Genomic DNA, 48,274 nt, shown 5'->3' on the forward strand with positions numbered 1-48,274 from the left:
TACAGTAGACGCCTTATATAAATCTCTTGCATTAATTTTCGCTATGTAAAAATTCCCTATTGGTTGATTAGTTTCAATAGCGTTCAAAATAATCTCAGACATTTGTCTTCCCCCTTTCCTTAAACCTTATATTCTGCATCATCAATTTTAAATTTATTTTTATCACGACTGTTTTTCGCTGTTTGTTGAATTCTAATATACTCCTTAACATTTTTAAAGCTGTAATTCGTTCTAAAAACAATAAGAAGAGTGATGACAAAAAATAAAGTTGTCATAAAATATACTATATTCAAATTAAAAAATACTTCTTTCTTTTCTATCTGTATTGTCAAAATGAGACTAAGGATTGATGCTAATAAACAATTTCCTAAAATAGAAAACAATGTCCCTTTCCTTATTTTAGCTTTTGATAATTCAAGGACTAATATACCTGCCAACATACTAATACCTGTTGTCAATATCATATTTACAATATCTTGCCTTTTTACAATATCCCCTAATTTAACACTGTCAATTCCAAAAATAATAAATATATTTATAATGATAGATAAATAAGAGATTATCAAAAGAATAAAAATATTACCTATTTCAATTAGACTTCCACGTATAAACCACCATGTTTTTTGCATTATCCATATACACCCTCTCTCTTTTAATAATCACATACGTAAATTAGCCATATGAAGAATTACTAAGTGTACTCCCCATACATTTTGATTTATATCACTATAGAAAATCAAAGCTATTCAAAAATGCAGCGACTTCTCGAACTACTCTAATTCTCAAAAACCTCAAATAGTTTCTCATAAATAAAACTATGATACTTATACCATAGTATAAAATCCAACCTATTTCATAATTCCAATCGAAACTATATGAGCAGTCAAAAAAACATACATGATATGCGAAGTTACAAATACCATGCAAATTACAAAAATAAAAATTCTTTGTTTAACAACTAAATTATAAACCTCACAGATTACTACTTATAAAATCTGCAACTTTCGCATAACCAATAAACCATACATCCTCTCTATGGTTACTTGCAAGCTCACCCATTCAGCAGTTGTAATCTAATTATCTCACTATATATTTTTCCATATTTAAGCATACATTCCCTAATATACCATGTGTATAATTTTGATGATAGTAATAAGTAAATCACATTAAGCTTTAATAGTCACCTTATTTACTATTCTTCTATACTTTCTTTACTAATTTTTTCGCATTCAAGCTCACTTTTTAAATTTCATAATTTTCAATATACAAATCACACTGACCCCCAATGATACAAAAGCATCACCCACGAATTAAAAGGGGCTAACTACCTTATCTCAATGCAATCTCCACCACACACCATTTGTACAAAAGTATATGTAGCAACAAAAAGGTGCTGGTAGGTTTATTACCCTCTCAACACCTTCCTCTTTCCAAAAATAAACTTCATCAAAACAAAAGCTATCCGCTGCAAAAAAACTTAAAAGTGAATAAAATAAATCCACATAAGCCAATACAGTTCATTCTTCCTTTATCTTTCCAACCTTACCTCACTCCACTATCCCCTTAGCTTTCTCATCAAACCTATCCAACATCGCCCTTACCTCATCCGTCGACTTCGTGCTCATCAACTGATTTCGTAATTCGGCAGCTCCTGGGAAGCCTTTGACGTAGATTTTGAAGAAGCGGTGAAGTCCTGTGATGGAACGCGGTAGAACTTCTGCGTATTGATCTTGAAGATCGAGTTGTAGTCTTAATAGATCAAGGTATTCTTGACTGCTATGTTCTCTTGGCTCTTTTTCAAAGGCGAACGGGTTTTTGAAGATACCTCGTCCGATCATAACGCCGTCGATGCCGTATTTTTCCGCAAGTTCTAGGCCGACTTGGCGGTCTGGAATGTCTCCGTTGATCGTTATTAGTGTATTTGGTGCGATACGGTCGCGTAGTTCCTTAATTTCCGGAATTAGCTCCCAGTGTGCATCTACTAGGCTCATTTCTTCTCTTGTACGTAAATGGATCGAAAGGTTCGCAATATCTTGTTTGAAGATGTGTGCTAACCAATCTTTCCACTCATCTAGCTCCTTAAAGCCAAGGCGTGTTTTTACGCTGACAGGTAGTCCACCTGCTTTTGCGGCTTGAATAAGTTCTGCCGCTACGTCTGGGCGTAGAATAAGGCCACTACCTTTTCCTCTTGATGCCACGTTCGGTACAGGGCAACCCATATTAATATCGATACCTTTGAATCCTAGCTCGGCCATGCCAATACTCATTTGACGGAAGTAGTCAGGATTATCTCCCCAAATATGTGCTACTAATGGTTGTTCATCTTCTGTAAAAGCTAAACGGCCACGTACACTTTTGATTCCATCTGGATGACAGTAGCTATCCGAGTTTGTGAATTCTGTGAAGAATACATCCGGTCGACCTGCTTCACTTACGACGTGACGAAAGACAAGGTCTGTCACATCTTCCATTGGTGCAAGTACAAAAAATGGTCGTGGTAAATCACGCCAAAAATTAGTTGTCATTTCAACTTCAAATCCTCTCACGATGGATACAATTTCAAACTCTCGGTCAAAACATAGAAAGTTAACTGTTCCACTTCTTTTATACTTTATATCATGCTTAATCACTTATTATCAAATACATGTGGACATGCATCATTTGTGAAAATCAACACTGTTTATTGTAACGAAAATTCGTCCTGAATGGTAGTTCAAAAAGTGAAACTTCACTCAGCATAGTTTTTCTTCATCCACTTGAACCGAGTATTCTATCTCAGATCATTATTCTCTAGTAATTCCTTGAGCCTTATTACATTTAATGACATAATAGACAAAAAGAGTTATACACAACATACTACATCATACCCCTTAACTCTTCATCATGCATGAAACAGAAAATTCAAGGAGGTAAAAAATGAGTACTTTACTTATTAAAAATGGAACAATTATTGATGTGGAAAATGGGGGTTCTTATGTAGGTTCAATCGAAATAGAGAAAAATACGGTGAAAAGAATAGTTAAAGGTGATGACGTGTTACCAGAAGGGGTACATACGGTTGATGCTGAAGGGAAATATATTATCCCAGGTTTAATCGATATGCATTGTCATATTAATGAACGATTTGCTCCACATTTCGTTGCATCAGGGGTAACGACAATACGAAATACTGCAGGTAATGTTACGTTACTTTCAACATTAATTGAACAACCTGATGATGCACCAATACCACGAATTTATGCATCAGACAGAATGATTGACGGAACACCTGGTCAATGGGGTCCAACTAGCTATGGTGCTCTCGTAACAGACAATCCAGAAGAGGCGAGGAAAGAAGTTCGTAGACAAGCAAAAGTGGGCGCAAAGTTTGTTAAATTGTATGGATGGATTAAAAAAGACGTGATGGCAGCGGCTGTAGATGAGGCGAAGAAGTATAACTTAGAAGTTGCCATTGATTTGGTGAATTCAAAAGATGTAACTGCTTTAGATGCAGCTGAGTGTGGGGTTACTTGGATTGAGCATGCATCTGGTTTTGCACATGAGATGTACAAAGGATGGAATCTATTTGTAGACCAAGAGGAATGGCGTCATATCGATTGGGAAAACCCAGATCAAGAAAAAATAAAGGAACTTTGTGAGAAAATGTTGACATACAATGTGAAATTATGCCCAACATTGGCTCTTTACGATCAAGCTATCAACTATCCTGAATATTGGTCTCCTAAAAATAGTATCATAGAATCCGCTTCAAAGATAAATTTCATCATGCAATATTGGAATCAACACGTGGAACATATAGACGCGATAAAAAAACATAATGCTAAGCCATATAACTTACAGAAAGCCACTGCCAAAATTTACTATGATATGGGTGGAACAGTAGTTGCTGGAACGGATACGCCTGCCTTATTATATACATACCCAGGTATGCTTTTACACCGTGAACTCGAAATATTTGTAGAAATTGGCTTTACTGAATTGGAAGCTTTACAAGCAGCGACAGTAAATGCGGCAAAATCTATCAATCTGGATGGCATTGGTGTAATCAAAGAAGGATCTATTGCTGATTTAGTTATTTTAAACGACAATCCATTAGAGGACATTAAACATACAAAGGATATCCATCTCATTGTAAAAGGCGGTAAGGCTTATACACAAGAGGAAATACTGAGACATGTCCCGAGTGAAGATGAAGTGGAGAAATCAATGGCTACATTCATGGAAGAATGGGAAGCATTAGAGGCATCAACAATTAAATGAGATTAGCCTTAAAGGAGAGGCTTGAACAACTTCTCTTATTACTTAAAATGATAAAAAACAAAGAATCTTCATCAAACGACAGGGAGCCAGCACTGCACTCCGAGTGGACGCTTTCCGCGGGCGAGAGCGAGCCTCCTCGGCAAGCCTTGCGGGGTCTCCCTTTTCTCGCTTTTCCCGCAGGAGTCGCCACTCTCCGTTATGTGCATGAAATGTCCTTCAATTAATGGTGGAAAGCGAAGAAAAAGCACTTCCATATGAATTCAAGCTATACTATAAAGAAAAGACACTAAAACAACAAAAAAGAACGAATTTCCCCATCGAAAATTCGTTTTTTTCATTAGAAAATCAAAAAAAACATAAAAAACAGCGAACCCCTCGACTCGCTGTTTCCTCTAATCTTATCGTAATGTTAATTCCACTACACGCTCAACATGACTTGAATATCCGCCTACTCTACATTCATTTTTTCCAAATAGATGTTGTACGTATAACCCTTCCAAGATAATTAAGCAATCGGGCAGGTTAGTAAACTCTACGGAGCGTTTATTGAAAGGGGCAAACATACTTGATATTCTAAAATTACAGGAGGCGGACAATATGAATTGCATCAAGGTTGGAAGGCTAATTCAGAGTCTTCGTAAAGATAAAAGAATGACTCAAAAAGAATTAGCCCTTCTTATGAATATTAGTGATAAGACGATTTCAAAATGGGAACGCGGATTGGGGTGTCCGGATGTGTCCTTGCTTGGGGAGCTATCCAACATATTAGGCGTAAATATCGAGATGATTTTATCCGGAGATTTAAATCCGAATGAACAGGATGAAGGAAATATGAAGAACGTAAAATTTTATGCGTGTCAAAGCTGTGGCAATATTATGACCAGTACGGGGGCAAGCAGCATTTCATGTTGCGGCAGGATACTGGAGTCGCTGCTTTCCAAAACGGAGAACGATGAGCACAAAATAACCGTTCACGAAATTGAAGAGGATTACTTTGTTACCATTAAGCACGAGATGAGCAGAGACCATTATATATCTTTTGTAGCCTATATTTCGTATGACAGAGTGATGCTCATCAAATTGTACCCGGAACAACTCGCAGAAGTACGCTTCCCCAAAATGCATGGTGGAACGTTGTATATGTATTGCAACCGACATGGATTATGGAAATATGAGAAAAAGAAATTAGGATTAGGGAGGGTCACCTAAGATGAAAAAGGCGCTACTAATTATTGACATGCAGGCTATGCCCTTTGTATGGAAAGATTATGGCGGAAAATCTCTTTATCAGGAAGAGAAACTGCTAGAAAATACAAGGCGATTAATTGAAAAAGCTCGAAAGGGAAGTTCACCCGTATTCTATGTCATGTTTACTGAGCCGCACGGTTCCCTAAGATCGGAAAATCAACCGCTATGGCAAGTACATGAACAGATCGCTCCTCTTGCACATGATCATATCATTATTAAACATTACGCAGATTCGTTTCTAGATTCAGAGCTCCATCCCCGATTACGGGATCAAGGTATTGACACTCTAGTGATATGCGGCGTACAAACCGAATATTGCGTGGACACAACGGTAAAGAGTGGTTATTCGCTAGGCTACAAAGTAGATTTGGTAGAGGATTGTCACAGCACTTACGATTCAGATAGATTAACGGCAGAACAAATCATAAACCATCATAATAGCATTCTTCCCCAATTTGCTACAATAGTTCACTCGAGCGAAGTCCAGTTTTAGAATCCAACTGATCATGAAAAGATGAAAAGGATATTTTCTCCCCTATATAGAACGACTATTAGCAGATCAAGCACTTGTTGTTACTGAAATCGATAGCTCATCGGGCAGAAAAAAACAGCGAACCCCTCGGCTCGCTGTTTCCTCTAATCTTATCGTAATGTTAACTCCACTACACACTCAACATGCGTCGTATGTGGGAACATATCAACTGGTTGGATTTGTTCTGTCTTATAGCCGCCGTCTTCTAAGATGCGAAGATCGCGTGCTAGTGTTGCTGGGTTGCATGAAACGTATACGACACGTTTTGGCTTCATGTCAATGATTGTTTTTAGTAGTGCTTCGTCACAGCCTTTACGTGGTGGATCTACTACTAATGTGTCAGCTTTGATGTCTTCTTCGTACCAAGCTGGGATTACTTTCTCCGCTTCGCCTACTGCGAATTCTACGTTTGTGATGCCGTTTAAGGCTACGTTGCGGATTGCGTCGTCGATTGCTTCTGGAACGATTTCTACGCCGTATACTTTTTTCGCTTTTTGCGCTAGGAATAATGTAATTGTTCCGATACCGCAGTATGCGTCCATTACTGTTTCTTCACCTGTTAGCTGTGCGTACTCTAATGCTTTGTCGTATAGTACTTTCGTTTGTGTCGGGTTCACTTGGTAGAATGAGCGTGTTGAAATCGCGAATTTGATGTCGCCGATTGTATCGTGAATATATTCTGATCCGTGAATCACACGTGTTTCTTCACCGAAGATAACGTTTGTGCGTTTGCTGTTTACGTTGTGTGTAATTGACTTCACATTCGGGAATCGTTTTGTAATTTCTTGTACTAACATTTCTTCATTTGGTAATTTCTTCGTCTTCGTGATGAAGCAGATCATTACTTCACCTGTGTTTTGACCTGAACGAAGCATGATGTGGCGAAGAACGCCGTTATGTTTCTCTTCGTTGTACGGTTGGATATGGAAACGAATGCATAGTTCTTTCACTGCTTGGAATACTTCGTTAATATCTTCTGATTGGATTAACGATGTGTTCATATCCACAATTTCATGGCTACGTTCGCGGTAGAATCCAGCAATGAATTTACCGTCTTTCATGCCCACTGGTACTTGCATTTTATTGCGGTAGTGCCATGGGTTTTCCATGCCGATTACTGGGTGAATAACTGTATCTTTAATGTTACCGATGCGTGTGATCGCATTTTTCACTTGTTCGTGTTTTGCTTTTAGCTGGCCTTCGTATGTCATATGTTGTAGTTGGCAGCCGCCGAATTGTGCGAAGTCTTCGCTTACTACTTCTTGGCGTTCCGGGCTTACTTCATGGATTTCCATTAAGCGTCCGAATGCGAAGTTTTTGTTTACTTTTGTTATTTTAATCGTTGCTTTTTCGCCTGGTAATGCTTTTGGTACGAAGATTGGGTATCCTTCTACTTTCGCAACACCTGAAAATTCGTGTGTTAAATCTTCAAAGACAACGTCAATCGTTTCATTCTTCTCTACTGGTGGTTTACGTTTTGTCATTATTCAACTTCCTTTTCTTTTTATCCTGCGGTTCATTGTATCACATGTCGGAACAAATGAAAAAGAGAGGCACAAATTGTGATCCTCTCTTAGCCTTTGTATCCTTCTGGTACGAAGACACGTAGTCGTTGGTGTAGGTTCTCGAATTCAACTGGAACCTCTCCACCGTATTCTCCGTCTAAGTTCAACTGTAGTTTCTCTTTTGCGGTAATTTTCACACGGCTTACACGCTCGTGGTACACAAGTGGGTGGTTGATGTGGGTTCCTTTTGAAGCACGTCTTAGAAGTCCAACCATTTCTGGGATGCTTCCCTTTCGGACGATAATCATGTCAAACACACCGTCATTCACAGACGCTTCTGGTACAAGCTTCTCGAATCCACCGACAGAATTCGTATTTGATAAAAGGAATAACATAATTTCGTCTTCAAATTTCTTGCCATCGTAATCGATTTCTACGAATGTCGGGTGGATAAATGGCAGTTTTTCTACACCTTTAATCACGTAAGCGAACTCACCTAATACCGTCTTTAGTTTACTCGGTGCTTCATATGAAATTTCCGTTAGGTTCCCCATCGCTGCGATGTTGATAAAGTATTTGTCATTTGCGCGTCCAATATCAACTGGAATTGTATGTCCGTCTGTAATGACTTCTACTGCGGATAAAATATCTCTGCCAATATGCATCGCTCGTCCAAAATCATTCGTCGTTCCTACTGGAATAACACCTAGCTTTGGCGGGTTCTTTACTTGCATTAAACCTGTTACCACTTCGTTAATTGTACCGTCACCACCGGCGGCAATGACAACATCATATACACCGCGTTCTCCAGCAGCCGTCGCAGCTTTCTTCGCGTCTCCTGCGCACGTTGTTGCATGGCAAGACGTCTCATAACCTGCTCGCTCTAGCTTCTCTAGAACGTCTGGCAATTGCTTTCTAAACGCTTCTTTCCCCGAAGTCGGGTTATAGATTATTCTTGCACGTTTCATTTTCATCATCCTATTTTCAACGTTCATTTTTACAAATCTCTTCCATTATACCATTAAGAGCCGCTTCTCTACAATTGTGGGGAATATATCTCTAATTTATCCCGTACAACCAAGCTGTAAACTCTATGAATGAAAGATACACGTTATACGCAAAGAAAAGCGACTAGCTTCACGTTAAGATGACTCTAGCCGCTTATCCAACTTGTGTGTTAGCGCTTGTTGATTTCTTGCATTAATAATTTCGTTACTAACGGCGGATTGGCTTGGCCTTTCGTCGCTTTCATAATTTGACCCATTAATGCTTTAATTGCGCGGTCTTTACCGTTCTTGAAGTCTTCAATTGATTGTGCGTTGTTATCTAACACTTCGTTAACGATTGTTAGTAATGCACCTTCGTCTGAGATTTGAACTAGACCTTGTGCTTTCACAATATCTTCTGCGTTTCCACCTTTTTCAACTAACTCCATGAACACTTTCTTCGCGATTTTCGAAGAGATTGTTCCTTTTTCAAGTAATTGAATCATTCCAGCAAGGTTCTCTGGTGTTAAGGCAACGTCTTTTAAATCTTTTTGTTGCTTGTTTAAGTAAGCTGATACTTCACCCATTAACCAGTTTGATGTTAATTTCGCTTCTGCGCCAGCTTGTACTGTTGCATCGAAGAAATCCGACATTTCTTTCGTTAATGTTAATACCATCGCATCGTAGTCAGGTAAGCCTAATTGCTCCACGTAACGCTTCTTACGTGCATCTGGTAACTCAGGGATTGAGTTACGTACGCGCTCTTTCCACTCGTCGTCGATATATAACTCCACTAAGTCTGGCTCTGGGAAGTAACGGTAATCGTCCGCCCCTTCTTTCACACGCATTAAGATTGTTGTCTTCGTTGACTCGTCATAACGGCGTGTCTCTTGTTGGATGATTCCGCCAGCTAATAATACTTTCTCTTGGCGTACGATTTCATGCTCAAGGCCTTTTTGTACGAATGCGAATGAGTTTAAGTTCTTAAGCTCTGCTTTCGTACCGAATTTCTCTTGGCCTACTGGACGTAATGAAATGTTCGCATCACAACGAAGTGATCCTTCTTCCATCTTCACGTCAGATACGCCAGTGTATTGGATGATTGAGCGTAACTTCTCTAAGTATGCATACGCTTCTTCTGGCGTACGAATATCTGGCTCAGATACGATCTCAATAAGTGGTGTACCTTGACGGTTGAAGTCTACTAATGAGTAGCCATCGCCACTATGATTTAATTTACCAGCATCTTCTTCTAAATGAAGACGTGTAATACCGATACGTTTTGTTTTGCCGTTTACTTCGATTTCAATCCAACCATTCTCTCCGATTGGCTTATCAAATTGTGAAATTTGGTATGCTTTCGGATTGTCTGGATAGAAATAGTTTTTACGGTCGAACTTTGTTTCTGTCGCGATTTCGCAATTTAGGGCCATAGCAGCACGCATTGCGAAGTCTACCGCTTGTTCGTTCAGTGTTGGTAATACGCCAGGGTATCCTAAGTCAATAACACTTGTTTGTGTATTAGGAGGCGCACCAAACTCTGTTGGACTTGCTGAGAAAATTTTTGAGTTTGTTTTTAACTCACAGTGTACTTCTAAACCAATAATAGTTTCAAAATTCATGTTGTCGCCTCCTTATTATAGTGTTGGTTTCTTTTTATGATGATCTGTCGCTTGCTCAAATGCGTGAGCTACGCGGTAGATTGTTGACTCATCGAAATGTTTACCGATAATTTGTAAGCCTAGTGGCATGCCGTTCGCGCCGAATCCACATGGAAGTGAGATTGCTGGTACACCCGCTAAGTTCACAGGGATTGTTAAAATATCATTCGCATACATTGTCATTGGGTCTGATGTTTTCTCACCTAATTTGAATGACGTTGTTGGCGTCGTAGGTCCGATAATGACATCGTATTTCTCAAAGACATTCTCGAAGTCTTGTTTAATTAATGTACGTACTTTTTGTGCTTTCTTGTAGTACGCATCGTAGTATCCAGAGCTAAGTGCAAATGTTCCAAGCATGATACGACGTTTTACCTCATCACCAAAGCCTTCGCTACGTGTGTTTTTGTAAATGTCTACTAAGTTCTCTGCGTTGTCTGTACGAACACCGTAACGGATACCGTCGAAACGAGATAAGTTAGATGATGCTTCAGAAGATGATAATAAGTAGTAAGTCGCAAGAGCGTACTTCGAGTGTGGAAGTGTTACTTCTTCCCACGTTGCGCCCATGCCTTCTAATACTTTTAATGCTTCTAATACAGATTGGCGAGCTTCTTCACCTACACCGTCACCTAAGTATTCTTTCGGAACACCGATTTTTAAGCCTTTTACGTCGCCAGTTAATGACTCTACGTATTTCGCTACGTCTACGTGTGCGCTCGTTGCGTCCATCTTGTCTACGCCAGCGATCGCTTGTAGTAAGTATGCGTTGTCTTCTACGTTACGTGTAATTGGTCCGATTTGGTCTAATGATGAAGCGAATGCTACTAGACCGTAACGTGATACACGTCCGTATGTTGGTTTCATCCCTACTACACCGCAATATGCAGCTGGCTGACGGATTGAACCACCCGTATCAGAACCTAATGAGAATAATACTTCGCCAGCCGCTACAGAAGCTGCTGAACCACCAGAAGATCCACCTGGTACGTAATCTAAGTTCCATGGGTTACGCGTTGGGAAGAATCCTGAGTTTTCGTTTGAAGAACCCATTGCGAACTCGTCCATATTTAATTTACCGATTGTAATTGCTTGTGCACCTTGTAACTTTTGTACAACTGTTGCGTCGTAAATTGGGTCTAAGTTCGCTAACATTTTGCTTGAGCAAGTTGTGCGAAGACCTTTCGTTACGATGTTATCTTTCACACCGATTGGCATACCGAATAATAGACCGTTTGCGTTGTCTGTTCCTAACGCTTCATCCATTTCTTTCGCTGCTTGGCGTGCTCTTTCTTCATCTAATGTAACAAATGCTTTTACTTTATCTTCTACCGCGTTGATGCGTGTATATGATTCGTTCACTAAGTCTGTTACTGAGATTTCTTTGTTGTTTAACTTGCTATGTAATTGGGAAATCGAATAATCAAATAATGACAAGAGAAACCCTCCTTCTATTCTAAAATTGTTGGAACACGTACTTGTCCAGCTTGGTGATCAGGAGCATTTTTCAATACTTCTTCTACTGGTAAGCCTTTTTCCGCAACGTCTTTACGCATGATGTTGCGCATCTTTAATACGTGTGTCGTTGGTTCTACGTTATCTGTATCTAATTCGTTTAGCTGTTCAGCAAACGTAATAATTGCATCTAATTGCTTTGTAAATTTCGTAACTTCTTCTTCTGTAACTGCAAGACGTGCTAAATGAGCAACGTGCTTTACTTGTTCTTCTGAAATTCGTGACATAATAATTCCACCTCCGTGATATTTCGTGCCTTGACAATACACTGATAATACCAAACTTTCTTCTATTGTAGCAACATTTCTTCTTATATTTCACATACTTTCCTGTCGATTGTCCTACGTTCCCTTGAAAAGGTTCCATTCTTCCTATTCCCCTCCTAAAAATCAAATTATTTCTAATTTTACAAACAATTCTATATACTAGCAAAAAGCACAAAGGGGGACCTCAACATGATTCGTACATTAGTCGAAGCAGACAATGAAGTAGTATTCGCTTATTTAACACAAAATCCAGCGCTTAACCTCTTTATCATCGGAGATATTGAAGCATTCGGATATGAACAAGCCTTTCAAGAGTTATGGGGAGAGTTTACGGAAGATGGTTTGGTGAAGGCGGTGTTGCTTCGCTATCATAATACGTTCATTATTTCAGCAGAAGGGATCTGTGATGCAGAAGGATTTGCGTCTATTATTCGTTCGTATGAATTTGACGGATTTTCTGGTAGCGAAGATGCGGTCGCTCAGTTGGAATTACTTTTACCACTTGAAGGATTTCGGAAGACGGATTCGTATTTCGCTGAGTGTACAACAGCAGAACATGCGACACTTTCAACAAATACAGAAGAAGTACAGATGGCTACGTTAGAAGATGTTGATCGTATAATCGAAGTACGTAAGTCTATTAAGGAGTTCAACATCGCATCCGATGCGCGCGGGATGCTACAACAATCAATAGAAACAAAGACCGGCCGTACGTACTATATCGAACAGAACGGTAAGATGATTTCCCTTGCATCCACAACGGCGGAGAATTCGTTATCTGGCATGATAGTTGGTGTTGCGACGGTAGAAGAAGCTCGACAAAAAGGATACGTCACACACCTTCTCGAACATATTATTCGCGACTTAATCGCTGAGAAGAAAACATTATGCTTGTTTTACAACAACCCAAGCGCAGGACGGATTTATAAGCGGCTGGGTTTCGAAGACATTGGGCATTGGAGAATGTACCGTAAGTAGAAAAGGAGTGATACGCCATTCGAATCGAAACAGAACGATTAGTTGTTCGTCTTAGGGAAGAAGATGCTTACGAGGCTTGGCTACAAGGATTTGTAGAGAGACTTCCTTCCCAGCACAAGTATGACAAAGGAAACATCGATATGAGTGAATGTACGAAAGAGTGGTTTTCGACGTTAGTAGCAAACTATAAAAAGTTAGTGGTCGAGGATAAAGCATACCTCTTCGATATTTTCCGAAAAGAAGACGGAGCACATCTTGGATCCATCGATTTCTCTACGTTAGCAAGAGACTACTTTCAATGGGCGCGTATCGGCTATACAATCCACAATCAACATTGGCGCCAAGGATATGCGAAAGAAGCGGTAGAGGCGGCACTTGAACTTGCCTTTAACGAGCTTACATTCCACCGTATCGAAGCGCACATTAGCTTTGATAACGAAGCTTCCATTCACCTCGCAAAAAGTGTTGGCATGGAGTTTGAATGTATTCGAAAAGGATTCCTTTTGGAAAATGAGGATTGGATAGATACACTTATTTATTATATAAACGCACCGGAATAAAAAAGAGGTTGCCACGCTAGTAATAAATGAGCACGGCAACTCTTTTACGTTGACTTATTTTATCTAATAAATATACCGCCTATTCTCGTCTATAAGTGGACACTCTTACTACTAGGACAAACTCGCCTCCACTTTCTCGAATAGAAGAAACGAGTCCTCGTACATCCGTCTTTACATCCTCCTTATGCACCAACCTTCGCACACAGCGTATATTCACTCATTGGATCTGCATGTGGACCTTCTGGATTCAATATGCCGTCCTCGTGAATAATGTAAGATGTAGAATTAACATGGTTACTAGCTACATAAGCGTATGATGACTGTTGTCCACCTATCCACATCCCATATCCGGCGAATAGGATTGCTGTCCCTGAAATGCACATATAAACTTTATTTGGAGTTACTTTTTTATTCGTTAAGTTATGACACCCATAAGAGGATTTTATGAATATGGATTTGCTGGTTATCACTTATTTTCACAGGAAATGGCTAGTGTTCGTTTGTTTTGTAGAAATTAGCTAACCAATTCTTCTTGAATCTCTTCAAACGTATCTCCATAATTTTCAGCTATATTACAAAGTGTACTTTTTGACATAACGTATCATTTTTTAATTAACCCGGTTTAATTGTGGGATATACAAGGATACCCTTTTATAAAATTATGCATACTGGAGACAAAAAAAGGACAAACCCTAAACTATCAAAAGAGTTTAGGGTTTGTCCTTTTTGGTAACTTCAGATAATTCCTTATTATGTTACCTATTGTTGTATAGATTATCCATTATAATAATTATTCTTTTTGTTAAAAATGGTTGGAATGTTTTCTTTTTCTAAGTGTGGTGCTAAATATTTTATTATTATCCAACCAAGTAATCCTCCAGGAATATTTAAAATAATATCATCAATGTCAAATATTTTATTAGGATATTGAGTTAAAAAATTAATCATTAGTTGAATTGTTTCAATAGATACTGTTATTATCGTTATTTTTAAAAATACATATTTAAATGAAATTGCTTTTTTATCTAATAATCCCAAATATACTCCTAAAGGGAATAATAAAACAGCATTCCCGATAATCTGAACGAAATTTCCTGTTTCTTGAATAGTTTCTGTAATTGTTGCCAAGGGAATTAATTGATAATAAGGGAATGTACTTACTATTTCTTTCTCGAATTCGTCTGGGAACATAGTTAAAGGTAAAAATACATATTTTATTAGAAAAATTCCATATAGGATACATGAATATTTATAGACTATTGTAAAAAAGGAGTTTTTTTTCTTTTTTACATATTCATATATACATAGAATAATAGAAAATATAAAGAACAATAACACAATTGTAAAATTGTGAAAATCTATTATTATCATTTTTTTAGTCACCTAAATCTTATTTTTTATTTTAAAACACCATAAACTGAAATTGAAACTTTACCAACCATTCTTTTGTTTGTATCATTACGAAGACGAACTTTATATTCTCCTGTTTCAGGTGCAATTAAACTTTTTGCAGTGTCTGGCTTAAATGCATCATTCCATGTTTTATCTACAGGTGAATAACCAGTAAATGTTTTTTTGAATAAATGAAGATAAATTTTAGATCCTGCTGGTGCTTTGGTAAGTGATTTATTTGGCACAGTGTCAACTTGTACTACATCATTTTTATTAGCTTTGAAAGAAGCTGTTTGTACTATTTCGAGCATATCATAAGTCGAAGTGTAATAAAATGCCATAGCTGTATTAGGAATAAGTAAAATTCCTAACATTAGAAAACTTAATAATTTTTTTTTCATAAAAAACTCTCCTAGATAGGGTCACGTCACCTAAAATGTTAACATTGTAGATTAAGGAAAAAATCTCGTTAATAAAGCTCTATAACTTTATAAACATATTTGGTGATGTGACCGTTATATTATTTTATTATCCATTTGTTATCTTTATTTTACCAGCCATTCTATAACCACTATTATTTTTTAATGTGACTCTATATGTGTCTTTCTCAGGTGCTTTCATTGAACTTGATATATCTTCGTAATAAGCATCATTTGAACTCCTACCTACAACTGACCAACCAAATACTTTTTCTTGCTCTAATTCAAATCGAATTTTAGCTCCTGTTGGAGCGTTATTTAGCTTATTATTTGGTGTAGTTTTGATTACTGCATATTCTCCTTTATTAAAATTTAATTCGCCCGTTCGTAAGATCTTGTCAAAATCGTAATAAGAACTGTAAGTAAATGCCATGGCTAAATTGGGAATAAGTAAAATTCCTAAAAGTATAGAACCTAATATTTTCTTCTTCATATTTCTTCCTCCTTTTTAATATATTTGTATATTATTATATAAATATGGTAATTTTTCAAGAAAAATATAATTTTAAATAAATTATGTAAAGGTGAATATTCCTAATTAATAGGAATCGTCATACCAAAAAAATTCTACGTTTAGACATAATTTCATACTTTGCAGTCTATGATAGTAACTCTGTCATCACCTGTTTTAGATGTATGTCAATGGTGAACGGACAAAAGAGCATCAAGGGTATCATAATTACATTGTTTGTATTTATAAAACTAATTTGATACGTGAAATTTATTTGATAATCAAAATAGTTGCTGGTCCATCTACTGATAAATTCCCCACACTTTTCGTTTCAAACGTCGGTACATCCACACTAGTCACATTCACTTGTAATTTAAGCTGTTCAACCAATTCGTCCTTCTTATCCATCTTTACCTCTCCTCTCAAGAGAATCTTAATATGATTTCACCATTTATACTGATAACTATTCCATCGATTGCAAAAATCTCACTCTCTTCAAATTGTAAAAACTTGTATTATCTTATTGTTATAATTAACTTGTCCTACTAAGTTAGCTAGTTTAATAGGTAAATTAATAAAAAGAGAGAGGTAGATTATGTTTAAAACAACAATTTCAAAAGCGATTGGAGCACTTGCTTTATCAGGAGCTTTACTAACTCCAACAGCGTCAGCTGATGCCGCTACATATGTATGGGTAAGAGATTTACATCCTGATATGTATGATTATTCTTATGACCCTGTAACTAAAAGAGCGCAAGTTTGGACAGATTCACGAAACTACTTCATCGTGTCATGTGACATTGTAGAATATGGTAAATATATGGTGAAAATTTAATTAAACAATTAATAAGAGCGGCGTGGCCTATAATTAGGTTCGTCGCTTTTCTATTTCATATAAAGTAATTGTCTTATTAAGAGATAATAACAGAAACAAGAATTCTTCCTCTTCACAAGAAACCTAGTGTCTTCTATACAAAAAAGAAAGAGCCACCTAGTGTAAGAGGTGACTCTCGTGTTCATCATTTGGCCACTTCCTCAAAAGCTTACCGAATGGATACACGTACATAAATATAAAGTGAACGATTAGAATTTAAAAATTACAAAGTACAGGAAGAACATATCCGTTAGTAATTAACTTCTCTTCCATACTAATACAATATCATGCTTTTCCATCCATTTTGCCATTATGCTTTACCAAATCATGTCATGTTACTTATCAAATAGTGCCATGAATTTTATAATAGATAAAAAGCTTCTGCCACCTGTCTAATGAGATTTGTCTTTTCTCTATAGTAATGGCGATTAGATGTGCCGATTTCTCCTATAACAGCATCATCATACCAATCACGATCGTATCGATACTCCTATACCTTTTAAGAAAAGGTACATCCAAACCGGAACGATAACGAAACCACCCAAAACTATCCATTTATCTAAATGAGCATTATTTATCCAAAAAATAAACCCTAACAACCTAATACATATCAATATAGTAATCATGCTCATGAAACATATAGATGCAATATATATCTTGTTTCTCATTATTCCCTCCTGTTACCAACGCATCGATAATGTTATCAAGCTCTTCTACAACATTTTTTATATATACTACCAGTTATAGCGATTTTATCTAACAACCGATACCCTCATCAGTCGGTTTTAAACTTTTATCGCTGATATATACGCGTATGCGTAAAAATTTTTCCAGACAAAAAAATAAGACAAGCGCTCTCGATTTAACTAGAACCAAAATGAGAGGTGGCTTTGTCTTATTGTCTAATACTCTATTGCATAGATACTTTGGAAAACAACTAAAAACGATAGTGAGAGAGTTCCTTCGATAGCAGCTAGAAACCTATTTCAACGGAATCGGGAAAATCGCACCGAAAATCATCGCGCCAATAATCGCACCACCAGCAACTGGTTTCTTCCATACATAAAATACCGCTGCTCCGATGATTGATCCAATGCCAATCGGGATCGATGCACTACATGCAGAAAGTACGATAAGTGGGCCTAAGAAACGACCTGTTTGATTCCCCGCTCCCATCATCACATCTGCACCAAATGTAGACTTTACTTGCCCGATTGTAAATTTACGAATCCCGATAATAATATAGCCAATTAGCAACCCTAACACGGCACCTGTTAGGAGTGCCAGTGGGAACGATTCAATCGGTGCGACAATATCCGCTGCAAGTAATAATGCGGGCACTCCGATGCCTATTCCCGTTTGAATGGCACCACCAATGTCCAGAATCCCGACGAGTGATCCTTCTAACACACGAGCGAATAAGAAACTTGCGCCAAACGCAGCCGCTGCACCGTACCCGGCTCCTTCAAGACCCGCTTGCAATAACGCTACAACGGCTACATCATTAAAAGCGCCGATTTTGTACACATAATACATATGCGTTCCTGCAAATACACCGGAGGAAAGCAACGCCACAAAAATCGGAAATGACCAGTCTGCATACCAAAAGTTTTTCCGTAAATCTACTTGTTGGTCCATCCTATTTCACCTCGAGTCCTAACATTTTATGAAGATCTTTCAACCACTCTGGCACGTCTAAATGGAAAGCTTTCACTAAATTAATATCAAAACCACGGAAGAATGCACTTAAAACAAATAATAAAATAACTGCTGTTAACAATGTTTTCGTGATTTTGTTCCAACCACCGTCATCGACACCTTTTCCAATTAAAATACCAAGCACAATACCTGGTACTGCATTACCCATGACAAGGTGCGCTACTCCGCCGAAAATCGTTCCCCACATGCCTGCACGTTTTCCTGCATCAAGTGCCGCTAGCCAGAAAATGATTGGCATGATTGGATTAATTAATAAGTTCGCCGCTGGCACTAACACTTTTACTGCGGTAGCTTGGAGAGAGGCTGGAATAGCGGATGCGGTTGAGTTCAAAAACGTAACAACAATTACTCCGACAATAGCACCTGATATCGCCATCTTCTTCGGATTATGAAGCGTGTCTTCTGGCCGTCTCCCTTTTCGTATTAACATAGCCGCTGCCCAGTTTGGGATAACTCGGTGATCAACATCTTGCGTCAACGCCCCTGCTCCGACAGCTGATGCCCATGAGTTAAAGAAGAACCCTAGTCCGAATGAGAAATGAGACGCCGCATCACCAGCACACGCATTTAATTCTCCTAACGTACGAAATGCACCCATTCCTTGTACACTCGGTGCTTTGAACATCCGAGCGGCTCCTGCACCGACACTTGCGCCGACTAGTGCCCCAATCACAATCGATTTCATTATAATAATGAAAACTTCCATCGCTACATCTCCTCTCTATTTTTCTATTTGATTACTGCGGAAGTTGTGGAGAATAGAGGCATTTGATTGCATGTTCTTTTGAAAGTGGATATCGTCTACTTTTAACAAAACAAGACTTACTTCCACATCTAGCACGACGTGAAAATTACTTCGCTTCCTAGGGAGGAAGAAGAAGAGAAAGCGCTCCGTATACTCCATTTCTTTCGCTTCGACTACATCTATATCTAGTGGCTCGATACGGATAACCATACCTTTTTGCATCGACATCACTTTCTTCTGGATTCTTCCTAACGCATTGCCGATAGCTTGTTCTTTCGTCTTCCCTGTCCCTTCAATCCGAACCGTTTGAGTAGTCATCTCCTTCATCTGCTTATCCTCTAACTTTCATAAATTCTTCCGTTAGGCGTCTTCCTAATTCCTCCACATCCATGAAACCAAATCCTAAGACGAGCTTGCCGTTACGAAGCGCCGTAACTCCTTCGTCAACCGAACGCATGCCGTATTCTGCTGGGTACCCGTATTTAGACTGTGCCGTAATCGCTCCTGCACCGCCACTACCACAGAACGAAATACCGAAATCAGCATTTGCAGCTTTCATCTCGTCACCTAAGCGCATATCTGCACCAAATCCAGCAACGACAATTGCTTTGCCACCTGCTGCTTCTACTCCTTTCGCCACATTTTGCCCTTTCCCTAAACGATCCCCAATTACAACCACTACTTGACTCATCTTAATTTCCCCCTTCATTTGTTCGTTTCGCTGATTCGAAATGAATCGATAATAAATACTTTTCATCCTCTTGTAAGCAAGGTAATAAATGACAAACAGATTCTGCTAGATTAATAGAATGCCTCGATACTTCATCAAACATTGCTTTATCGATTGTCGGGATTCTTCCACCATGAACCGAACGATGAACCATGAAAGATATGTGTGACACAAGGGAAATCCATTGCGTTTCTGTCATAGGAATACACTCTTTTTTCAACATATGTTGTACGAATAAAAGTACGTGTGTACACGTCGGAACGTCTCCGCTTCGTTCTATTAATTCCGTGATTTTCGCTTCTACCTCTGCGGCACTCATCGTTTATACACCATCTTTCCCTTCAAAAATGTTATCGCTTTCAAATCAATTCATGTATTGTACTAACGCCGTGATTTCGGCTTCGTTAATTTTCAAGTCTTTCTCAAAGAACAAGCGGCGAATGATTGTAGCTCGCTCGTTCATACATGCTTCTACTCGCCCAGTATACTCATACTGCTGCTCAAAGTAACAACGATGAACAAGTAAACATACGTGCATCATAAAGGCATTTTTTCTACTCTCTTCTAAGTCAGGGCCGAATAAAGATACTAACTCTTGTGTTAATTCGCATCCCTTCAAAATAATTTCCTGGCTTATTTCTTCACTATTCTCTCGCTTATGACTCTGTACAAATGAGCCTTGAAGGCGCGGCGATTCTCTCTTATTCACGTTCTCTACTTGCTGGCGTATCGCATTGATATCTCGTTTTGTCGGCAATGCCTCTACGACAATAACAGGTACATCTGCCGTTATCGGAAAAATACTCACAATCAAATCTACTTCTTCCCGCTTACATATGTCCTCGATTTCCATCATGGAACAATACGCAACTATATCAATGTCTGGAACCTCTCGTTCTACGCGGCTCTTTAGCAACTTCGCAACACCACGGCCAGTTGAACATACATACAACGCCCTTGCTCTCTGCTTTTTCTTGAATGTATTTTCATACGATACTAAAAAGTGAAGCGCAAGAAAGGCAATAAAAGAATCTTGTGCACTAACTGATCTTGTCGTGATATACGTTTGGCATGCTTTTCGAATGTGATGAAATAACGAAGTGTGGTTCCGCTTGATCTCTTCTGTGAAAGGATTGAACTCACTTATATGCATCGTTCCTTTTTGAAAACGAAGCGACAAATGTGCTAGAAGGTTACTATATAACCGTGAATCTTGCTTATAGTTAATTCCTTCTTGTTCACTAACATATCGAATAATTTGTTCGGTGACATGTGCAATATCCATTTGATTCGTTTCTTTCTCAAAGGCACCTGAAACATATAAATATTCATCTTCTAATAATGGAAAACAAGCTTCCTCGTACGTTATCTTCATCAATGTAAGTAAAAATACAGTATGGTTATCTTTGTATGGTGGTGTATGTAGTAGTTTGTATGTTTTGACGGTGAAACCTAGTTGAAGTCTTGTTAACGATATCGTTAAGCGAAGTAAAGTTGTTAACAGCTCGGAATGGTTGAATTGTTGCATGAAAGGTGAATCAAACATAGCGGTCATATGTTTTTCAACTATGTGATAATACGCTACTAGTTGGTCTTCAATAATGAGGTGAATATCTTGCGTTTCCTTCTTCATCATCCGTGTCATGATTTGATAAATATCATAATTACTTAACTCTGTTTGAATAATGTGCTCCAGCAGTAGACGAACATGTATCTCTTCCCCGTAAATCTTATAGCCAGTGCGTTGCTTCCGTTCTAGCGTTACCATCCACGGTTCTATCATTTCTTCTACAAACTGCAAATCACTTAAAATCGTATTCCGGCTAACTTCGAGGCGTTCAGCCAATTCATTGGCTGTTACGTATTCTACCGTTAAAGCTAGAATACTAATAAGCCGGCGTACCCTCACATCTTGATTCGGATATAATTTGCGGCGTTCCATCTGCATGATAGCATGTTTCGCTTCCATCCGTTTCGCTTCGCTACATGCAATCCATATCCCTTTGTTAGGCTGGGAATGAAAATCTAGTTCATGCTGGCGAAACCAATACTTCACGTTGTTCAAATCGTATTTAATCGTTCGTGTACTTACCCCAAACTCTGTAGACAAATCTTTAATCCGAATTTCGTTCCGGACTTCTAACAACTTCGTTACAATTTGATATTCCCGCATCGTTAACATTCTTCATCACCACTTACTTTAGTATTAGTGTGTGAGATTATTTATATATCACATTATATGGTGCGTATACTTCTCTTAACAGACAAAATCCCTTCCCTATCTATTAGGGAAATGTCTGCCATCCTCCTTTGCACCGATAAAGATAATGCCTCACACAAATCGCTTATTCATACTAGTTCTTACTTTATATCCTCTCTCTTTTATTCATTCGTTGCACGAAGTAAGTGCAATACCATAGACATTTCTAACAAAAAATCTATCGTATTACTATATTCCTCTCCAATCTTTATCAATCTTCGCTAATATAGAAGAATAACCTTTTTTTCTCTACAAAAAAGGTCCTCTCCAAAAGAAAGAACCTTCTTCTATGTATTAACGGTAATATAGTACTGTCGCCAAAAGACTAACAATTGCAAAGCCTGTACTTCCAATTACAAACGGTGTAAAGCGCATATGGAATGCTTCAATCCTCATATCTATTCCGCCGCCACTGTGTAACCTATCATTCGCATTCTGGCGATTTTTCCTTTGTTGATTAAAAAGTGGCGTTAACCATACGAAACACAGTAGAAGCATACTGCTTACAAAGAATGTATCGACAACATTCCATTTACTAATGGAAACGATAAGTCCTACAAGGATGCCTTCTAATATAATAATTACAACTGCAAGAATACTCATTCTCACAAAACTTGATGCACCTTTTAGCAATGTTTGATCAAGCCTTCTCTCAATACGAGTCCATACTAACGGTAGGAAAATTACTAATCCAATAATTGCGCATATAATAAACCACTGCGTCACCATTATCCAACCCCTAACTTATTTTCTATAATATGGATAAGATAAGAGAACAAAAGAGGGCCTTAGCCCTCTTTTCATCTATCAATCTATTAAAGCGTTTCTGACGTTGTTTTTCCTTGCATATGAAGAACTAAGTAGTCTGGGCCACCTGCTTTTGAGTCCGTACCCGACATATTAAATCCGCCAAATGGTTGGTATCCTACGATTGCGCCTGTGCAACCACGGTTGAAGTATAAGTTACCAACGTGGAAATCTTCACGTGCTTTTTCGATATGTGTACGATTGTTAGAGATAACAGCTCCTGTTAAGCCATATTCTGTATTGTTTGCGATATCTAATGCATGATCGAAGTCTTTTGCTTTGCAGAACGCAACAACCGGTCCGAAGATTTCTTCTTTCATCAGACGAGCGTCTTCTTTCACGTCAGCAATGATTGTTGGTTGGATGAACCATCCTTTCGAATCGTCTCCTTCACCACCTGCTACAAGTCGGCCTTCTTCTTTGCCAATTTGGATGTAGCTCATTACTTTATCGAAAGCAGCTTGGTCATTTACTGGTCCCATTGACGTCGTTTGCTCATCTGGATTACCAACTGTTAACTGTTTCGTTAACTCAATTGCACGTTCTAATACTGTATCGTATACATCTTCATGGATAACAGCACGAGAACATGCTGAACACTTCTGACCTGAGAAACCAAATGCTGATGCTACAATTGATTTCGCTGCTAATTCTAAGTCTGCTTCTTTATCCACAACGATTGTGTCTTTTCCACCCATTTCTGCGATAACACGCTTTAACCAAATTTGGCCTGGGTGAACTTTCGCTGCACGCTCATAAATGCGTAAGCCTACTTCTTTTGAGCCCGTGAAGCTAATAAAACGTGTGCGTGGATGGTCAACTAAGTAGTCACCAACTTCTGCACCACTACCTGGTACGTAGTTTACTACGCCTGCTGGTAAGCCTGCTTCTTCTAATACTTCCATGAACTTCGCTGCAATAACAGGTGTTGTACTAGCTGGCTTTAATAATACTGTGTTGCCAGTTACGACTGCCGCTGTTGTCATGCCTGCCATAATGGCAAATGGGAAGTTCCAAGGAGAGATGATTACGCCTACTCCTAGTGGAATATAAGAGAAACGGTTGTATTCAATCGGACGGCTTTCTACTTTGATTCCGTCTTTTAGCTGTAACATTTGACGTGCATAATACTCCATGAAGTCGATTGCTTCTGCTGTATCTGCATCAGCTTCGTTCCATGGCTTCCCTGCTTCTTTCACTAATAACGCAGAGAACTCGTGTTTACGACGGCGCACAATTGCCGCAGCACGGAATAGAATATCTGCGCGCATTTCTGCTTTTGTCTTTCTCCATGTATTGAACGTTGCGTCCGCTACTTGCATTGCTTTCTCCGCAAGCTCGCGATTCGCTTTCGATACACGCCCTATAAGCTCTTCTTTATTCGAAGGATTCACAGATACAATCTTGTCCTCTGTATGAATCTTTTCACCACCAATAATTAACGGATAATCTTGACCTAAATACGCTTCAACTGTCTTCAGTCCTGCTTCAAACGCTACTTTATTCTCTTCTTGCGTAAAATTTGTAAATGGTTCATGCTTGTATGCTACTACCATTGTCTCAAGCCCCCTGTTCATTGTGTGAATAATGCTTACAATTTCCTCCTCCATTGTACACAAAATCAGAACATTCTTCAATTTCTTGCATTTCCAAAATTATTATAGGTAAAAGAATTCTTTCATTACCGTTGGAGTACGTAGAGCGACAAGCGCCCACTCGTAGCAAAATTATATACATCATTCCCATCAACAAAAAAACTGCCCCGCCAATCAAATTGGCAGAGCAGTCATATACTTCTTAATCATAGATATGAACGTACGGTTCTTTTGCATCTTTCTCTTTCACAATTAAACTTTTCGGTCCTTCTGTCGTACGAATATATACATTGATATCTAGATGATTCGGGAAGCTTTGCATAATTAATCCAGTCACATATTGTGTGAAAGCAATTACTTCCGCTTGTCCGTAAAATCTCATTGGAATATCAATCGTTAACGATTTCAAATCGTTATTTTGATAAAAGCCTTTCCCAATGACACCTGTGAAATTAGGGAAATACTTCTCTACATCTGCCTTGAAGTTCACAAAGGTTTGAAAGTCTCCTTTATGATCTCTCTCAGCATCTTCTGATGGGAATAAGTAATATTGCTCATCAATAGCTTCCCACTTGCCCATGCTACTGCCTTTTGCTTCAGCCGTTGCTAACATCGTACCTGGAATAAGCGCATTTTTCGGTTGCTGCTTATAAATGACGAACGTAATTGGTACATCTCCTAGTTCATCCATTTTACGCATACTTTCTAATATCGTATCCGCCATTTTCTTTCCATTTTCTAAGATATCTTTATCCGAAATTTTCACTTCACGCGGATAATCATTCTCTTCTTTGAAGTAGTGTACAGAATTCATCGCAAGACCAATGACAACACCACCAAGTTCTAACTGGCCGTTACTTCCTTTTTTCATATAGTTTTGTTCAAGAATATGCGCGAGATAACGCGGATTCGCTGAATTACGTTCTTCTAATGTCCCTTCACCAGGGTCTGCTGGATTTAATCCTTCATTCGGGATTTCTTTCTTTTTCTCATCTTTTCCAAGCGCAGCTTTCTTTTGTTCTACTTGCTCGTCTGTTAATTTACGTGCAAGCCAGTTTGTAATTGTTTCTTTCTTGATTTTCTTTCCTGATTCGAAATAATACGTATCCGTTGGGAACGATTCCTGTGCAATACGCATTAAACTTTCTTCAAAGTGATCCACGTCTAAATGGTTATTTAAGTTAGAAACAACTAGCCCACGTCCTTCCCCAACTTCAAAACCACCTTTTTCATTTAGTGCCATCTTGTAGTATTCATCCGAAATTGAATATTTCGGAATAATGACATCTTGTGAACCATCTTCTTGTTTCACTTCTTCCTCTGACTTGGAACCACATCCACTAAGGATAAGCATGCATGACATGCCGATAAGCATCCATTTCTTCATTCCTATTTTTACACCTCTTATTTATTCAGCTCTTGCAACAGCTGTTCTTCGCTCCATACTTCAATTTGAAGTTTCTCTGCTTGCGCTAGCTTCGAACCTGCTGCCTCTCCTGCAATGACTAAATCTGTTTTTTTGCTGACACTTCCTGCAACGTTACCGCCAAGTGCCTCTATCTTTTTCTTCGCTTCACTACGCGTTAATTGTTCAAGCTTTCCTGTTAAAACAACTGTTTTCCCTGCAAAAACAGAATCACTCTCTTCTATATTAACAGGTTTTGCACCAGTGTATGTGACATTTACACCATGTTCACGTAAAGATCCAATAAGCGCCACCACATCTTCATTGTCAAAATACGTCACGATTGACTGGGCCATCTTTTCTCCAATTTCGTTAATAGCTATTAATTCATCAACATTCGCTTCTTGCAGGCGATCCATCGTTTCGAAATGTTGTGCTAATGTTTTCGCTGCTTTTGCTCCTACGTGACGAATACCAAGGCCAAATAGTACTTTCTCAAGTGAGTTCTTCTTCGACGCTTCAATGGCTTGAATTAAGTTCGTCGCAGACTTCTCAGCAAAGCGCTCAAGTGCTAATAATTGTTCTTTCTTCAAGTCGTATAAATCTGCCACTGTATGAATTAAGCCAGCTTCGAATAGCTGTGCAATGACACGCTCTCCTAAACCATCAATATTCATTGCATTACGAGCTACGAAGTGAATCAATCCTTCACGAATTTGCGCTGGGCAAGAAGGGTTCACACAACGGAGAGCTACTTCTTCTTCCAAACGAACTAGTTCACTTTCGCATTCTGGACAATGTGTTGGCATACGGTACTCTTCTTCATTGCCAGTACGGCGCTCCACTAATACGTTCACTACTTCTGGAATGATATCTCCCGCTTTTTTCACAACAACTGTATCACCAATACGAATATCTTTCTCACGGATTAAGTCTTCATTATGAAGCGATGCACGTTGCACAACCGTACCTGCCACTCTCACCGGCTCTAAGATAGCCGTCGGCGTGACAACACCTGTACGCCCAACACTTAATTCGATATCGATTAACTTCGTCGTTACTTCCTCTGCCGGGAACTTATATGCGATGGCCCAGCGTGGACTCTTCGCTGTTGCACCTAGGCTTTCTTGTAGACGTAAGCTATCTACCTTAATAACAATACCATCAATTTCATATGGAAGTTCTGGACGTTTCGCTTGCCATTCTTCCACATATGCTAGAACGTCTTCAATCGATGGGCAAACACGACGATATGGATTCGTCTTAAAGCCTAACTTCTCTAAGTAATCGATGCCTTCGCTATGCTTTTCCAGCGTGCTTTCTCCTAAGCCTGCTAATGTGTAGACAAAGTACGAAAGGTTACGTGACGCCGCAATTTTTGGGTCTAACTGACGTAATGAGCCAGCTGCTGCGTTACGTGGATTCGCGAATAACATTTCGCCTTTTTCCACACGCTCTACATTTAACTTCTCAAATGAAGGCTTTGGCATGTATGCTTCCCCGCGCACTTCTAAGCTAATTGCATCTTTCAAGCGTAGTGGGATAGACGGAATTGTCTTTAAGTTGTTCGTAATATCTTCGCCGATTGTGCCGTCGCCGCGTGTTGCACCTTGTACGAACACACCATTTTCGTAACGAAGTGATACAGCTAGACCATCAATTTTCAACTCGCATACGTATGCTACATCACCAATCGAATCTTCACGTACTTTACGGTCAAAGTCACGTAGGTCACCTTCGTTAAATGCATTACCTAAGCTTAACATCGGCGTGCGATGGACAACTTTTTCAAATGCTTCTAGCACCGTACCGCCAACACGAACGGACGGCGATGACGGATCTTGTAAATCTGGATGCGCTGTTTCAAGCGCAATCAATTCTTGCATATAACGATCGTACTCCGCATCTGATGCACTTGGAGTGTCTAATACATGGTAATCATAATTTAATTTATCTAAAATCGTTCGCAACTCATGGACGCGAGTTTCTACTTCTTTTCGTTCCATTTTATCCACCTCATACTTTCTCAATTGGTGCGAATTTCGCTAACAGACGTTTAATGCCTGTTGGACTTGGGAAAGCAATATCTAATTCCATTTCATCTCCAGCCTTCTTCACGCTAACGACCGTTCCAACTCCCCATGATTTATGAGACGCTTTGTCACCAACGCTCCAGCCGATTTTCTCGCCACCTGTTGTTTTCACTTGTGGACGAATCGCAGAAGGACGCGTTGCCGTTCCTGTTCTTCTAGGACCACTGTTGCTTCGTTCATTCAATCCTTCAATTAACTCAGCTGGAATTTCTTTAATAAAGCGAGACGGTTGGTTAATGCTTGTGCGGCCAAAAATTGTACGCATCTGTGCATTTGTTAAGTATAACTCTTCTTCTGCACGTGTAATACCAACATACGCTAGGCGTCGCTCTTCCTCCATTTCACTCTCATCCATTAATGAACGTGAGTGTGGGAAGATACCTTCTTCCATTCCTAAAATGAAGACAACCGGGAACTCTAGACCTTTCGCCGAGTGCATCGTCATTAAGACAACTTCATTATTTGGATCTTCATCTTCCTCGTCTAACTTATCAATATCTGCAACTAGCGCTAAGTCTGTTAAGAATGCAACTAAGCTCTTATCTTCACTCGTTTCCTCGAAGTTTTTCGTTACAGATAGGAACTCTTCAATGTTCTCAATACGTGCCGCTGCTTCTAAGTTGTTCTCAGCTTTTAACATATCAATGTAACCAGTCTGATCTAGCACATCTTCTACAAGTTCTGTAACAGAATATTCATCTTGCGTATTGTGCCAACGTCGCACCATCTCATGGAACGAACGGAGAGAGTTTGTAGCTTTTGCACTTAGGCCAATGAAATCAACAACTTCTAGCGACTGTGTAATCGTTAAATCTTGTGACAACGCATAGTTAATTACTTTATCCACCGATGTCGCCCCGATACCACGCTTTGGTACGTTCACGACACGTTGTAAACTAATATCATCATCTGGATTCGCAATTAAACGAAGGTACGCTAAAATATCTTTAATTTCTTTACGGTCGTAGAACTTCGTACCGCCAATAATTTTATACGGAATGTTCGACTTTAAGAATACTTCCTCTATCACACGAGACTGCGCATTCGTACGGTATAGGATTGCCACGTCTTTGTATTGACGCTTCCCTTGTTGAATGTACTCATTAATTTTACCAGCGATGAAGTGACCTTCTTCTTGCTCCGTACCAGCACGGTAATAACTAATCGTGTTGCCCTTCATATTTTCTGTCCATAAATTTTTCGGCTTACGGTTCATGTTGTTTTCAATGACAGCATTTGCCGCATTCAAAATTGTTTGTGTTGAGCGGTAGTTTTGCTCTAAGAAAATTGCTGTAGCATTATCGTAGTCTTTTTCAAATGAGAGGATATTCGTAATATCCGCTCCGCGCCAACGATAAATGGACTGATCCGAGTCACCAACGACACATAAATTCTTAAATCTTGCTGCCATCATATTTACAAGCATGTACTGTGCTCTGTTCGTATCTTGATACTCATCTACGTGTATATATTGGAACTTACGTTGGTAATACTCTAATACTTCTGGTACACGTTGGAACAAGTGAATCGTCATCATAATTAAATCGTCAAAGTCTAACGAATGGTTCTTCTTCAGGCGATCTTGATACATCTCGTACACTTCTGCCGCTAATGTATCGTAAGGCGTCATCGCCTCTTTTTTCACATCTTTAGGTGTATGTAATTCGTTCTTTGCGTTGCTAATTGTTCCTAAAATGCTACGTGGATCGAATTTCTTCGGGTCTACATTCTTCTCTTTTAAAATGTTCTTAATAACCGTTAATTGATCCGTCGTATCTAAAATAGAGAAATTACGGTTGTAACCAATACGGTCAATATCACGACGTAAAATGCGAACACACATCGAGTGGAATGTTGAAATCCAAATATCTTCTGCATCTTTTCCGACAAGTGCATCAATACGCTCTCTCATCTCACGTGCCGCTTTGTTCGTGAACGTAATCGCAAGAATACTCCACGGTGCCACACCCTTTTCCGCCATTAAATAGGCAATACGATGCGTTAATACACGCGTCTTTCCACTACCTGCACCCGCCATAATTAGAAGTGGGCCATTTGTCGTTCTCACCGCTTCTTGTTGACGCTCATTCAATCCTTGTAACAATTGCTGTGCATCACGTAACATGCTATCACTTTCCTTCCTTCACTGCCTTCACCGTCGCTAGAGCAGTTTTTAAATCTGTATATACTGTTCCTTCTACTACTAATGTATCTACGTGTGAGGCAATTTCTCTCGCTTCCTCTATCGTTTGAATAGCTGTCGTATAGAACAATTTCGTATCGTGTAACTCTTCTTTTACTTGCTTGATAATATCTACATCGGTCTTGGTCACATGAAAAATTGGTAACTTAGCGAACTTCTCTGCCATGCGTGCATATGCAACGATGTCATCTTCTCCGATGTTACATTCAGCATGTGCAATCTTTGCCATTGGTGCTGCTTCGTTCACCATACAGTAGCCTTCTCCAATGATTTCATCCATACTAATATGACCATATTCCATCATGACATCATGCTGGACACCTGTAATCCACTTCGCATCTTTCGTATTTAACACACTTGGAATGAAATACGAATCATATCCCGGTGTGTAATTTTCTACGTTAAATACTTCTAATACACATGGAACGGAATAACGGCGAATACGTACAAGTAACATTAAGATGTCATCAATGGCCAGCTCATTCGTTCCACTCACAAAAATTGCATCTGTTCCTGATTCACAAATGCTCTCTAACATATCTTCATCGATTTCAATCGTTGGATCTAATTTAAATAAGTGTTTCCACTCTCTATAATCGTACATAGAATCCTCCACCATACATCTTCTATAAAATAAAACGAAACGCGAAGCCTCGTTCTCGTCCTGCGCGTTCCTTCTACTATATTCTTTCCTTATCTTTAACAGTATAGCAGAAACTAAAGCGACATTGGAGCCAAAAACAGAATGTATATCCTCCTCTTCATGACGCACACTAGATATAAGAGAAAGATATACTTTTTTCTCTTACGACCAACGATAGACACATCACACACAACTGTGGAAGAGGTGTTCCGTTTGAAGCAAAACATAGGATTACTGAATGCATTTTTGCGAATGACCTGTGGATTTACCCTCCTGTCCTGGTCTACAGCCAAACTCGTTCGCAGACCGTGTAATTACATGGCACTCCTCCTCGCCATGCTTGGTGCGATGAAAGTAGCATCAGGAGCATTACGCTTCTGTCCGGTCAAATTTATGATGGGGTTCAAAGACATCTTCGCATTCTTCCCAAAGCCGAAGAAAAATGAGTTCGAAGGTCTGGAAGAATTAGCAAGGTTGATTAACCCTTCGTAATGGAAACAAAAACCCCCCAATTATTAGGAAGAACTAACAATTGGGGGATTTTTATTATAACTGAATATATGTTATACTTTCCAAATTCATTTCAACGAACTTGCTTAGTGGTCTGATACTTCTAATGTAAATACCAACTTCCCATTTTCGGGTACATTTGAATTAAGGTTTGTAGAATTACTGAGGCCATTGACTACATATTCATTCTTACTTGTTTGCCAAATACCCATCATATAATCCATTCGATTTCCTTTAAGTTCTTTTCTCCAAGTAACTTCTCCTAATTCATTATATTTTATTATAAGCCCATCTAACTCGTCCTTATCATTCTCCATATCTTTACCATCAATAGATATTTTAGACCCTACAGTGATAAATCCTCCATCAAACGTTGGAATAGTCGATTGCGAGAGATCGTGTATTCCTTCTCGTTTCCCTAAGCCAATTACTTCTGCATCTTTCATCCATTCTTTTTGTCCATCCTTACCATACTTCACAAGAACTTTAGGTCCCCCCTCTCGTTCTCCTATTCCGATAAATCCACCATCACTAGTCTCTATAACGGAACTAAAATAAACACCTTCCTCTAAACTAAAATATCGACTCCAAACTTCATTTCCTTTATCGTCACACTTTAGAATAAATGCTTTATCTTTTCTGTTATTCGACTTATCAACACCAACAATAACTAATCCATTATCCGTTGTTTCTTTTACGCGCATTGAATATATTCCTTGTTTACTAGGTTGCAATACCTTATGCCATAATAATTGACCTTTTGCACTATATTTTACTAATATTGGTGTTTCTATACGTCCATCTGCTAAATCCGGTCTATCGACAGACCCTAGCACAATAAAACTTCCATCTTTCATTTCAGTAACAGAAGTAAATATATCTGTTCCATAGATACCGTGAGAAGGAAAAGAAAACTTTCCTCTCCATTCTTCCTCATCATTCTTATTATGTTTAACCAAGAGCGCCTCGGAATATTCTAAACCAACTTCCTTTAAGGAACCCATTGTTATATATCCTCCATCAGATGTTGCTAGTACATTTAAAAAATGTTCATAATTTTTTTTACCTCTAATAGAACTAATGTCTTTCCACATCTGGTCTCCATGCTTATTACTTTTCAAAAGATAAGAAGTGTGTATTGCCAGGCCAACTCCGATAGAATGACCATCACGCATCGTCGCTACAGAGTTCACTGTCTCTTCTATTTCTATTCCTTTTACTTCATTTAATAACATCGGATCAATTTGCTCATCTACATTATATGACTTTTCCTTCTCACCATTAAGATTAGTAGTAGCTTCTGTACCTTTACTACTAAATTCATTCGTAATTACAGGAAGTATTTTCATCCCAAACACTCCGATAAAAATTCCACTACCCACCAATGTTGGTAATAACCATTTACTCTTTTTTTCGCTCATCATACTACATCCTTCTTCTATTATATACTTGACTATTCTTTACGACGATTACTTGTTTGCAAAATAACGCATTTCTATTACATTTAAGAAGATTACTATTCATTTAACAACACTATTAAATATTATCTCAAATCATTAAATTGGTTATTTTTTCACATAAAGTATAAAATATCATAAATTTCAAAAAAGAGAAAGGTATATAACTCTATTTCTAAGACCCCTTTACAATATAAAATCCCTTAAGAAAGGTTATTACACTAACTCATTTTAAGGCTTTTCATTTATCCAGTTATGTTATGATAGAAGGTATATTATGAGTAAGGAGCTATATAACATGCTACAAGCTGCATTTATTTTTTTCTTAGCAGGTCTCGCTGAAATTGGCGGAGGCTATTTAATTTGGCAATGGTTACGAGAGGAAGCGTCCCCTTGGTATGGACTAATTGGTGGAATCGCTCTTGTCTTATACGGAGTAATTGCCACATGGCAAACGTTCCCGACATTTAGTCGTGTCTATGCGGCATATGGTGGTGTCTTCATCGTGATGAGCTTATTTTGGGGCATGATTGTCGATAAGAAAATGCCCGATATGTATGACTGGGTAGGCGGCGCTATTTGTTTAGTCGGCGTTACCGTTATGCTTCGGTCAAGGGGATAAACTTGTATCCCCTTACCATAATTTCACTCCTAATTTTGTCATCGCTACTTCTGTTTCATTCTCTTCTAATTTATGAATGACCACTTCCAGCTTACCGCGATAAGCTGTTTCAATATAACCAAGTGCAATTTCCGATCCCGATTTACTTGTATGTGCAATCCATACTTTGTCTCTCATTTTCACATTTGAATCGCTAGGGTCAACCGTTTCTTCTACTTCTTCTCCTACGTTCACTGTTGGCAACGTTCGGAATGTCACCCCTGGACTTAGTTGTATCTCTAGACGATCAATTGGTTTATCTGTCTTGTTCACAATCATTATTTGAATACTAGCATTTTGATAGACATACACTCCGTAAGCAACGCCACTTACAAGAAGTAGTGTAGCAATAATACCAATTATCCAATATTTCTTTTTCATAAGCTGACCCCATCCTTACTTTTTTGGCTTATTCACTATCATAACAATGACGAATGCTAAAATAAGCGAAGCACCAATTGTTGGCCAGGATAAAAGAACATCTCCATGTAAAACATCCAACATAACTAACAATCCCTTACTTAACATGATAAGCAAATAAATAAGAGCAAAGAGCGTAACAAATCCTCTTTTGAACACACTTGGAATCGCAAGCCATTTTGTCATGATAGACTTCGACCATTTATCCATGTTGAATCCCTCCCTTGTCATCTTCTAGACATATTCTAGAAAGAAACTTCCAATCCTTCCCACATCTTTTTGTAACATATATAATAAAAGGGAATGATCTAATTTCTATGTAAAAGGAGAGATTTCATGTGGATGGCGATTAGTATACTAAGTATTATTTTCCTCTTATCTAGTTTATTCATCTTTTTCATCTCAAAAGATGATTTCAAAGACGGAAAGAACCTTGTTCCAATCATTGCAGCGAACCTCATCTTAAGTTCGTTCCTTACATCAACCGTTGCTGCAATGGGCCTCATTGCGTTTCTCCTCTTCAAAGGGGTATCGTATGTATTTCAGCACGTTCTTATTTTTGAAAGTAATATGACCATTTTCGCTGTTGGGCTAATCATTTGCATCATGTATCTCGCTTTAGAGATTACTGTACATACTTTCTTATCCGCCGCTTCCACATACATCTTCAGAAATAAATCCTATGCTCTTATATTTTATTGTGTTAGTCGTATCGCGATCGATTCTGTCCTTCTTTACTATGTACTCATCGCCATTCCTGGTGTTGAACTTCGCAATCCTTATATTGCCATCTTTCTCGCAACACTCTTATTTATTCCGGATTTATTCGTTTCTTCCAAGAAACAAAAAGCATACGAAGAAAATGCCTAATCGCTCTCGATTAGGCATTTTCTTCATTATACATGTAGTTGTCTTATTGCTTTATATCCAATATCGCGTCGATAAAATAACCCGTCGGACGTAATACGCTGAATTTGCTCATATACATTTGCTTGTGCTTCAGCTAAATCTGTTCCTTTGCACGCGATAAATAACACACGACCGCCATTTGTCACAAATGTATCGCCTTCTATCTTCGTACCAGCATGAAATACAAGTGTTGTCTCATCTAACTTTTCTAATCCGTGAATCGCATGACCTTTCGATGCACTTTCAGGATAACCAGTAGATGCTAGAACGACACCAACAAGTGCTTCATCCGACCATTCTAACGTCACGTCTTTTCCATTTAATACATTCATCACAACTTCGGCTAGATCACTCTTTAATAACGGCAACAATACTTCTGTTTCCGGATCACCAAAGCGAGCGTTAAACTCAATTACTTTTGGACCATTTTTCGTTAAAATAAGCCCAGCATATAAAATACCTGTAAAAGAGCGTTCTTCTTGTAGCATTGCCTTTGCTGTTGGGAGAAGAATCGTTTCTGTCGCTTCACGTAACACGTCCGCACTAATTTGTGGCACTGGTGAATATGCACCCATTCCACCAGTATTTGGTCCTTCGTCATTGTCATATGCACGCTTATGATCTTGTGAAATAATCATTGGGTACACATTCTCACCATTTACAAACGCCATGAATGAAAACTCTTCGCCCTCTAAATATTCTTCGATTACTACTTGAGCACTCGCCTCGCCAAACTTTGCATCTTGCATCATTTCTTTCAAACTAGCAAGTGCCTCTTCCACTGTCATTGTGACAACGACCCCTTTACCAGCTGCAAGACCATCTGCCTTAATAACAATTGGGGCACCAATTGTTTCGATATAACGCTTCGCCTCTTCATAGTGTGTAAATGTTTCATATGCCGCTGTTGGAATTTCGTATTTCTTCATTAAATCTTTCGTAAACGCTTTGCTTCCTTCAATGATGGCAGCATTTTTGCGAGGACCGAAAATACGTAAGCCCACCTCTTCAAATGCGTCAACAATTCCGTTCACAAGTGGTACTTCTGGACCGACAAATGTTAGATCAATATGATTTTCTTTCGCAAACGTTATTAAACTCGGAAAATCATTTTCATCGATTGGAACGATTGTGCTTACATCGCGCATTCCATCACTACCAGGTGCGACAAATACTTCATTCACAATCGGTGACTGAGCAAACTTCCATGCTAATGCATGCTCACGTCCACCGCGTCCGATTACTAATACTTTCATTCTCAGTCCTCCTCTTAATGTTTAAAGTGACGAATTCCTGTGAATACCATCGCGATGCCATATTCATTCGCCTTTGCGATTGACTCTTCATCACGAATGCTTCCACCTGGTTGAATAATAGCTGTTACGCCTGCTTTTGCAGCTGCTTCAACTGTATCGCTCATTGGGAAAAATGCATCGGATGCAAGAGCCGCGCCCTCTGCCTTCTCACCTGCTTGTGTAATCGCGATATTCGCTGCACCGACACGATTCATCTGTCCTGCCCCTACTCCAATTGTCATATTATCTTTTGCGAGTACAATTGCATTTGACTTCACATGTTTTACTACTTTAAACGCAAGCTTTAAGTCTTCCCACTCTTGTTCAGATGGCTCACGTGTTGTTGGAATAGAAACAATCGCATCTTCAAGCGTTAACATATCTTCATCTTGGACTAACAATCCACCGTGGATAGAAGTAATACGTTGCTCTACATTCATTCCTTTCTCCATCTCTACTGTTAATAGACGAATATTTTTCTTTTCGCGTAAAATATGTAACGCTTCTTCTGAGAATGATGGTGCAATAATAATTTCTAAGAAAATTTCATGCATTTTTTCTGCTGTTACTTTATCAATTTCACCGTTTGCAGCAACAATCCCACCGAAAATGGATGTCGGGTCTGCATTGTACGCTTTCTCATACGCTTCCAAGATTGTCGCTCCAGCACCAACACCACACGGATTCATATGTTTTACCGCAACAACTGCCGGCTCGTTAAATTCGTTTACGATGCTGAGTGCTGCGTCTGCATCGTTAATGTTGTTATACGATAATTCCTTACCGTGTAATTGCTTGGCAAAAGCAACGGATGATGTTTTCGCTAATGGCTGTTTGTAGAACGTCGCTTTTTGGTGCGGATTCTCTCCGTAACGTAAATCTTGTTTCTTCTCAAATGTTACTGTATACGACTCTGGACTTTCTTCTCCAACCGCATCTGTTAAAAATTGTGAGATTAACGAATCGTATGCCGCTGTATGACGGAATACTTTCGCTGCGAGACGACGCTTCGTTTCTAATGACACGTCCTTTTTCTCACTAAGCTCATGAAGAATAGGATCATAATCAGCTGGATCCACAACAACTGTCACGAACTCATGATTTTTCGCTGCCGAGCGAATCATCGTTGGACCACCGATGTCAATGTTTTCAATCGCATCATCCCACGTTACATCCGCTTTTGAAATGGTCTCTTTAAATGGATATAAGTTCACGATAACAAAATCAATCGGCTGAATATGTAAGTCTTCGATTTGTTTCATATGACTTTCATTCGTACGAACAGCTAATAGGCCACCGTGAATGCTCGGATGTAACGTCTTCACGCGACCGTCCATAATTTCAGGGAACCCCGTTACGTCTGAAATCCCAATTACGTCTAAACCATTGTCCTGCAATAACTTCTTCGTACCACCTGTTGAAATAACTTCAATACCTTGCTCAATAAGACCTTGTACGAATGGAACAATCCCTGCTTTATTAGATACACTAACTAATGCTCGTTTCTTCATCATACTTCCTGCCTCTCTTTTTGAAAGATGTGTTGTAACGTATGGATATATAACGCATGCTCTACCGCATGAACCTTCTTCTCTAAGCTTTGTAATGTATCATATTCGTCTATTTCAACTGCCGTTTGAGCAATAATTGGGCCCGTATCCATTCCTTCATCGACGTAATGAATGGATACACCTGTAATTTTCACACCAGCATGAAGCGCCTGCCAAATCGCATCTTTCCCTGGAAAGCTTGGTAAAAGAGAAGGATGAATGTTTGTCATGCGACCGCCATATGCGTGTAACAACGTATCTCCAATTAAGCGCATATACCCGGCAAGCACAATGAAATCGATGTCGTGTTTCTGTAATTCTTCTAAAATAGCTAACTCGAAGTGTTGCTTTGACGCATATTCCTTTGGGTTAAAAGCAAACGTTGGAATTCCACTTTGTAAGGCGCGTTGCACAACATATGCATCTGGCTTATCACATACGAGTAAGCATACGTCTGCTTCTAGTTCTCCCAGGCGCGTTGCGTCGACAATTGCTTGAAAGTTCGAGCCACTTCCTGATGCGAAGATTGCTACTCTTTTCATACGAATATAACTCCTTCACCAGCTTTTACCGTACCAATAACAGATGCTTTTTCTCCACTTTCTTCTAATACGTGAAGTATGTTCTGTACATCTTCTTGTCGTACCGCTACAACCATCCCAATTCCCATATTGAAAATATTGTACATATCTTCTTCTGGCACGTTACCTACTTCTCGTAAGAAATCAAAGATTGGTAGCACAGACCACGTTCCCTTCTTAATCTCTGCTCCTAATCCTTCTGGCAACATACGCGGAATGTTCTCGATAAATCCACCACCTGTAATGTGTGCCATTCCTTTTACCCTAACTTGCTTTAATACTTCTAACATCGGTTTTATGTAAATGCGAGTTGGTTCAAGTAACTCTTCTCCAAGTGGGCGTGTTAACGGCGCATATGTTTCATGAAGCGAGAGCCCAGCGTCTTGTAGTAACACTTTTCGTACGAGTGAATAACCATTACTATGGATGCCACTTGATGCTAGACCTATTAAGACGTCACCTTCTTGAATCGCTTGGCCCGTGATGATTTTCTTTTTCTCAACAACGCCTACTGTAAATCCTGCTAAGTCATATTCACTCTCGTCATACATACCAGGCATTTCTGCTGTTTCACCGCCAATTAATGCGCAGCCAGCTTGCGCACAACCATCTGCAATCCCTTTGACGATACTTTCAATTTTCTCTGGTGCTGCTTTTCCACACGCGATGTAATCTAAGAAAAAGAGTGGTTCTGCCCCTTGTACGACAATATCATTCACACACATTGCGACTGCATCAATGCCAATCGTATCGTGCTTATCCATCATAAATGCAAGCATGAGTTTCGTCCCAACGCCGTCCGTTCCAGATACCAATACAGGCTCTTTCACACCTGTAGCCGACAAATCAAACATACCACCAAATCCACCAAGTCCACTTAACACTTCTTTTCGCATCGTCTTTTGCACGTGCTTCTTCATTCGTGATACAGCTTCATATCCTGCTTCGATATCAACACCAGCTTGCTTATACGCGTTTGCCACTATGTCCACCTCTTCTTTTATTATCGAAAAAAGTCAGAGTTGTTTCATCAGCTATGCGATGAAACAACTCTATTTCCAACTATTCTACAAAAATCTATCTCACCGTCGTCAAAAACTCTTTCTCGTAATCGTACAGTGCCGTCGGATAATCTCCGTTGAAATAGGCCATACATAGTCCTCCGTATTTCCCTTCATACGGGCGACCAATTGCTTCTACTAATCCTTCTTCACTTAAAAACGTTAATGAATCCGCGCCAATAATTTGACGGATTTCCTCTATTGAATGCTTAGATGCAATTAATTCTTTTCGTGTCTGAATATCGATGCCATAGAAGCATGGATACTTCAGCGGTGGCGATGCAATGCGTACGTGTACTTCTGCAGCTCCTGCCTCTCGAAGTAAACGAACGATTCGGCGGCTCGTTGTACCACGCACAATCGAATCATCAATCATTACGACACGTTTCCCCTCCACTACTTTGCGAACCGCTGATAACTTCATCTTTACACCTTGCTCACGAAGTTCTTGCGATGGCTGAATGAACGTACGACCAACGTAACGATTTTTAATTAAACCAAGTTCATATGGAATACCTGTCGCTTCTGCATAGCCAATCGCTGCTGAAATACTAGAATCTGGCACTCCTGTAACAACGTCTGCTTCAATTGGTGCTTCTTCCGCTAATAATTTCCCCATGTTTTTACGCGCTGTATGAACGTTGATACCTGCAATATTAGAATCTGGGCGCGCGAAGTAAATGTACTCCATACTACAAATTGCATGCTCGATATCCGTTGTAAAAGTATCAACGTGAATGCCGTCATCATTAATAATAACGAGTTCGCCTGGCTCCACGTCACGAATATATGTCGCACCAACAACGTCAAAGGCACACGTCTCAGAAGCAACAACGTACGCATCACCCATTTTTCCAATTGATAGTGGACGGAACCCATTTGGATCTAACGCTGCAATCATTTCATTATCTGTTAATAGCACATAAGCAAATGCACCTTTTACTTTGTTCAAAGCAAATTTCACACTATCCAAAAACGATTCTTGTGGATAACGTTTAATTAAATGCATTAATACTTCTGTATCTGAACTTGTTTGAAAGATACTTCCTTCTTCCTCTAACTCACGGCGTAACATCTGTGCGTTAATTAAATTCCCATTATGTGCTAATGCCATGCTGTGATCGTAGAAGTTAAACAAAAGTGGTTGTACGTTGGCCATTTCTCCACCGCCAGCCGTTGCATAACGAACGTGACCAATTGCTGCCGTTCCTTCTAATTCTTGTAGTTGACCTTGACCAAACGCTTCTGTTACGAGGCCTAAGCCTCGATGGCCTTTCAATGTGTTGCCGTCTTTCACCACAATTCCAGCACCTTCTTGCCCACGGTGTTGCAAACTATGCAAGCCATAGTACGTAATTTGCGCTGCGTCTTTATGTCCCCATATCCCAAATACACCACACTCTTCCTGTAGCCCTTTTATTTCAGTAAGCATGGGATAGCTCCTTTCCAAGCTGTTCTCATTTCCTCTACTGAAAGGTTTACAAGTGTTTCGCCTTGTTCATTGTAAATAACCATCTTATTCATTTCTGTTACTTCACCGATTTGTGTTGCTTCTACAATATTCTCAAACGCTTCTTTATTCTCACGTTTTACTGATACGACAAAGCGTGATTGTGTTTCACTAAATAACGCCGATACTTCTTCGCCAGCAAGTGTTACGGACGTACCTAAGTTTGCACCGAATGTCGATTCTGCTAGTGCAATTGCTACGCCACCTTCTGACACGTCATGCGCCGACTGCACAAGCCCTGCACGAATTGCCTTTAATAGTTGACGTTGACGAACGAATTCCTTCTCTAAATCAATGGACGGAGCTTTACCGAAAATGTCACCGTTGTTTAACACCTTTTGTAGCTCACTACCGCCAAACTCTGCGTACGTTTCACCAATCACATATATAATGTCCCCTGCTTGTTTAAATGATTGTGTCGTAATATGCGCTAAGTCGTCAATTAAACCAACCATCCCTACTGTTGGCGTTGGATACACAGCCTCTCCGCTACGCTCGTTATAAAGCGATACGTTCCCGCCAATAACTGGTGTACTTAACGTACGGCACGCTTCTGCCATTCCTTCTACCGATTTCTCAATTTGCCAGAAGATTTCTGGTTTCTCAGGGTTTCCGTAGTTTAAACAGTCTGTAATTGCTAATGGCTCTGCACCAGAACATACGATGTTACGTGCTGCTTCTGCCACGGCGATTTTCCCGCCTACTTCTGGATCTAAATAAATGTAACGGCTATTACAATCTGTCGTCATCGCAAGTGCTTTCTCTGTCCCACGAATACGGACAACTGCTGCATCTGATCCTGGTGTTACGACTGTATTTGTACGTACTTGATAATCGTATTGGTTATATACCCACTCTTTACTTGCAATTGTTGGCTGTTGAAGTAGCTTCATTACCGTTTCGCCGTAATTCTCGATGTGTGGCGTTTCCACTACCATCGCTTGGAATTCTTGATAGTACGCTGCTTCTTTTGATGGCTTGTTATATACTGGCGCTTCTTCCGCTAATGCATCCGCTGGCACTTCTGCCACCATTGTGCCTTTATGGAAGAGACGTAACATTTTGTCGTCCGTTACTTTACCAATTGAGACTGCTTCTAAATCGTATTTGTGGAATAAATCAACGATTTCTTGTTCACGACCTTTTGTCACAACGATTAACATACGTTCTTGTGATTCTGAAAGCATCATTTCGTATGCTGTCATACTTGTTTCACGTTGTGGTACGTCATCTAAGTACATCTCGATTCCCATACCTGCTTTACTTGCCATTTCTGCTGATGATGACGTTAATCCCGCTGCTCCCATATCTTGAATCCCAACTAACGCATCACTCTTAATTAACTCAAGGCATGCTTCAAGTAATAACTTCTCCATGAACGGATCGCCTACTTGTACGGCTGGACGCTTATCTTCTGAAGCTTCCGATAATTCTTCCGATGCGAATGTTGCACCGTGAATACCGTCACGTCCTGTTTTGGCACCAACATACATCACTGTGTTACCAACGCCGTGCGCTTGCCCTTTTTTAATATCTTCATGGTTAATTAACCCTACACACATCGCATTCACGAGAGGGTTTCCTTCATAGCACTTATCGAACGCGATTTCTCCGCCGACTGTTGGAATACCGATACAATTTCCGTATCCCGCTATACCTGCAACTACTTCTTCAAACAAATACTTTACTCGTGGCGTTTGTAATTCTCCGAAGCGAAGGGAATTTAGTAACGCGATTGGACGTGCTCCCATTGAAAAGACGTCACGGATAATACCGCCTACACCTGTCGCAGCACCTTGGTAAGGCTCAATTGCAGATGGATGGTTATGACTTTCAATTTTGAACACAACCGCTTGGTTATCACCGATATCAACGATACCAGCACCTTCGCCTGGCCCTTGCAGTACCCGTTCTCCTTTCGTAGGAAACTTACGTAATACTGGCTTTGAATTTTTGTAACTACAATGTTCTGACCACATAACCGAGAACAAACCTAGTTCTGTATAGTTTGGCAGACGACCAAGGATGCCTTTGATCATCCCAAATTCTTCGTCTGATACACCCATTTCTGCGTACACTTTGTTCTCTTCAATTTGAGTTGGATTTGGTTCAAGAAGTAACGACATGCGATTCCCTCCATGCTTTTAAGATCGATTTGAATACATTTAGTCCATCATTTCCACCTAATAAACTATCAACTGCACGCTCTGGATGAGGCATCATTCCTAATACGTTGCCACGTTCGTTCGTCACACCTGCAATATCTGCTACCGAACCGTTCGGGTTATTGACATAACGGAATGCAATTTGCTTATTTTCTTCTAATCTAGCTAACGTCTCTTCGTCACAATAGTAGTTTCCTTCACCGTGTGCAATTGGAATACGAATAACCTCACCTTGTTCATATAAAGATGTAAACATCGTATTGTTATTCGCTACCATTAACTCTTCTGTCTTACACATAAATTTAAGGTTGTTATTACGAATAAGCGCTCCTGGTAAAAGACCCGCTTCCGTCAAAATTTGAAATCCGTTACATACACCAAGTACTGGCTTTCCTTCGTCAGCAGCCTTCTTCACCGCTTGCATCACATTCGCAAAACGTGAAATAGCACCGCAGCGCAAGTAATCGCCGTATGAGAATCCACCAGGTAACAAAATCGCATCATACGCATCTAAGCTAGATGCATCGTGCCACACGTACTCTACTTCTTCTCCTAGTTCATCTTGAATCGCATGAAACATATCTACATCACAGTTAGAGCCCGGAAATACGATGACTGCAAACTTCACGGTGCAACGACCTCCTCAACTTCATAACGGTAATCTTCCATCACAACGTTCGTTAACAACTTCTCGCACATTTCTTTCACTGCAAGATCAATATTTTCTACTGATTTATCAATTGTTACTTCTAAATACTTCCCGATACGTACATCTTCTACTGCCTCAAAACCTAGACTATGTAATGAACCTTTTACTGCTGTTCCTTGTGGATCTAGAATACTTTCGCGTAACGTTACAAACACCTTTACTTTGTACATGATAATCCCCCTAAACGTTTTAAAATTTCGTTGTATCCGTCTGTTACATTCCCTAAATCTCGTCTAAACACGTCTTTATCTAATTTTTGATTCGTTTCTGCGTCCCATAAGCGACACGTATCTGGTGAAATTTCGTCTGCTAGTATAATCTCGCCATCGCTTGTTTTGCCAAACTCTACTTTGAAATCTACTAAACGAACATTACACTGTGCAAAATGCTCTTTCAATACGTTGTTAATGCATAAACCAAGTGTACGAAGAGTCTGTAATTCTTCTAGTGTTGCGAGCTTCAAGACACGAATATGATCTTCTGTTACAAGTGGATCACCTAGCGTATCGTCTTTGTAATAAAATTCGACGATTGCCTTTTCTAACTCTGTTCCTTCGTCCATGCCAAGTCGTTTCGACAAGCTACCAGCTACACTATTACGAATAACTACTTCTATCGGAATAATGTCTACTTTCTTTACTAATTGCTCTGTTGCCGATAATTTTTCAATGAAATGATTCTTTACACCTGCGTCTGTTAACTTCTGAAATAGCAAACTCGTAATCTCGTTATTTAATTCACCTTTACCTGTAATCTCCGCTTTCTTCTCTCCGTTAAAAGCCGTTGCACTGTCTTTGTATGATACCCAGACGATATTTTCTACGTCTGTCGTATAAATCTTCTTTGCTTTTCCTTCATAAAGTAACGCTTTTTTCTCCATTTACAATTACCCCCAATACAGAATATTGCGAAATACTTTGCTAGAAAAAAGGCACAGAAGTATATTGTTTCTGTGCCTATGTCATTCGTCTTACAGTCCAACTCGGTCAAAGATTGTATCTACACCACTTAAATGATATGCAGGATCGAAGCATTCTTCAATTTCTGCCTCTGTTAATACAGCTGTAATACGTTCTTCTGCTTTTACTAACTCTTTGAAGTGTACTTGTGTCTCCCATGCTTCCATCGCTTTCGGTTGAACGATATCATACGCTTCTTCACGTGCCATACCTTTATCGATTAATGTTAACATCACACGTTGTGAGAAAATTAATCCATATGTACGATCCATGTTACGCTTCATGTTCTCTGGGAATACCGTTAAATTCTTCACGATGTTACCGAAACGATTTAACATGTAATTTAATAAAATTGTTGCATCTGGTAAGATGATACGCTCTGCTGAAGAGTGAGAAATATCACGCTCATGCCATAGTGGTACGTTCTCATACGCTGTTACCATATGTCCACGAATCACACGTGCCAAACCAGTCATATTCTCTGAACCGATTGGGTTACGCTTATGTGGCATTGCTGACGATCCTTTTTGTCCTTTTGCAAAGAACTCTTCTACTTCACGTGTTTCACTCTTTTGTAATCCACGAATTTCTACTGCCATTTTTTCAATTGATGTTGCGATAAGTGCTAACGTGCTAATGTAATGCGCATGGCGGTCACGTTGCAACGTTTGTGTTGATACTGGTGCAGCTGCTAAACCTAACTTATTGCATACGAACTCTTCGATGAATGGTGGAATGTTCGCAAACGTCCCAACTGCACCTGACATTTTACCAACACGAACTGTGTCAGCCGCTTGCTTGAAGCGTTCAACGTTACGACGCATTTCGTCATACCATAACGCTAATTTCAGGCCGAATGTTGTCGGTTCTGCGTGAACACCGTGCGTTCTTCCCATCATCACTGTGTATTTATGTTCTTTCGCTTTGTTCCCAAGGATTTCAACGAAGTTCTCTAAGTCTTTTAATAAAATCTCATTTGCTTGCGCTAATAAGTATGATAATGCTGTATCTACTACGTCAGTTGATGTTAAACCGTAGTGTACCCACTTACGCTCTTCGCCAAGTGTTTCTGATACAGCACGTGTGAATGCTACAACATCATGACGAGTTTCTTGCTCAATTTCGTAAATGCGGTTAATATCAAATGATGCATGTTCACGCAACTTTTGTACGTCTTCTTTTGGAATATCACCAAGCTCTGCCCATGCTTCACATGCTAGAATTTCTACTTCTAACCACGCTTTAAATTTGTTTTCTTCTGTCCAAATACTACCCATTTCTGGTCGTGTATAACGTTCAATCATGATTGTACCTCCATTAATTCTCTTTCTTTTGACCATATATTCCATGCATTAATCATCTGCAATGCCTCTTCAAGGTTATCATGAAGTACATTTAGATGTCCCATCTTTCGTTGATATTTTGCTTCTTTCTTACCGTATAAGTGAAGCTTCACACCCGGAAAATAAGGAATATGACGTAACGCTGCATCTAAATGCTCCCCTAATATGTTTACCATTACGACTTTTTTTAACAATGTTGTTTCGCCTAATGGCCATCCACATATCGCTCGTATATGTTGTTCAAACTGGCATGTCATACAGGCATCCATCGTGTAATGACCGGAGTTGTGTGGCCTCGGTGCTAATTCGTTTATATATAAATCACCGTAATCGGTCACAAACATTTCAACTGCTAATGTCCCAACTACTTCAAGTTTATTTGCTATTTGCATCGCATAGTCGATTGCTTTCTTCTCTGTTGATCGTGATATTCTTGCTGGAACAATGCTTTGATGCAAAATATTATTCACATGTATATTCTCCGCTACAGGGAACGCTTCGCTTTCTCCTGTTACACTACGGACAACAATCACCGATAATTCTTTGGCGAATGTAATCCACTTCTCGACGATACATTCCGTCGCTTCCACAAGTTGCAGTGCCTCTTGTATATCACGTTGCTTTCGAATCACTACTTGCCCTTTCCCATCATATCCGCCTGTCGTTGTCTTTACGACACAAGGCATTTGGAAATCTTGGATAGCTTTCTTTAAGTCTTTCGCATTCGTCACTCGACGAAACGGTGCAACGTTAATACCCATCTCGGCAATCGTACTTTTTTCGAGAAAACGATTTTGCGTCGTTTGCAACACACTACTACCTTGTGGCAAATTCGCATGTTCTTCTAGCCATGTGAGAGCCTCGTAATTAATATTTTCAAATTCATATGTAATGACATCACTTACTGCGTGTAATTTCTTAATGGCTTGCATATCATCATATGCACCGACAATCTCAATATCTGCCACTTGTGCACACGGTGAATTTGGCGTTGGGTCTAATACCGCAATGCGGTATCCCATTTCTTTCGCTGAAAGTGCCATCATTCGCCCTAATTGACCGCCACCAATAATCCCAATCGTGCTTCCAGGTAAAATACGTGGCATCATACAAGCTCACTGCTTTCTAACACCATAGCTTTGGTTTCTTCTCTTCTTTTCTCTAATCGCTCTTGTATGTACGGTGTATGTGTACCAAGTATTTGTGCTGCTAATAAACCGGCATTTGTAGCACCAGCTTTCCCAATCGCAACAGTCGCAACTGGAACACCACCTGGCATTTGAACGATCGACAACAACGAATCTAAGCCGTTAAGCGCCTGTGATTGAACAGGAACTCCGATAACCGGAAGTACTGTTTTTGCTGCAACCATTCCTGGTAGATGTGCAGCTCCTCCAGCTCCTGCGATAATCACGCGTAAGCCTCGCTCTTTCGCTGTTTCTGCATAACGAAACATATGATCAGGTGTACGATGTGCAGATACAACTTGCTTCTCGTACGGGATTTCTAGTTCTTCTAAGATGTCACATGCATGTTTCATTGTTTCCCAATCTGACGTACTTCCCATAATAATACCAACTAATGGACTCTGCATCTTGTTCCTCCATCTATATAAGTGATGAAAAACTTTTAACTAGAAAAAACGAAAAAGCCAAATGAATCATTTCCACAACAAAAGGGAAATACATTCATTTGGCTATGGAATGCATAGCAAAATAAACTCTCTCCCTCATAGTCCAGCAATTTACGGTTACTGGGTAGAAACTTATGGGCCATATCCCCAAGATTATACGAGGTTCTTTATGAATCTACTAACATAGTACCAAGTTATTCAGTATAATGTCAATTAATATCGAATGATTTTTTATATAATTTTCAAAACGTTCGGATTTAAGGTGTGTTTTTCTTACTTCCCTCTAAAATACGTTGGTGTTTTGGACATATCTCTCCTACTCCCCTTTACCATTTAAACAAATTCTACGTAGAAAATGCAATGAAAAGGCCTTATATTATGTATCTTCTTCAAAGTGATACATGATATTGAAGGAATCTAATTAATTGCAAGGAATACTAAAGTAATTAATAAACGCTATATAAGCAACTAAAACTCCTTGCGAACGATAAATATGCACCGACAACTAATAAGATTCCTAACGAGAACAATAATATAAAAAAAGAACTAACATAATGTTAGTTCTTTTTACGTTGCCTGGCGACGTCCTACTCTCACAGGGGGA

The 48,274-nt window shown here is 39.4% G+C and carries 49 protein-coding genes and 1 riboswitch (1 of these 50 cut by a window edge); of the genes, 9 read left to right on the top strand and 40 right to left on the bottom strand.

Annotation, left to right across the window (positions count from 1 at the left end; genetic code table 11):
- From IEV41_RS15720 to IEV41_RS15730, 3 genes are all read right to left on the bottom strand, one after another.
- A protein-coding gene (locus IEV41_RS15720) for a DGQHR domain-containing protein (protein ID WP_188389449.1) crosses the window boundary here: on the bottom strand, positions 1 to 102 show its 5' end (the start). 999 nt of this gene lie to the left of the window's left edge; only the first 102 of its 1,101 coding nucleotides appear in the window; it begins with the start codon at positions 100 to 102; the stop codon falls past the left edge of the window.
- A 17-nt stretch (positions 103 to 119) separates the two neighbouring features.
- The gene (locus IEV41_RS15725; protein WP_188389450.1) at positions 120 to 629 is read right to left on the bottom strand and encodes a hypothetical protein; all 510 of its coding nucleotides are present in this window, start codon (positions 627 to 629) and stop codon (positions 120 to 122) included.
- Positions 630 to 1,547: 918 nt separating this feature from the next.
- A complete protein-coding gene (locus tag IEV41_RS15730; protein WP_188389451.1) occupies positions 1,548 to 2,525 on the bottom strand; it encodes a tRNA dihydrouridine synthase in 978 nt (325 codons plus the stop codon).
- Between the two features lie 391 nt (positions 2,526 to 2,916).
- On the opposite strand from IEV41_RS15730, the gene IEV41_RS15735 reads away from it, so the two are divergent.
- The 3 genes from IEV41_RS15735 to IEV41_RS15745 all read left to right on the top strand — a co-directional run bounded on the left by IEV41_RS15735 (position 2,917) and on the right by IEV41_RS15745 (position 6,001).
- Positions 2,917 to 4,260, top strand: a complete 1,344-nt coding sequence (locus IEV41_RS15735) for an amidohydrolase family protein (protein WP_188389452.1) — start codon at positions 2,917 to 2,919, stop codon at positions 4,258 to 4,260.
- Positions 4,261 to 4,857: 597 nt separating this feature from the next.
- Positions 4,858 to 5,469 (top strand): helix-turn-helix domain-containing protein, encoded by a 612-nt coding sequence (locus tag IEV41_RS15740; protein WP_188389453.1) that lies wholly within the window; start codon positions 4,858 to 4,860, stop codon positions 5,467 to 5,469.
- Between the two features lies 1 nt (position 5,470).
- The gene (locus tag IEV41_RS15745) at positions 5,471 to 6,001 is read left to right on the top strand and encodes a cysteine hydrolase family protein (RefSeq protein WP_188389454.1); all 531 of its coding nucleotides are present in this window, start codon (positions 5,471 to 5,473) and stop codon (positions 5,999 to 6,001) included.
- A gap of 149 nt (positions 6,002 to 6,150) precedes the next feature.
- Here the strand turns inward: IEV41_RS15745 and rlmD are convergent, their stop codons facing one another.
- From rlmD to gatC, 5 genes are all read right to left on the bottom strand, one after another.
- Entirely contained in the window at positions 6,151 to 7,524 is a 1,374-nt protein-coding gene (gene rlmD / locus IEV41_RS15750) for a 23S rRNA (uracil(1939)-C(5))-methyltransferase RlmD (protein ID WP_188389455.1), read from the bottom strand.
- 89 nt (positions 7,525 to 7,613) lie between these two features.
- On the bottom strand, positions 7,614 to 8,513 hold the full coding sequence (locus IEV41_RS15755; RefSeq protein WP_188389456.1) for a diacylglycerol kinase: 900 nt from the start codon (positions 8,511 to 8,513) through the stop codon (positions 7,614 to 7,616).
- 209 nt (positions 8,514 to 8,722) lie between these two features.
- Entirely contained in the window at positions 8,723 to 10,153 is a 1,431-nt protein-coding gene (gatB, locus tag IEV41_RS15760) for an Asp-tRNA(Asn)/Glu-tRNA(Gln) amidotransferase subunit GatB (protein WP_188389457.1), read from the bottom strand.
- A 15-nt stretch (positions 10,154 to 10,168) separates the two neighbouring features.
- Positions 10,169 to 11,629, bottom strand: a complete 1,461-nt coding sequence (gatA, locus tag IEV41_RS15765) for an Asp-tRNA(Asn)/Glu-tRNA(Gln) amidotransferase subunit GatA (protein ID WP_188389458.1) — start codon at positions 11,627 to 11,629, stop codon at positions 10,169 to 10,171.
- Positions 11,630 to 11,643: 14 nt separating this feature from the next.
- On the bottom strand, positions 11,644 to 11,934 hold the full coding sequence (gatC, locus tag IEV41_RS15770; protein ID WP_188389459.1) for an Asp-tRNA(Asn)/Glu-tRNA(Gln) amidotransferase subunit GatC: 291 nt from the start codon (positions 11,932 to 11,934) through the stop codon (positions 11,644 to 11,646).
- A gap of 228 nt (positions 11,935 to 12,162) precedes the next feature.
- Between gatC and IEV41_RS15775 the strand changes: the two genes are divergently transcribed.
- Both IEV41_RS15775 and IEV41_RS15780 read left to right on the top strand, forming a co-directional pair.
- A complete protein-coding gene (locus tag IEV41_RS15775; RefSeq protein WP_188389460.1) occupies positions 12,163 to 12,951 on the top strand; it encodes a GNAT family N-acetyltransferase in 789 nt (262 codons plus the stop codon).
- Positions 12,952 to 12,974: 23 nt separating this feature from the next.
- Positions 12,975 to 13,511 carry a GNAT family N-acetyltransferase gene (locus IEV41_RS15780; RefSeq protein WP_308420342.1) on the top strand — a complete coding sequence of 179 codons (537 nt, stop codon included), beginning with the start codon at positions 12,975 to 12,977 and terminating at the stop codon, positions 13,509 to 13,511.
- Positions 13,512 to 13,693: 182 nt separating this feature from the next.
- On the opposite strand, the gene IEV41_RS15785 is transcribed toward IEV41_RS15780, so the two are convergent.
- The 5 genes from IEV41_RS15785 to IEV41_RS15805 all read right to left on the bottom strand — a co-directional run bounded on the left by IEV41_RS15785 (position 13,694) and on the right by IEV41_RS15805 (position 16,241).
- Entirely contained in the window at positions 13,694 to 13,894 is a 201-nt protein-coding gene (locus IEV41_RS15785; RefSeq protein WP_188389461.1) for a hypothetical protein, read from the bottom strand.
- 391 nt (positions 13,895 to 14,285) lie between these two features.
- On the bottom strand, positions 14,286 to 14,882 hold the full coding sequence (locus IEV41_RS15790; protein ID WP_188389462.1) for a VanZ family protein: 597 nt from the start codon (positions 14,880 to 14,882) through the stop codon (positions 14,286 to 14,288).
- A 26-nt stretch (positions 14,883 to 14,908) separates the two neighbouring features.
- Complete coding sequence (locus tag IEV41_RS15795; protein ID WP_188389463.1) at positions 14,909 to 15,304, bottom strand: hypothetical protein; 396 nt, start codon at positions 15,302 to 15,304, stop codon at positions 14,909 to 14,911.
- Positions 15,305 to 15,431: 127 nt separating this feature from the next.
- On the bottom strand, positions 15,432 to 15,815 hold the full coding sequence (locus tag IEV41_RS15800; protein WP_188389464.1) for a hypothetical protein: 384 nt from the start codon (positions 15,813 to 15,815) through the stop codon (positions 15,432 to 15,434).
- A 288-nt stretch (positions 15,816 to 16,103) separates the two neighbouring features.
- A complete protein-coding gene (locus tag IEV41_RS15805) occupies positions 16,104 to 16,241 on the bottom strand; it encodes a BC1881 family protein (RefSeq protein ID WP_188389465.1) in 138 nt (45 codons plus the stop codon).
- Positions 16,242 to 16,428: 187 nt separating this feature from the next.
- On the opposite strand from IEV41_RS15805, the gene IEV41_RS15810 reads away from it, so the two are divergent.
- Complete coding sequence (locus IEV41_RS15810) at positions 16,429 to 16,668, top strand: transcriptional regulator (protein ID WP_188389466.1); 240 nt, start codon at positions 16,429 to 16,431, stop codon at positions 16,666 to 16,668.
- Between the two features lie 1,020 nt (positions 16,669 to 17,688).
- On the opposite strand, the gene IEV41_RS15815 is transcribed toward IEV41_RS15810, so the two are convergent.
- From IEV41_RS15815 to pcrB, 12 genes are all read right to left on the bottom strand, one after another.
- Positions 17,689 to 18,345, bottom strand: coding sequence for a DUF4310 family protein (locus IEV41_RS15815; RefSeq protein WP_188389467.1), 657 nt, complete (start codon positions 18,343 to 18,345; stop codon positions 17,689 to 17,691).
- A 1-nt stretch (position 18,346) separates the two neighbouring features.
- The gene (locus IEV41_RS15820) at positions 18,347 to 19,132 is read right to left on the bottom strand and encodes a DUF4311 domain-containing protein (RefSeq protein WP_188389468.1); all 786 of its coding nucleotides are present in this window, start codon (positions 19,130 to 19,132) and stop codon (positions 18,347 to 18,349) included.
- Between the two features lie 15 nt (positions 19,133 to 19,147).
- Entirely contained in the window at positions 19,148 to 19,498 is a 351-nt protein-coding gene (locus IEV41_RS15825) for a DUF4312 family protein (protein ID WP_188389469.1), read from the bottom strand.
- A 4-nt stretch (positions 19,499 to 19,502) separates the two neighbouring features.
- The gene (locus tag IEV41_RS15830) at positions 19,503 to 19,862 is read right to left on the bottom strand and encodes an SFCGS family glycine-rich protein (RefSeq protein WP_188389470.1); all 360 of its coding nucleotides are present in this window, start codon (positions 19,860 to 19,862) and stop codon (positions 19,503 to 19,505) included.
- A 1-nt stretch (position 19,863) separates the two neighbouring features.
- On the bottom strand, positions 19,864 to 20,220 hold the full coding sequence (locus tag IEV41_RS15835; protein ID WP_188389471.1) for a PRD domain-containing protein: 357 nt from the start codon (positions 20,218 to 20,220) through the stop codon (positions 19,864 to 19,866).
- 45 nt (positions 20,221 to 20,265) lie between these two features.
- Entirely contained in the window at positions 20,266 to 22,083 is a 1,818-nt protein-coding gene (locus IEV41_RS15840; protein WP_188389472.1) for a BglG family transcription antiterminator, read from the bottom strand.
- Between the two features lie 372 nt (positions 22,084 to 22,455).
- Positions 22,456 to 22,890: a hypothetical protein gene (locus IEV41_RS15845; protein WP_188389473.1), complete on the bottom strand. Its 435-nt coding sequence runs from the start codon at positions 22,888 to 22,890 to the stop codon at positions 22,456 to 22,458.
- A gap of 86 nt (positions 22,891 to 22,976) precedes the next feature.
- Positions 22,977 to 24,524, bottom strand: coding sequence for an L-glutamate gamma-semialdehyde dehydrogenase (gene pruA, locus IEV41_RS15850; RefSeq protein ID WP_188389474.1), 1,548 nt, complete (start codon positions 24,522 to 24,524; stop codon positions 22,977 to 22,979).
- 241 nt (positions 24,525 to 24,765) lie between these two features.
- On the bottom strand, positions 24,766 to 25,950 hold the full coding sequence (locus IEV41_RS15855; protein WP_188389475.1) for a CamS family sex pheromone protein: 1,185 nt from the start codon (positions 25,948 to 25,950) through the stop codon (positions 24,766 to 24,768).
- Positions 25,951 to 25,967: 17 nt separating this feature from the next.
- A complete protein-coding gene (gene ligA, locus IEV41_RS15860) occupies positions 25,968 to 27,974 on the bottom strand; it encodes an NAD-dependent DNA ligase LigA (protein WP_188389476.1) in 2,007 nt (668 codons plus the stop codon).
- A 10-nt stretch (positions 27,975 to 27,984) separates the two neighbouring features.
- Complete coding sequence (gene pcrA / locus IEV41_RS15865; protein ID WP_188389477.1) at positions 27,985 to 30,186, bottom strand: DNA helicase PcrA; 2,202 nt, start codon at positions 30,184 to 30,186, stop codon at positions 27,985 to 27,987.
- A 4-nt stretch (positions 30,187 to 30,190) separates the two neighbouring features.
- A complete protein-coding gene (pcrB, locus tag IEV41_RS15870) occupies positions 30,191 to 30,868 on the bottom strand; it encodes a heptaprenylglyceryl phosphate synthase (RefSeq protein WP_188389478.1) in 678 nt (225 codons plus the stop codon).
- A gap of 243 nt (positions 30,869 to 31,111) precedes the next feature.
- On the opposite strand from pcrB, the gene IEV41_RS15875 reads away from it, so the two are divergent.
- Positions 31,112 to 31,399 carry a YgaP family membrane protein gene (locus IEV41_RS15875; protein ID WP_229722272.1) on the top strand — a complete coding sequence of 96 codons (288 nt, stop codon included), beginning with the start codon at positions 31,112 to 31,114 and terminating at the stop codon, positions 31,397 to 31,399.
- 104 nt (positions 31,400 to 31,503) lie between these two features.
- Here the strand turns inward: IEV41_RS15875 and IEV41_RS15880 are convergent, their stop codons facing one another.
- Positions 31,504 to 32,841, bottom strand: coding sequence for a hypothetical protein (locus IEV41_RS15880; protein WP_188389479.1), 1,338 nt, complete (start codon positions 32,839 to 32,841; stop codon positions 31,504 to 31,506).
- A gap of 331 nt (positions 32,842 to 33,172) precedes the next feature.
- Between IEV41_RS15880 and IEV41_RS15885 the strand changes: the two genes are divergently transcribed.
- Positions 33,173 to 33,496: a YnfA family protein gene (locus IEV41_RS15885; protein ID WP_188389509.1), complete on the top strand. Its 324-nt coding sequence runs from the start codon at positions 33,173 to 33,175 to the stop codon at positions 33,494 to 33,496.
- Between the two features lie 12 nt (positions 33,497 to 33,508).
- On the opposite strand, the gene IEV41_RS15890 is transcribed toward IEV41_RS15885, so the two are convergent.
- Entirely contained in the window at positions 33,509 to 33,916 is a 408-nt protein-coding gene (locus IEV41_RS15890) for a hypothetical protein (protein WP_188389480.1), read from the bottom strand.
- A gap of 15 nt (positions 33,917 to 33,931) precedes the next feature.
- A complete protein-coding gene (locus IEV41_RS15895; protein WP_188389481.1) occupies positions 33,932 to 34,165 on the bottom strand; it encodes a hypothetical protein in 234 nt (77 codons plus the stop codon).
- Positions 34,166 to 34,291: 126 nt separating this feature from the next.
- Here IEV41_RS15895 and IEV41_RS15900 point away from each other — a divergent pair, with 126 nt between their 5' ends.
- A complete protein-coding gene (locus IEV41_RS15900) occupies positions 34,292 to 34,825 on the top strand; it encodes a hypothetical protein (protein ID WP_188389482.1) in 534 nt (177 codons plus the stop codon).
- Positions 34,826 to 34,851: 26 nt separating this feature from the next.
- Here IEV41_RS15900 and purD read toward each other — a convergent pair whose 3' ends face one another.
- From purD to purE, 12 genes are all read right to left on the bottom strand, one after another.
- Positions 34,852 to 36,120 (bottom strand): phosphoribosylamine--glycine ligase, encoded by a 1,269-nt coding sequence (purD, locus tag IEV41_RS15905; protein ID WP_188389483.1) that lies wholly within the window; start codon positions 36,118 to 36,120, stop codon positions 34,852 to 34,854.
- 14 nt (positions 36,121 to 36,134) lie between these two features.
- Positions 36,135 to 37,670, bottom strand: coding sequence for a bifunctional phosphoribosylaminoimidazolecarboxamide formyltransferase/IMP cyclohydrolase (gene purH / locus IEV41_RS15910; protein ID WP_188389510.1), 1,536 nt, complete (start codon positions 37,668 to 37,670; stop codon positions 36,135 to 36,137).
- On the bottom strand, positions 37,670 to 38,251 hold the full coding sequence (gene purN / locus IEV41_RS15915; RefSeq protein ID WP_188389484.1) for a phosphoribosylglycinamide formyltransferase: 582 nt from the start codon (positions 38,249 to 38,251) through the stop codon (positions 37,670 to 37,672). Before purN ends, purH begins: the two co-directional genes overlap by 1 nt.
- Positions 38,248 to 39,273, bottom strand: coding sequence for a phosphoribosylformylglycinamidine cyclo-ligase (gene purM, locus IEV41_RS15920; protein ID WP_188389485.1), 1,026 nt, complete (start codon positions 39,271 to 39,273; stop codon positions 38,248 to 38,250). Before purM ends, purN begins: the two co-directional genes overlap by 4 nt.
- Positions 39,274 to 39,367: 94 nt before the next feature.
- On the bottom strand, positions 39,368 to 40,783 hold the full coding sequence (gene purF / locus IEV41_RS15925) for an amidophosphoribosyltransferase (RefSeq protein ID WP_188389486.1): 1,416 nt from the start codon (positions 40,781 to 40,783) through the stop codon (positions 39,368 to 39,370).
- Complete coding sequence (gene purL / locus IEV41_RS15930) at positions 40,768 to 42,987, bottom strand: phosphoribosylformylglycinamidine synthase subunit PurL (protein WP_188389487.1); 2,220 nt, start codon at positions 42,985 to 42,987, stop codon at positions 40,768 to 40,770. The genes purF and purL overlap by 16 nt, the downstream gene beginning before the upstream one ends.
- Entirely contained in the window at positions 42,971 to 43,654 is a 684-nt protein-coding gene (gene purQ, locus IEV41_RS15935) for a phosphoribosylformylglycinamidine synthase subunit PurQ (RefSeq protein ID WP_188389488.1), read from the bottom strand. The genes purL and purQ overlap by 17 nt, the downstream gene beginning before the upstream one ends.
- Positions 43,651 to 43,905 carry a phosphoribosylformylglycinamidine synthase subunit PurS gene (gene purS / locus IEV41_RS15940; protein WP_188389489.1) on the bottom strand — a complete coding sequence of 85 codons (255 nt, stop codon included), beginning with the start codon at positions 43,903 to 43,905 and terminating at the stop codon, positions 43,651 to 43,653. The genes purQ and purS overlap by 4 nt, the downstream gene beginning before the upstream one ends.
- Positions 43,893 to 44,615, bottom strand: a complete 723-nt coding sequence (gene purC, locus IEV41_RS15945) for a phosphoribosylaminoimidazolesuccinocarboxamide synthase (protein ID WP_188389490.1) — start codon at positions 44,613 to 44,615, stop codon at positions 43,893 to 43,895. Before purC ends, purS begins: the two co-directional genes overlap by 13 nt.
- Positions 44,616 to 44,705: 90 nt before the next feature.
- Positions 44,706 to 45,998 carry an adenylosuccinate lyase gene (gene purB, locus IEV41_RS15950; RefSeq protein ID WP_188389491.1) on the bottom strand — a complete coding sequence of 431 codons (1,293 nt, stop codon included), beginning with the start codon at positions 45,996 to 45,998 and terminating at the stop codon, positions 44,706 to 44,708.
- Positions 45,995 to 47,143 carry a 5-(carboxyamino)imidazole ribonucleotide synthase gene (purK, locus tag IEV41_RS15955; RefSeq protein WP_373284259.1) on the bottom strand — a complete coding sequence of 383 codons (1,149 nt, stop codon included), beginning with the start codon at positions 47,141 to 47,143 and terminating at the stop codon, positions 45,995 to 45,997. Before purK ends, purB begins: the two co-directional genes overlap by 4 nt.
- Positions 47,143 to 47,631 (bottom strand): 5-(carboxyamino)imidazole ribonucleotide mutase, encoded by a 489-nt coding sequence (purE, locus tag IEV41_RS15960; RefSeq protein WP_188389493.1) that lies wholly within the window; start codon positions 47,629 to 47,631, stop codon positions 47,143 to 47,145. The genes purK and purE overlap by 1 nt, the downstream gene beginning before the upstream one ends.
- Before the next feature lie 118 nt (positions 47,632 to 47,749).
- Positions 47,750 to 47,851, bottom strand: a riboswitch (purine riboswitch).
- Positions 47,852 to 48,274: the final 423 nt, after the last annotated feature.

This window comes from Priestia taiwanensis (genome assembly GCF_014638355.1).
Taxonomy (GTDB): domain Bacteria; phylum Bacillota; class Bacilli; order Bacillales; family Bacillaceae_G; genus Priestia_D; species Priestia_D taiwanensis.

Coding starts and splice junctions, on each gene's coding strand:
- purB (WP_188389491.1), bottom strand. CDS start 45,998: ATGATTGAACGTTATACACGACCAGAAATGGGTAGTATTTGGACAGAA.
- IEV41_RS15740 (WP_188389453.1), top strand. CDS start 4,858: ATGAATTGCATCAAGGTTGGAAGGCTAATTCAGAGTCTTCGTAAAGAT.
- purH (WP_188389510.1), bottom strand. CDS start 37,670: ATGAAGAAACGAGCATTAGTTAGTGTATCTAATAAAGCAGGGATTGTT.
- IEV41_RS15855 (WP_188389475.1), bottom strand. CDS start 25,950: ATGAAGAAATGGATGCTTATCGGCATGTCATGCATGCTTATCCTTAGT.
- purS (WP_188389489.1), bottom strand. CDS start 43,905: ATGTACAAAGTAAAGGTGTTTGTAACGTTACGCGAAAGTATTCTAGAT.
- IEV41_RS15785 (WP_188389461.1), bottom strand. CDS start 13,894: ATGTGCATTTCAGGGACAGCAATCCTATTCGCCGGATATGGGATGTGG.
- IEV41_RS15835 (WP_188389471.1), bottom strand. CDS start 20,220: ATGAGTGCCGCAGAGGTAGAAGCGAAAATCACGGAATTAATAGAACGA.
- purK (WP_373284259.1), bottom strand. CDS start 47,143: ATGCCACGTATTTTACCTGGAAGCACGATTGGGATTATTGGTGGCGGT.
- IEV41_RS15745 (WP_188389454.1), top strand. CDS start 5,471: ATGAAAAAGGCGCTACTAATTATTGACATGCAGGCTATGCCCTTTGTA.
- purE (WP_188389493.1), bottom strand. CDS start 47,631: ATGCAGAGTCCATTAGTTGGTATTATTATGGGAAGTACGTCAGATTGG.
- IEV41_RS15880 (WP_188389479.1), bottom strand. CDS start 32,841: ATGATGAGCGAAAAAAAGAGTAAATGGTTATTACCAACATTGGTGGGT.
- IEV41_RS15810 (WP_188389466.1), top strand. CDS start 16,429: ATGTTTAAAACAACAATTTCAAAAGCGATTGGAGCACTTGCTTTATCA.
- IEV41_RS15900 (WP_188389482.1), top strand. CDS start 34,292: ATGTGGATGGCGATTAGTATACTAAGTATTATTTTCCTCTTATCTAGT.
- IEV41_RS15725 (WP_188389450.1), bottom strand. CDS start 629: ATGCAAAAAACATGGTGGTTTATACGTGGAAGTCTAATTGAAATAGGT.
- IEV41_RS15890 (WP_188389480.1), bottom strand. CDS start 33,916: ATGAAAAAGAAATATTGGATAATTGGTATTATTGCTACACTACTTCTT.
- purN (WP_188389484.1), bottom strand. CDS start 38,251: ATGAAAAGAGTAGCAATCTTCGCATCAGGAAGTGGCTCGAACTTTCAA.
- IEV41_RS15790 (WP_188389462.1), bottom strand. CDS start 14,882: ATGATAATAATAGATTTTCACAATTTTACAATTGTGTTATTGTTCTTT.
- purF (WP_188389486.1), bottom strand. CDS start 40,783: ATGCTTACTGAAATAAAAGGGCTACAGGAAGAGTGTGGTGTATTTGGG.
- IEV41_RS15820 (WP_188389468.1), bottom strand. CDS start 19,132: ATGGAAGTTTTCATTATTATAATGAAATCGATTGTGATTGGGGCACTA.
- purD (WP_188389483.1), bottom strand. CDS start 36,120: ATGAAAGTATTAGTAATCGGACGCGGTGGACGTGAGCATGCATTAGCA.
- IEV41_RS15830 (WP_188389470.1), bottom strand. CDS start 19,862: ATGAGTCAAGTAGTGGTTGTAATTGGGGATCGTTTAGGGAAAGGGCAA.
- pcrA (WP_188389477.1), bottom strand. CDS start 30,186: ATGTTACGTGATGCACAGCAATTGTTACAAGGATTGAATGAGCGTCAA.
- ligA (WP_188389476.1), bottom strand. CDS start 27,974: ATGGAACGAAAAGAAGTAGAAACTCGCGTCCATGAGTTGCGAACGATT.
- IEV41_RS15775 (WP_188389460.1), top strand. CDS start 12,163: ATGATTCGTACATTAGTCGAAGCAGACAATGAAGTAGTATTCGCTTAT.
- pruA (WP_188389474.1), bottom strand. CDS start 24,524: ATGGTAGTAGCATACAAGCATGAACCATTTACAAATTTTACGCAAGAA.
- IEV41_RS15825 (WP_188389469.1), bottom strand. CDS start 19,498: ATGAAGGAGATGACTACTCAAACGGTTCGGATTGAAGGGACAGGGAAG.
- gatB (WP_188389457.1), bottom strand. CDS start 10,153: ATGAATTTTGAAACTATTATTGGTTTAGAAGTACACTGTGAGTTAAAA.
- IEV41_RS15885 (WP_188389509.1), top strand. CDS start 33,173: ATGCTACAAGCTGCATTTATTTTTTTCTTAGCAGGTCTCGCTGAAATT.
- gatC (WP_188389459.1), bottom strand. CDS start 11,934: ATGTCACGAATTTCAGAAGAACAAGTAAAGCACGTTGCTCATTTAGCA.
- IEV41_RS15755 (WP_188389456.1), bottom strand. CDS start 8,513: ATGAAACGTGCAAGAATAATCTATAACCCGACTTCGGGGAAAGAAGCG.
- IEV41_RS15795 (WP_188389463.1), bottom strand. CDS start 15,304: ATGAAAAAAAAATTATTAAGTTTTCTAATGTTAGGAATTTTACTTATT.
- IEV41_RS15895 (WP_188389481.1), bottom strand. CDS start 34,165: ATGGATAAATGGTCGAAGTCTATCATGACAAAATGGCTTGCGATTCCA.
- rlmD (WP_188389455.1), bottom strand. CDS start 7,524: ATGACAAAACGTAAACCACCAGTAGAGAAGAATGAAACGATTGACGTT.
- purL (WP_188389487.1), bottom strand. CDS start 42,987: ATGTCGTTACTTCTTGAACCAAATCCAACTCAAATTGAAGAGAACAAA.
- pcrB (WP_188389478.1), bottom strand. CDS start 30,868: ATGTACGATTATAGAGAGTGGAAACACTTATTTAAATTAGATCCAACG.
- IEV41_RS15815 (WP_188389467.1), bottom strand. CDS start 18,345: ATGGACCAACAAGTAGATTTACGGAAAAACTTTTGGTATGCAGACTGG.
- purC (WP_188389490.1), bottom strand. CDS start 44,615: ATGGAGAAAAAAGCGTTACTTTATGAAGGAAAAGCAAAGAAGATTTAT.
- IEV41_RS15730 (WP_188389451.1), bottom strand. CDS start 2,525: ATGACAACTAATTTTTGGCGTGATTTACCACGACCATTTTTTGTACTT.
- IEV41_RS15735 (WP_188389452.1), top strand. CDS start 2,917: ATGAGTACTTTACTTATTAAAAATGGAACAATTATTGATGTGGAAAAT.
- IEV41_RS15805 (WP_188389465.1), bottom strand. CDS start 16,241: ATGGATAAGAAGGACGAATTGGTTGAACAGCTTAAATTACAAGTGAAT.
- IEV41_RS15800 (WP_188389464.1), bottom strand. CDS start 15,815: ATGAAGAAGAAAATATTAGGTTCTATACTTTTAGGAATTTTACTTATT.
- IEV41_RS15840 (WP_188389472.1), bottom strand. CDS start 22,083: ATGTTAACGATGCGGGAATATCAAATTGTAACGAAGTTGTTAGAAGTC.
- IEV41_RS15845 (WP_188389473.1), bottom strand. CDS start 22,890: ATGGTGACGCAGTGGTTTATTATATGCGCAATTATTGGATTAGTAATT.